The organism is Scytonema sp. HK-05 (genome assembly GCF_963872035.1).
Lineage (GTDB): Bacteria > Cyanobacteriota > Cyanobacteriia > Cyanobacteriales > Nostocaceae > Kalymmatonema.
In genome coordinates, this window is record NZ_CAWMYC010000159.1 from 1 (window position 1) to 41,596 (window position 41,596).

Annotated in this window: 20 protein-coding genes and 3 pseudogenes; 10 read left to right on the forward strand and 13 right to left on the reverse strand. The window is 45.1% G+C overall.

The window, feature by feature from the left end:
- The first annotated feature begins 634 nt into the window (after positions 1–634).
- The 5 genes from AACT52_RS37255 (at position 635) to AACT52_RS37275 (ending at position 5,934) form a co-directional block, all read left to right on the forward strand.
- On the forward strand, positions 635–907 hold the full coding sequence (locus AACT52_RS37255; RefSeq protein ID WP_143172962.1) for a hypothetical protein: 273 nt from the start codon (positions 635–637) through the stop codon (positions 905–907).
- Between the two features lie 192 nt (positions 908–1,099).
- Positions 1,100–1,735, forward strand: coding sequence for a hypothetical protein (locus AACT52_RS37260; protein ID WP_073635289.1), 636 nt, complete (start codon positions 1,100–1,102; stop codon positions 1,733–1,735).
- A gap of 34 nt (positions 1,736–1,769) precedes the next feature.
- Positions 1,770–2,732 carry a DUF1822 family protein gene (locus tag AACT52_RS37265; protein ID WP_073635290.1) on the forward strand — a complete coding sequence of 321 codons (963 nt, stop codon included), beginning with the start codon at positions 1,770–1,772 and terminating at the stop codon, positions 2,730–2,732.
- A 22-nt stretch (positions 2,733–2,754) separates the two neighbouring features.
- Complete coding sequence (locus tag AACT52_RS37270; protein ID WP_073635291.1) at positions 2,755–5,121, forward strand: CHASE2 domain-containing protein; 2,367 nt, start codon at positions 2,755–2,757, stop codon at positions 5,119–5,121.
- Positions 5,122–5,136: 15 nt separating this feature from the next.
- Positions 5,137–5,934 carry a DUF928 domain-containing protein gene (locus AACT52_RS37275; RefSeq protein ID WP_073635292.1) on the forward strand — a complete coding sequence of 266 codons (798 nt, stop codon included), beginning with the start codon at positions 5,137–5,139 and terminating at the stop codon, positions 5,932–5,934.
- A 9-nt stretch (positions 5,935–5,943) separates the two neighbouring features.
- Here AACT52_RS37275 and AACT52_RS37280 read toward each other — a convergent pair whose 3' ends face one another.
- The 3 genes from AACT52_RS37280 to AACT52_RS37290 form a co-directional block, all read right to left on the reverse strand.
- A complete protein-coding gene (locus tag AACT52_RS37280) occupies positions 5,944–9,033 on the reverse strand; it encodes a two-partner secretion domain-containing protein (protein ID WP_158054934.1) in 3,090 nt (1,029 codons plus the stop codon).
- Between the two features lie 245 nt (positions 9,034–9,278).
- Entirely contained in the window at positions 9,279–11,870 is a 2,592-nt protein-coding gene (locus tag AACT52_RS37285) for a CHAT domain-containing protein (RefSeq protein ID WP_073635294.1), read from the reverse strand.
- Positions 11,871–11,930: 60 nt separating this feature from the next.
- The gene (locus tag AACT52_RS37290; RefSeq protein ID WP_083630745.1) at positions 11,931–14,783 is read right to left on the reverse strand and encodes a two-partner secretion domain-containing protein; all 2,853 of its coding nucleotides are present in this window, start codon (positions 14,781–14,783) and stop codon (positions 11,931–11,933) included.
- Between the two features lie 447 nt (positions 14,784–15,230).
- Here AACT52_RS37290 and AACT52_RS37295 point away from each other — a divergent pair, with 447 nt between their 5' ends.
- Together AACT52_RS37295 and AACT52_RS37300 are read left to right on the forward strand one after the other, a co-directional pair.
- Complete coding sequence (locus tag AACT52_RS37295) at positions 15,231–15,377, forward strand: hypothetical protein (RefSeq protein ID WP_445263942.1); 147 nt, start codon at positions 15,231–15,233, stop codon at positions 15,375–15,377.
- 100 nt (positions 15,378–15,477) lie between these two features.
- Positions 15,478–16,101 (forward strand): annotated as a pseudogene (locus AACT52_RS37300) (hypothetical protein); the annotation flags it as partial.
- Positions 16,102–16,208: 107 nt separating this feature from the next.
- On the opposite strand, the gene AACT52_RS37305 reads toward AACT52_RS37300, so the two are convergent.
- The gene (locus tag AACT52_RS37305; protein ID WP_198941065.1) at positions 16,209–16,349 is read right to left on the reverse strand and encodes a hypothetical protein; all 141 of its coding nucleotides are present in this window, start codon (positions 16,347–16,349) and stop codon (positions 16,209–16,211) included.
- 93 nt (positions 16,350–16,442) lie between these two features.
- Between AACT52_RS37305 and AACT52_RS37310 the strand changes: the two genes are divergently transcribed.
- Positions 16,443–17,615, forward strand: coding sequence for an RNA-guided endonuclease InsQ/TnpB family protein (locus AACT52_RS37310; protein WP_073635296.1), 1,173 nt, complete (start codon positions 16,443–16,445; stop codon positions 17,613–17,615).
- A 564-nt stretch (positions 17,616–18,179) separates the two neighbouring features.
- On the opposite strand, the gene AACT52_RS37315 is transcribed toward AACT52_RS37310, so the two are convergent.
- From AACT52_RS37315 to AACT52_RS37340, 6 genes are all read right to left on the reverse strand, one after another.
- Entirely contained in the window at positions 18,180–21,539 is a 3,360-nt protein-coding gene (locus AACT52_RS37315) for a two-partner secretion domain-containing protein (RefSeq protein WP_083630746.1), read from the reverse strand.
- Between the two features lie 110 nt (positions 21,540–21,649).
- Positions 21,650–23,164 carry an HlyD family efflux transporter periplasmic adaptor subunit gene (locus AACT52_RS37320; protein ID WP_073635306.1) on the reverse strand — a complete coding sequence of 505 codons (1,515 nt, stop codon included), beginning with the start codon at positions 23,162–23,164 and terminating at the stop codon, positions 21,650–21,652.
- Between the two features lie 106 nt (positions 23,165–23,270).
- The gene (locus AACT52_RS37325) at positions 23,271–25,496 is read right to left on the reverse strand and encodes a peptidase domain-containing ABC transporter (RefSeq protein WP_073635298.1); all 2,226 of its coding nucleotides are present in this window, start codon (positions 25,494–25,496) and stop codon (positions 23,271–23,273) included.
- A 282-nt stretch (positions 25,497–25,778) separates the two neighbouring features.
- Complete coding sequence (locus tag AACT52_RS37330) at positions 25,779–26,078, reverse strand: SH3 domain-containing protein (RefSeq protein WP_073635299.1); 300 nt, start codon at positions 26,076–26,078, stop codon at positions 25,779–25,781.
- Between the two features lie 739 nt (positions 26,079–26,817).
- Positions 26,818–27,213, reverse strand: a complete 396-nt coding sequence (locus AACT52_RS37335; RefSeq protein ID WP_073635300.1) for a beta/gamma crystallin-related protein — start codon at positions 27,211–27,213, stop codon at positions 26,818–26,820.
- Between the two features lie 261 nt (positions 27,214–27,474).
- Positions 27,475–27,843 carry a beta/gamma crystallin-related protein gene (locus tag AACT52_RS37340; RefSeq protein WP_073635301.1) on the reverse strand — a complete coding sequence of 123 codons (369 nt, stop codon included), beginning with the start codon at positions 27,841–27,843 and terminating at the stop codon, positions 27,475–27,477.
- A gap of 529 nt (positions 27,844–28,372) precedes the next feature.
- Between AACT52_RS37340 and AACT52_RS37345 the strand changes: the two genes are divergently transcribed.
- Complete coding sequence (locus AACT52_RS37345) at positions 28,373–28,897, forward strand: helix-turn-helix domain-containing protein (RefSeq protein ID WP_073635303.1); 525 nt, start codon at positions 28,373–28,375, stop codon at positions 28,895–28,897.
- 1,404 nt (positions 28,898–30,301) lie between these two features.
- Positions 30,302–36,010 carry a translocation/assembly module TamB domain-containing protein gene (locus tag AACT52_RS37350; RefSeq protein ID WP_073635304.1) on the forward strand — a complete coding sequence of 1,903 codons (5,709 nt, stop codon included), beginning with the start codon at positions 30,302–30,304 and terminating at the stop codon, positions 36,008–36,010.
- A gap of 179 nt (positions 36,011–36,189) precedes the next feature.
- On the opposite strand, the gene AACT52_RS37355 is transcribed toward AACT52_RS37350, so the two are convergent.
- The 3 genes and pseudogenes from AACT52_RS37355 to AACT52_RS37365 all read right to left on the reverse strand — a co-directional run.
- Positions 36,190–38,958, reverse strand: coding sequence for a hybrid sensor histidine kinase/response regulator (locus tag AACT52_RS37355; protein ID WP_096549433.1), 2,769 nt, complete (start codon positions 38,956–38,958; stop codon positions 36,190–36,192).
- Between the two features lie 34 nt (positions 38,959–38,992).
- Positions 38,993–40,402: pseudogene (locus tag AACT52_RS37360) on the reverse strand (ATP-binding protein); the annotation flags it as partial.
- Positions 40,403–40,438: 36 nt separating this feature from the next.
- A pseudogene (locus AACT52_RS37365) lies at positions 40,439–41,359 on the reverse strand (GAF domain-containing protein); the annotation flags it as partial.
- Positions 41,360–41,596 lie beyond the last annotated feature (237 nt).

Below are 41,596 nucleotides of genomic sequence, written 5' to 3' on the forward strand. Positions count from 1 at the left end.
CAACTCAATTGAATGAAGTAATTATTTATCTGTGTCCATCTGTGTCCATCTGTGGTTCATTATTTCTTTGGTGTACCTTACTCCGGGTTCTTACCGAAAAATGGGGTTTAAAGCCCCGTCCTTCTAGGACGGCTTTAGTCAAAACGTGTTAAAATTGACAAGCCGAGGTGAAACTCCTTTGCCATCGTGAAACAGAGAACCTTGAGCTTGCTCGGTTAGACACACTTTTAGGCATGAATTGTAGGGGCGACGAGCAGCGAAAACTCGATAAACAGCTAAGGTTTCTAACGAAATCAACCAGAAAAAGAAACTAATTAAAAATGAAGATACCGTGGGGCACACGGAAGTCAAGAGGCGACTCTTAAAGCTTGTGGAGATGAAGCCCTCTGGGACTATTTAAGTTAGGCTCAAAGCTTGGTTCTATTGAACGGGTTTTTGGTTTAAGGATTGCTCGCAAGAGATAAGTAGTTTTAAGGCACGTCTGTGAACCAAGAATCCCTGTACCTTTAGGTCAGGGAGATGTCAACGCCCTAATCATAAGTCTTTAACCGGACACGATATGAGTTACTCCCGAACCGCCAGAAGAATACCTATTTTTTAACCGCAGAGCCGCAGAGGAGGACACTTCCGTGCGGTGAGACCAGTGCTGCAGGAGGGTTTCCCTCCGCAGGCAACTGGCGTTCGCCGTCAGGCGTGCCGTAGGCATACCCGAAGGGGGGTTCCCGTTAGCGGAGCGGAACGAAGTTCGGCAGTGCGTTGCGGAGCCAGTACTGAAGGAGGGTTTCCCTCCGCAGGTAACTGGCGTTGGGGTTCCCCCCGTTGTTCGCGCAGCGTCTCCGTTCGCGCAGCGTGCCCGAAGGGCTTAGGAGATAGCAACTGCCGTCCCGTTGAGGAAAGTGTCGGTTGACACAGAGAGAGGAGTAAATCACTATAGGTAATCTTAGACCACCGAAGGGAGTAGCTGCGCCTACAGATAGACGCCTCAGATCGGGACTAAATGAAAAGTTTTGTAACAATCAACAATAGTTTGTGTAAAAGTCGGGCTTTCTAGCTGAGAAATATAGAGCGCAACTCGGTGCAATGACATTCGAGGTCTTTTATGACAAACGACTCGTTGAGAAAACAGCTAGATGTACAACTTAAAGAATTAGCGCTCCTTGCCCAACGACACCCACAAGCAACCAAGGAGCGACGGATGGCTTTAACACAGCTGGTTGATGCCATTTGGCTGTCAGGTAAACTTATTCGTCCCTATAGCGGTCAATTTCAACGACTTTATCAAGATATTTATGAAGAAGCGGTACAAAGTCTATTCTTTTATATTTGTCGAGATGACAATATTAGCAAATATGACTCAGAACGGGGCGAAGTCATGACTTGGGTGAATATGCTACTCACTAAACGCTTTTTTCCAGAGGCTATACCCGTAATTGTAGGACAAGAAAATGAAATAAGTTTAGACAAGTCTCACATAGAAAATATTTCCGACTCTGAATCTACGTCTTTGTATGAACAAATCATTCAATGTATAGAATCTGACCCAGAAGGAATTTTTATCAAAGAGCATATAAAAGGTCATCCGGAAGCAAATTTTCAAGAAATAGCTAGACGAAGGTATTCGGGAATTTCCTGGAAAGACATCTCAGCCGAATGGCGAATTGGAATCTCATCATTACATAATTTTTATCAAAGATGCGTGAAAAAATTTGCTCCTATATTAAGACAATATTTGTAGATTTCATATGATTTAACCGGGTGGTCAAAAAATTATGAGCAACAAAACAGGTTTTTTAACGTTTGCAGGACCTATATCACCGGATGCAAGGCGGCGAGCAGAACAGTTATGTAGACAACAAGCCACGCCTGAGAAAGGCGAACAAGTCCGTCTCAATACTTTATCTGTATCTTTTGTGAATTCATATCTACAATGCATGGGGTTCGAGACAGACTTGGAAGCGAGTGACAGTTGGAACGCAGTGCAGCATTTACTTATGGACGTAGCTGATTTGTCGCTAAAAAATTTAGGCTCCTTAGAATGTCGTCCGGTATTGGAAGGGGAACAGTTTGTCTATGTACCACCCGAAGCACAGTCAAACCGAATCGGCTATGTGGCTGTGCAAATTAGTAAATCATTTCGAGAGGCAAAGTTGCTAGGATTTGTCAAGGAAGTATCAAATGATGTATTATCAATCAGTCAACTGCATTCTTTGGAAGATTTACTGGATTATTTAGAATACCTCACTCAATTAAATACAGCCAAATTAGCTGATGATTCGCTCAAAGTAAATAATAATTTGGTCAACTTGAAGCAATGGTTTGAGAATATTTTTGATGCTGGGTGGCAAGAAATTGAATCTCTCTTACGCACTCAACCAGCCTATGTAGCTAGTAGCGTTAGAAGTACTAAGGGCGATTTGGTTAGCAGGGGCAAGTTGATTGATTTGGGAAAACTTTTGACCCAGCAAGCCGTCGTTCTAGTCGTTACTCTCACTCCAGACAATGAGCAGGAAATGGACGTTATCGTGGAAGTACATCCCACAAGCAAAGAAAATTATTTGCCACCAAATCTCCATTTGACATTGTTGGATTGTGATGGAGCATCTGTCATGGAAGCCCAAACTAGAAGCAGCAATAAGAATATTCAATTGGAGTTTAGTTGCGAGATAGGAGAACGTTTCAGTGTTAAACTCGCTCTGGGAGATGTCAGCACTATAGAAGATTTTGTCATCTGAAGCGAATATAGAGGTGCTGCCAATGAGAAAGTTAGTTGTTCTAAAGTTAGATGGCGATTTAGAGGTGGGAGTGCGGGTGACGCTGGAGATTGGGGAAGAAGGCTTTCGCCCCAGTACAGAAATCTCCGGACAGCTGCCTCCAAATCCAGATATGGCAACTTCCCTTGATCAGTGGCAGTCAACCTATGGTAGTCTGTGGAAATTTACCCGCATCAAAGCCAAAAAAATTGTTTACGATGGTTCCATCTCCCAGCGACGCGAGGAGTGCGACAACTTAACTAATGAGTTGCGTAAGCACCTGAATAACTGGTTGCTGTCAGAGTCTTTTCGTCCTGTGCGGGAAAAATGGCTCAAACACTTAATGCCAGAGGACGAAGTAAGGGTATTGATTCGCACTCCTTGTTTGCAGCTCAAGAAACTTCCCTGGCATTTATGGGATTTGGTGGATCAGGATTACCCAAAAGCTGAAGTCGCCTTGAGCGTTCCACAATCAGAACAAGTGGCAGCAACTGCATTGCAGACATCCGCACATAGAAATAAAATCAGAATTTTGGCGATTTTGGGCGATAGTGACGGTATTGATGTGAAGCAAGACCGCCAGTTACTAGAAAAATTACCAGGAGCTGCTACGACTTTTTTAGTAAAGCCTCAACGTCAAGACATCAACGATGAGTTGTGGAAACAACCCTGGAACATCTTATTCTTCGCTGGTCATAGCAAGAGTGAGGGTGACACTGGTTGCATCTATATTAATGAGACAGATAAATTAACAATTGATGAACTCAGATATGCCCTGAGAAATGCTGTTGCTAAGGGGTTGCAATTAGCGATTTTCAACTCCTGTGATGGGTTGGGATTAGCAAAAGAACTACAAGATTTGCAGATTCCGCAAATTATTGTCATGCGGGAGCCAGTGCCAGACAAGGTGGCTCAAAAATTTTTAAAGTATTTTCTGGAGGTTTTTTCATCAGGACAGTCTATATATGCTGCAGTTCGCATTGCCAGAGAAAGGCTCAAAGGAATAGAAAAGGAATATCCAGGTGCTACTTGGTTGCCAGTCATTTGCGAACATCCTGCCGTAGTACCAATGACTTGGTCAAAGTCCCGATGGTTTTTCAATACTCGTCACCTCGGAACCTTGCTACTTTTGAGCCTGCTGGTAACTGCTGGCGTACTAGGGATAAGACACCAAGGAGGATTGCAAACATGGGAGTTGCAGGCTTATGACAGACTTATGCGATCGCCGTCTCGCCCTTTACTCGCTTGGCGATCGCGTCCACAGGAAAAGCAAGATTCGCGCCTGCTGATAGTCACTGTCACCGAAGATGATTTGAAACTAAAAGAACAGCAACAAGGAAAAGGGTCGCTCTCAGATACAGCACTGGCGCGGCTGTTGGAAAAACTCGCACAGTTCCAACCGCGAACCATTGGCTTGGATATTTATCGTCCTTGGACAGTAAATCCCAACCAGGCTGCTTTAGTCACTCGTCTGCAAACTGCTGATAACTTCTTTGCGATTTGTAAAGTGAGCGATCGCACACAAAACCATCAGGGAACTTCACCTCCAAAGGAAATTCCAAAAGAACGCCAAGGATTTAGTGATATTGTCCCAGATCCAGACGGTGTTGTGCGTCGTCATTTATTGGCAATGCAACCAGCAGACCCAACATCCCCGTGTACTGCACGCTACGCCCTTAACGCCCAACTGGCATTCCACTACCTAGAGAAGGAGGGGATTTCTGCCAAATACACTCCCCAAGGGGATTTGCAGCTAGGCAACGTCGTATTTAAGCGGTTGCGGTCTCACATGAGTGGATATCAACAATTAGATACAGAGGGCTATCAAATATTGCTCAATTACCGCTCTTACCAAGATTCTCCTTTAGAAATTGCCCCCACAGTCACGCTTACAGATGTTCTTAGGGGTAAGGTCAACCCGGAACAAGTCAAAGACCGAATTGTCCTCATTGGTACCACTGCCCCAAGCTTCCGTGATTATAGTCCTACCCCTTACATGACTGGGCAGGGTTTTTCCCTGGAAATACCAGGGGTCATTCTGCAAGCACAGATGGTGAGTCAGCTTGTGAGTGCGGTGAAAGATGGGCGACCTTTGATATCAGTATTGCCTGTTTGGGGTGAAGTGTTGTGGGTTTGGGGTTGGTCGGTCGTTGGAGGAGCAATTGCTTGGCGCTATGGGTCAGGACGACATCTCATACTAGCAGGTGGAGGTGCAATAGGCGTTTTATACGTTCTTTGCTTTATTCTCTTTTGCCAAGGTATTTGGGTTCCCCTCGTTCCGTCAGCCTTAGTTTTAGTAGTGACTGGCGGCGCTGTAGTGATTTACCTCACTTCACCCCAAAGTCAGCGACAATTGATTTTTACAACTTGAGGCATCATAAAAAAGATGAAATTGTCTGTGCAAAAGATTCAACTTTCCCTCGCCATTAGTTTTTTAACACTTATCAATTTAACACTCGTTAGCTATACACAAGTGCAGGCACAGCCTGGAAACTCCAAGGGACAATTCAACCAATCATTGATTTTTGCTGCGCCGCCCCCACCACCGGACATCGGGGAACCAGGTAAGCGAGCAGAAGCAGGTAGCCGTGGCTGTGGAGGAGACGTGAATAAGCCCGTGACTTCTGTTGCTCAAAAGCGGTTCACAGCCTTAGTACCTGTTTATTCAAAGTCAGAATTGGTGTTTGCAGCAACAATTGCCGAGCATCCTAGTTTCTCGTTCTATGTTCCTTATTCGTCGTCCTTTGCTTATGGAGAGTTTGTGCTAGAAGATGAAGCACAAAATCAGACTATTTACAAAACTTCTTTGACAGGGACACCAGGAGTAGTGAACCTGAGTTTGCCATCAAAAGCAGCACCTTTGGAGATTGGTAAGAGGTATCGTTGGTATTTTAACATCTACTGTAAGAAGGATAATCAAATTATTGCTGATGTTGAAGGGTATGTAAGACGGGAGCAATTGAACTCTGCGTTGAAAACTCAATTGGAAAAAGCGACACCAAGCCAGCGCGTAACCCTTTATGCTGCGTCGGGTATTTGGTATGAAGCACTGAGCGCTGCTGCCCAATTGCGTCGCACCCAACCGCAAGAGACTTCTTGGGCTGCGCTGTTGCAATCTGTTGGTTTGAATGATTTTGCAACTGAACCAAAAGTGGAGTGCTGCAACCTAGAGAGCCAGCAGTGAAGTCCAATGTTAACTTGCTCTGCAAGATGCAGGGTTAAACCAAGGACTATGGGGTGTGGTGGTGGGAGAATTTGCTATGAGGACGACTTCCCCTTTTTCGTTGATTATCCAACCAGTCGCTTCTACAATGCGTTCTGGTACGGCGGTAGTTGTTTTGCTGGTAACAGATGGACTATTGGGGCGATCGCTGCTTGGATTGAGAGTAATCAAATCTACTTGAACGGCATCAGTGCTGAGGGCTTCACCTGGGTTAGGGGGTAAGCCGCCGCGTCCAGTGATGATAAAACTGCTTTTAGCGATAGAGCTACCCGCAGTACAGCTTTGTGCTACTTCAGTATCAACTGGTACTGATGGCAAGTTCACTAAGCCACTGTTCGGGTCAATGTCGGGTGTAATGATTTCTACATTGCCATTGAACTCAGGACTTGAGCCAGTAGCGGTGATGTCACTCAAGGGAGTGGGAGCATCCCGAAATTGTGTCCCAAAAATACCTTGAGCGGTAATTCGCACATTTCCACCACGGAAGTTAGCAGAATTGGCGCTAATGTCACTGTTTTCCACGGCGACGAGGAAATCAGTGTCAATATTGATGTTACCGCCGATGACGTTTTCCCCTGTGGCGTCAGTTCTGATGTTACTGCCACGACGCATAATCAAATCTCGTGAGTTAATGTTAATTGTCGCCTGTTCCCGATGGGGGTCAATTTTAGTACTTTGTGTATTAGCGGTAAGCAAGGCGTCATTGTCTAAACGGATAGAGCGAGCATTTAATGTCATGTTGCCTGCGGTTCCTGTTCCCAAACTATTCACGGTTACTACTGCCCCATCTTGAACAAGCAAGGTATTAGTTTTAATCGTCAAAGAATCCGCATTCCCTGTTGAGTTTCGCTGTGCGGAAGCATACAAACCACTTCTAGTCTGACCATCGGCACTTCTACCAATCAGTTGCACGTTTTGGGCATCAATGGTCAAATTTCCCCCCTTGCCTGAACCAAAGGTAGGAACACCCACCTGTGCCCCATCTTTGACTTGCAAGATGTTAGTTTTAATCGTTAAATCTCCCGCATCACCTGTTGAGTTTGCGGAAGCACTTAATTTAGTGGCAATCTGACCATCAGATGACTTACCAATTAGTTGTATATCTTGGGCATCAACCGTCAAATTTCCCCCCTTGCCCCTACCAAATGTATCAGTACCTACCTGTGCCCCATCTCTCACTAGCAAGGTATTAGTTTTAATCGTTAAATCTCCCGCATCCCCTGTTGAGTTTGGCTGTGTAGAAGCGAATAAACCACTCCTAGCTTGACTATTGGCGCTTGGACCAATCAGTTGCACATCTTGGGCATTCACCGTCAAATTCCCGCCCTTACCCTTAGCAAATGTAGCAACACTCACCTGTGCCCCATCTCGCACTAACAGGGTATTAGTTTTAATCGTCAAATTACCTGCATCCCCTGTTGAGTTTGCTGTGGAAGCAAACAAGCCACTGTCTATTTGCACGTCTTGGGCATTAACGGTCAAATTTCCCCCCTTGCCCGAACCCAATGTGGAAGTACCCAAGATACTTTCGCTACCAATCAGTTGCACGTTTTGGGCATCAACGCTCAAAGAACCCCCCTTACCCGAACCCAATGTAGCAGTAAGTACCTGTGCCCCATCTCGGGCGAGCAAGGTATTAGTTTTAACAGTCAAATCACCCGCATCCCCTGTTGAGTTTGGCTCTGCGGAAGCAAACAAGCCACTCCTACCCTGACCATCAGCGCTTGTACCAATCAGTTGCACGTCTTGAGCATCAACGCTCAAAGAACCCCCCTTGCCCGCACCAAATGTACCAGTACCTACCTGTGCCCCATCTCCCACTACCAAGGTATTAGTTTTAATTGTTAAATCTCCTGCATCTCCTGTTGAGTTTGGCTCTGCGGAAGCAAACAAGCCGCTACCCCGACCATCGGCTGATTCACCAACCAGTTGCACATCTTGGGCATCAACTCTCAAATTTCCCCCCTTGCCCACACCAAACGTGGCAGCACCAACCTGTGCCCCACCCTCAACTCGCAACGTGCTAGCACTGATATTGACATCGCCTCCCTGTCCGCTTGCTTCTTCTAGCACCTGATTAGCAATGGAACTCTTATTGTTAAGGTTTATTGCTCCTGTTGCATTAACCTCAATATTTCCCGCTTTACTCTTATCAGAACCCAGCCCACTCTCTATGCCTGCAAACAGTTCACTCTCTTCTGTTATCTCTAAATTCCGGGCATTAACCGCGATACTTCCACCATCGCTAGCAGTCACATCTACTTGAGCGTGATTGCTAAGGGAAACATCACTTCTTTCTACACTATTGGGAAAACTCAAACTCAAGTTATTACCATTCTCATTCAATCCAACTGTTCCCGCGCCTGCTAACCCACCTAACTCAACTCGCCCACCAAAGGCATACAAACCTCCACCATTCATACTGATATCACCGCCTACCAATAGCAAACTCTTACCATCTGGTACGCGTAAGCCCGTTGCTGTAAACGCAGAAGATGGATTTAAACCGGAATCTGCAACTGAGTTATTTTCGATGGATGCGGCACGAATTTGGTTAAATAGTAAAGCGGAAGGATTGACCGTCAGCAGGGATGAAGAACTTTCTGGATTTGACGCACTGAAAAAACCTTGATTGCCAAATTGAATCGCATTAGCTGTACTCGCTACAAAAGAACCACCAATATTCAGTGAAGCATTACGCCCAAAAATAATCCCATTTGGATTTATCAAAAATAGGTTAGCTGTGCCATTAGCGCGAATTAACCCATCAATATTAGAAACTGACCCACCCGTTACCCGGCTAATAATGTTCTGAATATCCACAGCATTATTAAAGAAAGCGGTGCCGCCAGTAGGAACAGAAAACTCCCCAAAGCTGTGGAACAAGTTGCCACCTGCTTGGGTTCCTTCAGTGATATTGAAGGTATTACCCTCCCTTGTAACGCTGGAATTATTAGGTAGAGTGCTATCGGGCGTAATTTGAGCAAGAGCACAATTTGCAGAGAAAATGCTTGCACCACCTATCACAATCCTTAAGAACCAGCCCCAACGAGTACTCATCTTGGACATAGCATCCCCCTCTAGGAAACAACAGTTGCTCAACCCGTGTTTATGTCACACCACTAATATGGGTTTACTGATGGTCGAAGTAACCTCTGCCCAATTCTCAGTTTCAGGCACGGGAATTTTACACAAAAGCCACCATTTTTTTACAAAACTTCATCAATGTATTACCAGGTAGATGCGCTTTTTAGCACTGGTGCTTCACGCCGCTGCAATCCACGGGTATTCAACCAGATATAACATCAGAGCCAATTCCCTAGCAAAACGTAGGGTGCCCAAAACCTAGGACGTTTATATTTAGGATTCTGTAAAAGAGCCAACTGGGCGCGACGGAGTACTTCAGCTTTAGTCAGCTTTTTGTTGGCTAACTCTTGGTAAAATTGACTCATCAACACGGCGGTGGACTCATCATCCAAGTTCCACAGAGAAGCGATGGTACTGCGTGCTCCCGCCTGAAAAGCGACACCAGCAATTCCCAGTGCAGCCTGCTCGTCCCCAGCAGCTGTTTGACAGGCACTTAGGATAAGCAATTCAATCGCTTCGGGTCTGTTTTGTTCTAGAGTTCGCACTAACTCATTGAACTTCTTGACATAAATGCGCTCATCATCCCAAGCGACAATAAATGTCTCCTCAGCTTTGGAGCTAAACTGACCATGAGTTGCAAGATGAACGACTGGAAAAGGTAGAGAATTAATCCGGTTTTGCAGAGCTTTGCTGGTAAATTCTTGATTCAGAAGTATGCTGCTGGGAACCTGAGAGCGGATTTGCTCTAATTCACGCTTCACGTTGGGTAGTGCAGAAAATCCGGAACTTGGTTCAGTTAATCCTGCGGCTATTGCCTTTAATTCTTTCTGCAATGGTTTGGGTTCAATCAGTTGCAGACCGGGCGTGAGTGCAATGCTATACTTCTCAATCAAATACTCTTTGCCGTCGTAAAGAGCCGCCATCGGGACATTCCGCAAGAAACCATCCAGCACAAACACCAAAGTCGGGATCTTACTTTCAGCCAAGGCTGCTTCCGCAGGTTTAATCAACCAGTTATACACCTTTTGAGACAAAGACTGAACCTGTCGCAGCGTGTGGGGCTTTGTTATATTTTCTTGTAGTTGTTTTAAAGTCGTTTCCACTTCCTCTTTACCTACAGCGGTAGTGTAGTGCAACCAACGCTGTTGCGGCAACTGGAGGATGACCTCTAGTCGGTCTGGTAAAATAAATGGATAAATAACTGCTACTGTTGGGTCTTCTTTGAAATTACGGATTTGAGCATTCAAACAGGTGTTCCGAAAAAAGTTGTCTAGTTCTGCTACTTGCAGCAATTCTATTGTCTTGCTGGCTTTTTCGATATTTTCTGATTTAAGTTGGGAGTTGCCCTGAGATTGCAAAAGTAAATCAACTAACTGTCGATAAACTGGTTCAACTTCCTCTCGAAAGGAAAATTTAACCGCAGGATTGACAGCAACTAAATCGCTGCGGAGGGCTTGGAGGTTACTAACTGCTTCTGTGTAAGCTGCGGTAGCTCCTTCTATATCTCCCTTCGCTTTCAGCAAACGTCCCAGTTGCCATAGCCATCGATAAGCAATGTCCTTAGCATCAATATTTTCAGCCATCACTAAGGCTTGCTGGGTAAGGTTTTGTGCATCAGATTTCTGCTGGGTATGTTCATACACCCCACCCAGGACACCAAGAGCATAGGATTCTGTGCGTTTATCTTGCAGGCTTCTGGCTTGCTCAATAGCAGTTGACAGTAGTTGGGCAATATCCAACCATGAGGAACTATCTGCAGTGGTATTTTTTCTGAATTGCGTTAGACTTTGGGCAAAGTTGATGCGCGCAGAGATTGCCGTGCGACTAACGGGTAAGTTGGGAAGCTGAGTTTGGATTTGGGACGATAACGCTTGGAAAGCTGGTAATTTCTCAGTTTCCAGCAGTAGTCTTAGTTGATTGACTTGAGCTTGAATGCGGGTGGTCGGTGAGGTGGTAGCGTTGGCAGCTTGTTGGTAGAATTCTATAGCTGCTGGGACATCTTGTTGGGCGCGGGCTGTATTGCCTAAACTGAGTAAAATATCACCTATTGCTTGCTTATCTGGCAATGATGAAGCTATTGCCAAACTTTGCTGCAATATCTGCCGAGATGTTTCTAAATCACCCGTGACTTGCACGACGTTGCCGAGACTACGCAGTCCTGTGACTTTAAGAGGGGAGTTGGGTTGTTTTTCAAGGAGCTTGGTACTTTCGTCTAACGTTTTCTCTGCTTGACGATAAAATCCCAAGGCTTGCAAAGCTTGCGCTTGGTTTATGCGGTTACGAATTGCTGCGTTATTATCTCCTATTTTTTCGTAAATGTCAAGTGACAGTCGCCAAGTATTTAAGGCATCTTCAGCTTTGCTTTGAGCCAACTGTAGGCGACCTTTGATATCTAAGGCTTGGGCGAGGATTTGTGAGCGGTCTTTAGTATCTATATTTTGTGCGGTTTGTAATATGTTGAGGCTTTGGGCGATCGCACTTTCAGCTTGAGTCCACTGTCCTAGTTGCTGATAAGCTAATGATAGATTGCCCAGTGTCATGGCAAGTCTTCGTACATCCCCATTAGCTTTGAACGCAGAGATAGCCTGTTGCCATGCCGCAACGGCTTCAGTGAACCGTTCGGCTTCATAAAGTTTTCTCCCTTGTTCCACCAAGTTTTGGGCATCGGGTAAGCTTTGAACAATGGAGTTTTCCGCAGTCATTTGGGCGAAGGTGGGCGGCAATAACCCCGCGCCCAAGAACATAGCCAGAAATAGCAGTACGCTTAAAAGGCGTTTGATTCTGCGGAATCTAAATTTTTTTCTTGCCATGTTGTTGCCCTCACTCGTGCTGCGTCTTTCCTTTAAAATGAACAGTGCAATTTGCGCTCATCAACCTCCTGGCTGCTGATTGAACGCACGGCAATCCGCTGTTTTCTGCCAGGAATTATGGGGCGTGACAGTGGATGCATTTGCTGTAAGTACCACGTTGCCATCAGCATCAATCACCCAACCAGTAGCTTCTACTATACGAGCTGATGTTGGGCTAGTGGAATTTGTAGAAACTGCTGGAGTGGAGCGTTGAGCCACTTCAGAGTTGAGAGTTATCAAATCTACCTGTACTGCATCAGTGTTGAGGGCTTCGCCAGGATTAGGAGGCAAGCCACCGCGTCCGGTGATTGTAAATTGGCTTTTAGCTATAGAGCTACCCGCAGTACAGCCCTGTGCTACTTGGGTATCAACTGGTACGGCTGGCAGGTTGACTAATCCACTGTTGGGGTCAACATTTGGGGTGTTGACAGTTACAGTACCGCTTAAAGTAGGACTTGTCTGGGAAATTGCTGTGATGTCATTCGTTGGTAGCCGTTGAGGATCTAAGTTAGTTCCTAGCAGCTTCACTAAGTCTTCTCGAGTACGCACTGTCATACCATAAATGCCAGTAGCGTTAATTGTGACTCTCCCTCCACTGCCACTATACGCATTAGCGGTGATGTCGTTATTTTCCCTTGCTCCGGCAACGATGAAGCCCGACCGGGCATTGATGGTGATATTGCCACCATTACCACCAGCTTGTGCCCTGCCTGCGGTGGTAGAGATTTGAGCGCCATGACGCAGAAGGAGTAAATCAGTTTGTAAGTTGATGTTGCCACCGTTACCCGATGCAGATTGGGCGTCGAGTGTGCCACTGTTATCTAGGGTAACTCTAGGTGAGGTGACGATAATATCTCCAGTAGTACCCGTCGTACTTTGGGAGAAAACGAACAAGCCACTGTTATAGTTAGAACTTTTGCCAGAAATGGTGACTTTAGCAGCAGCATTAACTTTAATTGCGCCTGCATTCCCTTGTCCACGGGTTGAGGCAGTAAGTAGAGCGCCATCTCGTAATGAGAATGAACCAGAATCGATAGTAATGTTACCTCCATTGCCAACTGTCCCCGTTTCCACCCGACTGCTAATCCCACTGGGAAAACGGTTTTTCTCCCCAGCAATATTAACAGCGCCAGTCACTTTCACATTGACATTCCCCGCATCCCCCCGTCCTGCTGGCTGGGTATTAGATGCACCACCACGAGTAAGAGTTTGCAGTTGAGCGCCATCAATTAGTGATAGTGTTGCCGCATTGATGTCGATATTGCCACCTTTACCTACACCTCCTGCTTCCACCGTGCTGAGGATCAAAGCATTACCAGCAAGGGAAATAGCATCTTTTGCACTCACTGTCACATTCCCTGCATTCCCTTGTCCAAATGTTGAGGCAGAAAGTACAGTGTCATCTCGTAATGAGAATGAACCAGAATCGATAGTAATATTACCCACATTGCCAACTGTCCCCGTTTCCACTCGGCTGCGAATCAAACTGACGAAACCGTTTTTCTCCCCAGCAATATTAACAGCGCCAGTCACTTTCACATTGACATTCCCCGCATCCCCCCGTCCTGCTGGCTGGGTAGCAGATGCCCTACGAGTAATGGTTAGCAGTTGAGCGCCATCAATTAGTGATAGTGTTGCCGCATTGATGTCGATATTGCCACCTTTACCTACACCCCCTGCTTCCACCGTGCTGAGGATGGAAACATCTGCAAGGGAAACAGAATCTTTTGCACGCACTGTCACATTCCCCGCATTCCCTTGTCCCAATGTTGAGGCAGAAAGTTGAGCGCGATCTTGTAATGAGAAAGAACCAGAATTGATAGTAACATTACCCCCATTGCCTTGTGACCCCAAGCGCACAAGATTGCGAACTATGCTCCTACCAGCACCAGCAACTTTGATTTCCCCGGTAGCATTAAGCGTAATATCTCCCGCAACAGTTTCAGGTGTCCCCAAACCTTCCCCAATACCAGCACTTAGGACACTTCCTCCTAAAATCTCTAGATTCCTGGCATTGACTGCAATATCACCGCCACCAGCCCCAGTTACATATATACCTGCTTGATTGGTGAGGGATACCTCTGCTCGCGCAACATTCTCAGGAAATCTCAAGCTGAGATTATCGCCATTTACATCCAGCGCTACACTACCAGGTTCGCCCAATCCTCCTAACTCAACTCGTCCACCATAAGCATTTAATTGTCCCCCATCCATGCTGACGTTACCACCCACCAGCAGTAAACTTTTACCATCTGGTACTCGTAAACCAAACACGTCAAAGCCTACTGGATCTGTTGCGGTGGGTGCTACTGAGTTATTTTGAATCGCTGCGTTTTGATTAATCTGATTAAACAGCAATGCTGAAGGATTAATAGTTAACAACGGTGAAGGGATATTTTTATCAGTAGCGCTAAAAAATCCGAGATTTCCAAATTGCAGTGCATTCGCTGTACTCGCCACAAACGAAGCACCAACATTTAAGCTGGCATTTGCACCAAATACAATTCCATTCGGATTAATTAGAAATAGGTTGGCATTGCCATTAGCACGAATCAAACCATCAATCTTGGAAACTGACCCACCCGTTACCCGGCTAATAATGTTCTGAATATCCGCAGCATTATTGAAGAAAGCAGTGCCACCAGTGAGGACAGAAAACTCCTGAAAACTGTGAAACAAGTTGCTTCCAGCTTGCGTTCCACCCTCAATGATTCTGATGTTATCCTGTGTTCTGACACTGGAATTATTGGGTAGAGTGCCATCGGGGGTAATTTGGGCAACAGCGCAATCTCCAAAGGAGGCGATCGCTCCTCCAACGATTACGCAACTCGCCAGCGCCAATTGACTGCCCCAATTCTTCCAGCTAGTAATCATCTGGTAAACTTGCCTTGATAAAGAAACAGTTGTTAAACGGACTACACTTTACTCTGGATACAGAATAAATAGGGAGAAAATCGTAGGATTGCCAGAGATAGTTACAAATGGTTACAATACGGCTTGTTCGGCTCACCTCAACGCCGCTCTTTTCCAAAAGTTTCCAAAAAATAAACCCAAGATTTCTCTTGGGTTGAAATATAAATAGTTATTAATTTTTCAAATACTCAAGCAGTTTTCACAACGCCACTAAGTCTGCTTTAACGCTAACCACTGCTTGCGATCTGACTTTTCACGGTAAATCCTTAACCAAGGAAATTACGTTACTTTTTCCACAGGCTTATTATCAATAACTTTAAGCTATTGATAATAGCCAACGAAAAAACAAGGGCTGGAGAAAACGTCAAAATGACCTTTTCCACATAACGTGAAAAGTCAGGCTTGCGATTGCTTCAACGTAAAGACAGTCGCGCCCGATATACCCATTTGTTGCTCACCCGCCTATCACGTACTGGGCAGTGGGGAGTGGGGGTGCGATCGCCTCCGGCACTGGGCTTTGCCCAATCGCACTCCAAAATTTACGCAGGAAGGTGAAGCTTTGTGAAGAAATGGCGAGTCTTGTGTAAAACCTGTATTGCTGAAGCCGAAAGAATGTAGCTAATTGAAAGCAGTTAATTAAAAACTTTGATACTAAGTGGAGATTGTTATGCCAACTTTAAAATATACTTTTGAGGAGTACAATTTCACTACAGCAACGGTTGCAGAAAAACTCGCACAATATTGGCGTAAGCGACTGGATGCGGAGTGTCCACAACAAAGTGTGGCTTCTAAGGAAAGTATTATTCGCTGGCTTTTGGGAAGCTACCTAGAGCGGTTTGATCTGCTTGACTCTAAGGATCTGGATATCGCTGTTCAAGTGATGGAATATCGCTATCGTATTTTACATCAACGCTACTTAGGGAAGGAGCGAGAAGATGCTTATCGTAACCTGATCATTCGCTTAGGGAGTGCAGTGACACATCGAAATAAAATTCAGACTTGGGTAGCCATGAGTCGCGAGCACCAGCGTACAATGCTGGATGTATTGCAAGAAGTACTCCAAGAAATATTGCAAAGTGATAACTATATACAACAACAAATAACTTGTATCTCTAAATTGACAACAGATACACAACTACGGAATGTCCTACTATTTGCCAGTTTAGAAGAGCATTGCTTGAGACCAACACGCAATCTACCTCTACTGGTTTATCACTTTGTTAAGTACTTGTATTACACTCAACACAACAGCTTAACCCAAGTGTCCAGAAATAACTTAAGTTAGCTGGCTCCGACAGAAGCCCCGCGCTATAACGTACTCCGTTTAGCGACGGCATGAATGGCGGGGCAATGACGAATTGACCGACGAGTAAACTTGAGCAACGCTCAAGGAGCAATGTTGGTCGGTGAGGAATTGCCACTCTCTGTCTGGGGTAACGAGTCGATCAACTCGTCTACAACTTGAGTCATTGTCTTATCTTTTTCTTGAGCATATAACTTTAACTTATTGTATCGGCGTTCACTCATTCTCAACCTTAATTGCTTATCCTTCATGATGGTTACACAATGGATACATTTTGATGTTATCATAACGATAGGTCGAAACGCTCGTAAAAGCAAATGAGAACTTCATATCAGTACAAATTGAAGCCGAACAAAGAACAAAGAGAAAAAATTGATAAGACTCTTGAGATGTTGCGATATCAATATAATTATTTGTTGGCTCAAAGATTTGACTGGTACGAACAAAATCGTTGCTCAATTGATAGATGTCCTTTGATATGCCATCTTCCAGACTTAAAGGAAAATCCCAATTATTCTACTCAAAAAGCGTCTTTGGTTCAACTTAAAAAAGATCGTCCTTGGTACAAAGAAATTCACTCTCAAGTCCTCCAAGAAGTTCCTAAAAAAGTTGAAATAACTTTTGATAGGTGGCTGAAGGGTGATTGTAATGGGAAAAAATCAGGTCGTCCACGGTTTAAAGGACAGGGTCAATATAAAACGTTTACCTATCCAAGTTTTAAACGCCATCACCTTACTAACAATAAAATTACACTGTCCAAAATTGGTGACATAAAAGTCACTGTTCATCGTCCGATACCAGACGGATTCGATATTAAGACCGCGTCAATCACGAAAAAAGCAGATGGTTACTATGTGACTTTGAGTTTGGATGACAAGACAGTTCCTACAATTAAACCCGATTTTGACAGTGATAATATTGTAGGCATTGATGTAGGATTAATTGATTTTCTTGTTACTTCGGACAACGAAAGGATTATAGCGCCTAAGTTTTTACGTTCATCTGAGCGTAAATTAAAATCAGCACAACGTAGAGTTTCTAGAAGAAAAAAAGGCTCTATCCGTCGTAAGAAAGCAATAAAAAAACTAGGTAGTCAACACAAAAAGGTTGCTGACACTCGGAAAGACTTTCACTTTAAAACAGCAAAAACACTACTCAATAGATATGATGTTGTAGCTGTTGAAAAGTTGAATATCAAAGGGCTTACCAAGACACGACTAGGTAAAAGCGTCAATGACGCTGGATGGGGGCAGTTTATAAATATTCTTTCAAACAAAGCCGAGAATGCTGGTCTGAAAGTTATAGCTGTAAACCCAAATGGAACAAGTCAAGAATGCTCTAGTTGTGGGCATAAAGTAAAAAAACCGCTATCTCAGAGGATGCATAACTGTCCCCTTTGTCATGCCAGTTTATGCAGAGATCTAAACGCGGCAATAAATATAAAGAACCGAGGGGCATCCGGTCTTAAAGCTCAGTCAATGTCCTCATAGAGGAGTCGCTCTTGAGCCCACACTGTAACGGTACTCCGTGAGCGTGTTGGGAGTATGTCACGCTAGTTTCAGAGTTATACAAGCAAAGCTTCTTATGACCAAAAGAATGGGATACAAGCCCCGTCCTTCGTTTGACGGCTTTTTCCACAATCTTGGATATAATAGGAATGTAGCTCAGCACGGGCAGGATTCGTGGGTACTGCCATAAACCCAACCACGTAAAGCGATGCTGATACATGAGGAGCGAACAACCTCTTTAAAAACGCATGGACTTCTTCCGAGTACCGATACCAGAAAAATTAAAAAATAGGCACAAGCCAAAACAACGTACCGTAGGGCATACGGGAACGTAGGGAAAAGGGAGGAACACGCTTAATCAGGCACTCTCGGTAAGTACCTTAACGCTTGGGGAGACAAGCCCTCTGGGGTTATCTAAATTAGGCTCGATACTTGGTATTGCTATACGGGTATTTGGTTTAAGTATTGCCAGCGGCTAGATAATTTTAAGGTGTGTCGAAGAACCAAGAATCTCCGCACTTATAGGGCGGAGAGTGTCAAATATTCTTAAGAAGGTTTGGGCGCACTGCACTTAGTTGGAGTTTGCCAGGAATTATGGGGCGTGACGGTGGGCGCATTCGCTGTGAGAATTATATCGCCGTTGGCATCAACCACCCAACCAGTAGCTTCTACGATAGGAGGTGGTGTGGGGCTAGTGGGAGTTGTGGAAACTGCGGTCGTAGAGGGTTGAGCCACTTCAGAATTGAGAGTTATCAAATCTACTTGAACTGCATCAGTGCTAAGGGCTTCGCCGGGATTAGGAGGCAAGCCGCCGCGTCCAGTGATGATAAAACTGCTTTTAGCCTCGTTGCCACCTGCAGTACAGCCCTGTGCCACCCTGGTATCAACTGGTACGGCTGGCAAGTTGACTAAGCCAGTATTAGGGTCAATATCGGGGGTGTTGATTTCTACTGTGCCACTTAACTCTGGGCTTGCCCCTGTGGCGGTGATGTCACTTGTTTGAGAAGAAGGCTCTTTCCGGGACTGGATGCCAAAGATGCCTTGGGTCTTGATTCTAACCTGACCTCCACGAAAGTTAGCAGAATTGGCGCTGATATCGCTATTTTCAAATGCCGCTAACACGTCTGTATCAATGTTGATGTTGCCACCGATGACATTTTCTCCTGTTGCGTTGGTTCTGATGTTGCTATTGCGACGCATTATTAAATCTTGTGAGTTGATGTTAATTGTCGCCTGTTCCGTATTCGGGTCAACTTTAGCGCTTTGTGTGTTGGCGGTGAGTAAAACATCGTTGTCTAAACGGATGGAGCGAGCATTTACTGTCATGTTGCCTGCGGTTCCTGTTCCGGAACTCTGTACGGCTACTCTTGCCCCATCTTGAACGAGTAAGGTATTAGTTTTGATCGTCAAATTTCCCGCATCCCCTGTTGAGTTTGGCTGTGCGGAAGCAAACAAGCCAGTGACACGCTGATTATCAGCACTTCTACCAATCAGTTGCACATCTTTAGCATCAACACTCAAAGAACCCCCCTTGCCCGAACCAAATGTACCAGTACCCACTTGTGCCCCATCTCGCGCTAGCAAGGTATTAGTTTTGATCGTCAAATTTCCCGCATCCCCTGTTGAGTTTCGATTTGCAGAAGTAAACAAACCACTGGCAACCCGATTATCAGCGCTTGTACCAATCACTTGCACGTCTTGGGCATCAACGCTCAAATTTCCCCCCTTGCCCGCACCAAATGTACCAGTAACTATCTGTGCCCCATCTCGCACTAGCAAAGTATTAGTTCTGACCGTAAGATCTCCCGCACTCCCTGTTGAGTTTCGCTGTGCAGAAGTAGACAAATCACTGGCAAATTGATCATCGGCGCTTCTACCAATCAGTTGCACATCTTGGGCATCAACGGTCAAATTTCCCCCTTTGCCTTTACCAAATGTACCAGCACTTACCTGTGCCCCATTTTGCACTAGCAAGGTATTAGTTTTGATCGTCAAATTTCCTCCCTTGCCCGCACCGAGAGTGCTAGCATTCACCTGTGCCCCATTTTGCACGAGCAAGGTATTAGTTTTGACCGTAAGATCTCCCGCATTCCCTGTTGAGTTTTGCGCTGCGGAAACAAACAAGCCACTGCCAAGCCGATTATCAGCGCTTTCACCAATTACTTGCACATCTTGGGCATCAACGCTCAAATTTCCCCCCTTGCCCTTACCAAATGTACCAGTTCCCACTTGTGCTCCATCTCGCACTAGCAAGGTATTAGTTTTGACCGTAAGATTTCCCGCATCCCCTGTTGAGTTTCGATTTGCAGAAGCACTCAAGGTACTGGCAACCCGATTATCAGCGCTTGTACCAATCACTTGCACGTCTTGGGCATCAACGCTCAAATTTCCCCCATTGCCCTTACCAAATGTACCAGTTCCCACTTGTGCTCCATCTCGCACTAGCAAAGTATTAGTTTTAATCGTCAAAGAACGCCCATCCCCTGTTGAGTTTGGCTGTGCATCAGCACCCAAGCGACTGGGAAATTGACTATCAGCGTTTGTACCAATCAGTTGCACATCTTGGGCATCAACCCTCAAAGAACCTCCCTTGCCCGCACCAAATGTGCTAGCAGCCACCTGTGCCCCATCTCGCACTAGCAAGGTATTAGTTTTAATTGTCAAGTCTCCCGCATCCCCTGTTGAGTTTCGCTCTGCAGAAGTGAACAAACCACTGGCTACCCGATTATCAACGCTTCTACTAATCGTTTGTACATCTTGGGCATTAACCGTTAAATTTCCCCCCTTCCCCTCACCAAATGTAACAGCACCTACCTGTGCCCCACCCGAAACTTGTAACGTGCTAGCACTGATATTGACATCGCCTCCCTGTCCATTTCCTTCTGGTCGCACATCATTAGCAATGCGACTCCCGTTGTTAAGATTAATTACTCCAGTTGCATTAACCTCAATATTTCCCGCCTTAGTATTACTAGAACCCAGTCTACTCTCTATGCCTGCAGACAGGGAACTCTCTGCCGTCATCTCTAAATTCCGGGCATTAACCGCGATACTACCACCATTGCCAGCACGAACATTTACAACTGCGCTATTGCTAAGGAAAACATCGCTTCTTTCTACATTATCGGGAAAACTCAAGCTCAGATTATTACCATCCCCATTCAACCCAACTCTTCCCGCACCAGCTAACCCACCTAACTCGACTCGCCCACCAAAAGCATACAAACCTCCACCATCTATATTGATATCACCGCCTACCAACAGCAAACTCTTGCCATCTGGTACGCGTAAACCCGTTGCTGTAAACTCAGAAGATGGATTTAAACCAGAGTCCGCTATTGAGTTATTTTGGATAGATGCGGCACGAATTTGGTTAAATAGTAAAGCGGAAGGATTGACCGTCAGCAGTGGTGGAGTATTCGGATTGTCAGCACTGAAAAAACCTTGATTGCCAAATTGAATCGCCGACGCTGTAGTGGCTACAAACGAACCACCAATGTTCAACCGCGCATTTTGTCCAAAAACAATCCCATTGGGATTAATCAGAAACAGATTAGCTGTCCCATTAGCACGAATTAACCCATCAATATTAGAAATAGACTTACCCGTTACCCGGCTGATGATGTTCTCAATATCAAGAGCATTATTAAAGAAAGCTGTGCCGCCATTCGGAACAGAAAACTCGCTAAAGCTGTGGAACAAGTTGCTTCCTGCTTTGGTTCCACCTGAAATAATTCTGATGTTGTCCTGCGTTCTGACACTGGAATTATTGGGTAGAGTGCTATCGGGCGTAATTTGGGCAACAGCGCAATCTCCAAAGGAGGCGTATGCACCACCAATTGCCAACCAACTCGCTAGCGCCAATTTCCAATGCCAACGCCACCAGCATACAGTCATTCCAGACATTGCACCCCCATTAGAAGCACTTGTTTACTTCTTAACCAGCTATCGCATTGACCCTACCAAACATTACAACTAATCGCTGCAGTTTCCAAGAGCCTAATTCATCAACAACCCTACAAGTCTGCGATTAGCCTTGCTTTCCTGAGAAAGAATTGCAGTACAGTCTCTTCTTTGGAAATAATATCAGCTGTGCCCTCCATCCCCAATTGGACAGAACACTGTTTTTTGCCTTGATGTAAAGATAGGCTTTCTGGCTCAATTGTGACCTCATAGAAAGCACCGACACCAACTGCCTTTTGACTTGTACCTGTTGTCGGGGCAGCTGCAGTCGCACCATTGGCTTGAGGGACGAAAGCATCTGGGGAAATCGTTTTGACCTGACCTTTAAGAGTGCCGTAATCTGGATAGGGACAGGAAGAAACCCGCAGAAGTACTTTTTGACCTTCTTTCAACTTGCTTTTTTCCTCAGATGCCACCGCTGCCTTGACGACCAAGGGAGCATCACTAGGGACTATCTGTGCTATTTCCTCTCCTGGGCGCACAGTTTGACCAGGATTTCGCAGGTTGAGCTTAGAGATTATACCATCAGCTGTAGCAGTAATGACGGTTTGGCTAAGGTCAATTTTCACTTGTTGGAGTTCACGGATGTCGCGCTCAATTGTTTGCTGAATTTCAATTTGTTGCTGGATGAGAGCCTTGCGTTGTTTGTCTAAAGAAGCTTCGTTGGCTTTAAGGCTGGCTTTTTCTTGGGCAATGCGTGATTCGGCGATCGCAACTTCTGCGTTACTAGGATTAAGGGCAGAAGAAGCGCGTTGCCTTCTAGCAATGGCTGCCGAGATTGCTTGTTGTAGCCGCGAAATTGTTTGTTTTTGCGCCTCAATTGCTGCTTTTTGCCCTTCTACCGCTTGTTCTTGCTGGTCAACAGCCAGTTGTGCTTCCTCAAATTGGTCTTGAGAAAGCGCTCCTTGTTTGGCTACTTTTTGATATCGGTTTCGCTTTGACTCGGCTGCTGCTAAGGTGGCAACTGTTGCCCCTAAGTTCGCTTGAGTTGATTTTAACTCTGCAAAAGCTTTTTGCAATTCCTTCTGGGCTATTCTGACGTTTGCCTCCGCTTCTTCGACATCAGCAGTGGTGGTAATTTTTTTATCTTGATATTCGCGAGTGCGACCACTCAATTCAGCTTCAGCGGCAGCGACAAGGCGGTTGAAGCGGTCAGTTTCGGCTGTTATTTGGCTATTCGTGGCACTAATTTGGGCGTTGAGTTGAACCAGTTGTAACCGAGACTGCTGGATGTTGCTTTGCAGTTGGCTCTTTTTGGTTTGAAGGCGACTGCCGTCGATAGTGGCAATAATATCTCCTTTTTTGACAACTTGATTCTCTTTCACCGAGACGCGCATCACTGGACCTTCTGTGGCAGCTTGAACAATCCGCAATTCACCAGCAGGACGGATGTTCGCTTGTGCTTTAACGGTGACTTTATATTTAGTTACAGAAGCAACAGCAAGAGCAAGAGCCACAGCAGTTAGCATAACCAGTCCACCAAAAGTAGTCCAACGACTAATTGGTGGTAGAAATTCGTTTTCTTCAATAATTGGAAGAGAGTCTGGTGAGTTGAAGTGACTAAGCATATTAAAACAGTGAACAGTGAACAGTGACCAGTGAACAGTACCAGCCGCAGTGACCAAAAAACTGATAATTGATAATCCGGGTACATGCTCACTGCAAAAGATAATTTTATTTTCTGATTGCAGGAGATTTGCCGTTAGATTCAGATTTGGGGGAGGATTTCACCAGCAAACCATTCGTTGATAAGGCAAAGTCGTCTAAAAAGTCTAAGTGGTCACCAGGAACAAGCCGTAGCTCCTGTGGAGTGCCAGAGATTTTCAAACGCCCTTCCTCAAGCAGTACAATCCAATCGGCTCGACCGATCACTTTTGGGCGGTGGCTAATCATAATTGTGGTTTTACCCTGTCGATAATACAGCAATTTATCTAGCACTTGCGCTTCACTCACCGGGTCGAGAGCGCCAGTGGATTCATCTAAAATAAGTATCGGCGGTTCAGTCACTATGGCTCTTGCTATGGCTAATCTTTGCTTTTGACCTCCAGAGAGATTTGCGCCAAATTCTCCTAAAACGGTTTGATACTTGTCGGGCAGTTTACTGATAAACTCATCCGCACCAGCAATCTGGCAAGCCCTGACAATTTGCTCAAAAGATATGTGGGGATAGCTGAAGCGGAAGTTGTCAATAATTGAGCGACTCCAGAAATGAGGTTCTTGAGGTACTAGAACCACCTGCTGTCGCAGACATTCCAAAGAGAGGTCTTGCTGGTTATAGATGCCATAGCGGATATTACCAGACTGCGGAGAATATAAACCAGCAATCATTTTGGCGAGGGTACTTTTGCCACAGCCAGATTTCCCAATCAGGGCAATCACTTGACCGCCAGTCATAGTTAGGGAAAAATCAGAAAGCAGGTCAACTCTACCAGCATGGTGAAAGTTGAGGTTGGTGCAGGTAATATCTGCATTACCGGGAATTTCTGCCTCTGGCTTCTTGAAGTCGTTTTCGTCTTCCGGGGTAGCATCGATGACTTCTGTCAGGCGTTGGATGACAATCTGGGCAGTGATAAACTCATCAACTAACCCAATAGCTGAACCCAGGAAGCCAAGAAAGTTGCCACTCATACCGTTAAAAGCTAGCAGCTGACCAATGCTTAAGGTACGATTAATCACTAAATAGCTGCCTAACCACAGCAATGCAATACTAGTCAAACTGGAAAGAATACCAGTGATTGTGCTGCTGTAAAGCCCCAACTTCATCGTAGTCCAGCCCAAGTTAGCAAGACGACCAAAATTGCTCTGATACTCTTGCCATGCTTGGGGAGTCGCTTGGGTAGTTTTAAGAACTTGGACACCGCGAAAAGTTTCAACGAGAAAGCCTTGGTTTTCTGTGCTTAAGACAATTTGGCTGCGGGTTTTCTGGCGCAAGGCGGGGAGAAAAAGCAGGTTAACTGCCGTAACAATCACAAAGGCGGCAAAGGAAGCCAGAGTGAGTCCCCAACTGTAGAACAGCATAAAGCCCAAGGAAACCAAGGCGATAAAAAATTGGCTGGGTAAACCGAGGACAATTTGAGAAACTAGGGCATTGATGGCATGAACATCGGCAATGCGGCTAACGACTTCCCCACTGCGCCGTCCTTCAAAATATGAGAGGGGCAAGTGCAGGAGTTTTCGCCCGTATTCCAGGATGAGTCCTAATTGCAGCCGCTGACCAAAGTGACCAATCAGGTGAGATTGTACCAAACCTATGGCACTTCTAAATAAGTTCATGGCAATGACCCCAATTGCCACTGTCGTTAGCAGTTGGGTATCTCCCCGCACGAGCACGTCATCGGTGAGCAGTTGCATCATCAAGGGGGTGGCGAGGGAGAGCAGTCCGATCGCGATGTTGATTGCAATGGCTTGGATGAGAATGGCGCGATAGGGCCAGACGCGCACCAGATAACGCCCAAAGCCGCCTATTTTATCTTCTGGTTGTTGATAAAAACGGCTGTCGTCTGCCTCTAGCAGCAGCATTACGCCATTGCCCCAACCGTTGATTAATTCCGAGCGGGTGAGGTAACGGATGCCAACGCCTGGATCGGAAATCACGTATTTTTTTCCTTTTTGCCCGTATAAAACGACCCAGTGATAGCCTTTCCAGTGAATGATGGCTGGCAGGGGGGCTTTATGTAATTGGTCAAGCAGTTGCGGAGAGGCTTTGACTTGGCGGGCATTAAATCCTAAGGCTTCTGCACCCCGTCTTAACCCCAGCAGGGAGGTTCCCCGCGACCCGGTGCCGACTGCTTCCCGAACCCTACTGATGGCAAAGGTGCGTCCGTAGTGTTTGGCAACAGTAGCAAGGCAGGCAGCACCGCAGTCTTCTTCACTGTGTTGGAGTACACTTTGATATCGCATGATATTTTACTCATTAGGAGCAACAAATCCCCCCCAACCCCCCTGCAAAGGGGGGCTAGCGTACAACAAATTGGTTGAAACTGGATGATGGAGGGGAAGAAGGGAACCGGGGCGTTTGCCCCGACTGGAGCGGGTGTTCAACTTGTCCGATAGACTGCTAAGCGTTTGGCTACTGCTGCTTTCGCTGCGATGCTCCAGCAGGGAGCCAGCAAAGCTGATCGCACGATGGACGTTATTCAGCTTGACTCGTAGCCCCGCAGTGCTTTCAGCTTGTCTTCTTTACTAGATTAGACACCGACCCTGCGCTGGCTTGATGTATTGCCTTGACACCCACTGATCCCGCGACGAATCGAACGCGCGGAACCCGTCGCTCAGGATGGCTGGTGATTGCAGGTACTTGACCTCGCCAGGATTCCAATGATCGACGACGTCGTACTGGGTGCCGGGACCAGAACGAATGTTCAACCGGCTGGTGACACCTTGGGTCGTGTACGGGCAGTAAGTCTCGACGCCTCCTTCGAGGATTGCCGCTTGTTCGGGCGTCAAGTCGGTGAACAGGGGTTCGTGTTCAATGGTGTTCATCGTTTTCTCCTTAAATTAAGTGTGAATTGTTCTGTGTCGTTCCTTCAGGAACTGTCGTTTTGGTTTGCAAGCACAAAACTTGTTGTTTTGAGTTGCTACCTATTACTCGGAGAGTTATGTCTGTGTTTTACACAAGGCATTAGTTCTTGTAACATTACTTCACGAAATTAATGGCAAAGATGCGTCCTTCGTGTTTAGCGATCGTCGCAAGGCTTGCCGCGCCACAGTCTTCTTCGCTATGGTGCAGGACACTTTGAGATTTCATCGTCAAAACTAAAACCATCTAGCTCTGTTGTTAATTTTTGGAAAGGTACGCTTCTTGCATCTTTCAAAACAATCAACAACAAATGTGTTATGTCTCGCTTTGTTGGAGATAAACCGATCAAGGGAAAGTCTTGATCGCTGTAAATGTTCTACTGATCTAATCAGTTTGTTTGAATAGTTCGCTATTCGGACAGAGTGTAAATTCTTTGATTGCAAACTCACAAAAAATAGGGGCGAGGCGTGTTTCGCCCCTACTAGCAAGAGAGCATATAACTCAGCCAAGGTTGGTGTTTAATCCAACGCTATGGGACTTAGACAAAAAACACTCATAAAAAAGCCTCAAATCTATATATAGAAAGACTTTGACATCATTCGCTTAGTTTGTTGATATATCTAGGTTTGAGCCATTTTTGAGCATTTGGTGTATTTCCCTTACCCTGTATGGTTTTGAGGCTTGTTTTTCCCTCAAAAATGTTTAAGTCCCCCTAACCCTCCTAATTGAGGATAATGAGTCGTTCGCCAAGCCAAAATCTGTGGCAGTATTGTATACCCCTGGACCTAAAGGATTCTTACGTGACCCTGTACCCTGCGAATACTCTTTATCGGAAAACAGCTCCCATTTTCCTTCACGAATGATGATAGATGAGGTTCTGTCGTTGAAGCCTTGGAAGGGACCGTTGCGAAGGTCACGATCGTTTCCGAAAATATCCTGCCTATCGCCGGATAAATATGCGTCTTCATACAAAGTAACAGGTGCAGCACCACCACTACAAGTAGCAGCAACCTCATCGTTAAGTTCCTGGAAGGCAGGAGTTGCTTCAAATTCGGCAGTTAATTCGCTGAACAGTTGTTCATGCTGATTGTCTTTCATCTTTTTTCTCCTAATTAAGTGTGAATTGTTCTGTGTTGTTCCTTGAGGAACTACAGTTTTTGTTTGCAAGCACAAAACTTGTTGTTTTGAGTTGCTACCTATTACTCGGAGAGTTATGTCTGTGTTTTACGCAAGGCATTAGTTCTTGTAATATTCCTTCACAAAACTAATAGCAAAGATGCGTCCTGAGTGTTTGGCAACAGTGGCAAGGCAGGCTGCACCACAGTTGGTCTAATCAGTTTGTTTAATCAGATGAGAGAACTAAACGAGGACCCTGGAAGCAGGAATATCGCTGCGTCTTAGAGAACTAATCGAGTCGTTTCGAATCCCTCGTTGTTGTAACTGGGATAAATTGTATTCTCCAGGTCGAAGTGTTACAGGAGCACCTTGGTTGTTTATGTCTGGATAAAACACCCATGATTTATCCCCTGTAATCTTAATAGATGAGGTTTCGTCGTTGAAATTGTAAATGCGCAGGTCGTCAGTACCTTCATAAAACGTCAGCCTTCGCCCTGAATCTCCTTGATTAAATCCATCATTCTCGTATAAATATGCAACACCTCCGCTACAGGTAGCAGCAACCTCATTGTCAAGTTCCTGAAACAGTTGTTCATTCTCAGCTTCTTTCATCTTCTTTCTCCTTGTACAGTGTAAGATTTTATGTTGTCAATTGCCAAAGGGTTTGTAATTAGTGACTAAATAGTTGTCACTTCAACAAACTATTTATTGGTGAGTTGTAATTAACTTTCTCTTCGCTAATCACACTTCTATATTCTGAAATTAAATCTAGTATGGCAAGGGTTTTAAATTTGTTATTTCTGCATAACTCAATGAGTTATGTTTTTATTTTTAAAATCTTTTCTGTTCAAAAAACAAGGTACTTTTGTCTTCCAAATTAAAGTACAGTAATGCGCTCTCACTACTCCGAATCATGCAATTTGAAACTGAGGCTATCTCCTCTGGTTGCAGATGGTGCTTGAGCGCCGGTACAGCACCAACGCCTGAAAAGCGAGACTTCTGACCGTTCACCAATTAGTGTGAAATTTTGTAACGAGTTGTGGAATTCCTGGACTTTTGATTCCGAGAAGTAGACAGAGGTTCGTTGCGAAGCATCCAGACGAACTTCCAACACCCCCAAGTTTTACAAAGAGGAATCGCTGTGGAAAATCAGAGTCTTTACCTAACACCTTTTCAGCGCAAGTTTCTGCTTAAGAGTCTAGAAACCGACTTACGCCCAGAATATCGCCGTCGCATTGAAATTATGCTGTTGGCAGATGCGGGTCAATCTCAGACTCAAATCTGTGAAGCTCTAGGATGCGCTCAAGAAACTGCACGGTATTGGATTGTCATGGCACAAACAGGTAACGCTCATAATTGGGGCGATCGCCCGATGGGACGTCCCAAGACTGTGAATGAGCAATATCTCGTTCGGTTGAAAGAACTGGTAAGCCATAGTCCGCGTGAATATGGCTATTCATTTCAACGCTGGACAGCGCAATGGTTAAGCAAGCATCTGGCGAAAGAACTGGCGATGCAGGTTAGCAGTTGCCACATCAACCGTTTGCTTAAGGAAATGGGGCTTTCCACTCGACTGAAAGACAACACAACTGAGAAACAAACTTCAAGCCAACAAAATTCCAGCATTAGAATTCAAGATTTGCCACCAAGTCATTGCTACAGCTAAGAAAATCCCCGTCACGGACTGCCGTCATCTTCTACATCGCCTGATGTCTTTTGGCAATTCAGTTTGAGAAAGACCAGTAATTAGTTCTGCTTTTTAAAGCCATGATTCAGAAGATATAATCGCTCAAAATACGTTCTTTTGAGAAAAAAAGAATTGTTCGATGCTAGACTTCTTGCAAAAGTCGAAAAAAAAGAATAATTAACCACAGATGGACAATAAATAAAAGTTTTTCCTCTGTCTTCCCCCCTCAAGAGGGGGGAATGAGGGGGGTGGACACAGATGGAATCAAACAGATGCAAGAGGTCAACTGAATTTCCGGCATTGCTGAATTTGGTAATGAATTATGGTTGTAGCACGATGTTCAATTTGCTGCAATCTCTGTAGAGACGTTGCATGCAACGTCTCTACATCAATGAGAATTTTGAAATTCATACCAAATCCTGATCTAATACCCCCTTTATAATTTAGTCCGCCTACGCGGACTTTGTTTGTGTAGCCGCGATTTCTAATCGCTTTGTTTGTGTAGCCGCGATTTCTAATCGCCTGGGCTAAAAGGTGGTTATAAAAGCGGATTTGGTATCATATCTTGATTCAGCAACGCCGAATTTCCCGTAAGCGCAAAGCGTGCCGCAGACTTATGTGCAGCATGCACTTTGCGCTCAGTTCCTTGGGCGCGGAAAACCTGCCTATGGCAGGGAATGGCACGCTACGCGAACAGGGTTTCTCTGCTTGACATACCTCCTCTTCCTAAAGGAAAGAGGATTCCTTAACGTTTCATTGGGTTGTGCTACCTAAATAGTCTTACCATCCCTCGACGTTCGTTTAAAGTCTCCCAATGCCCTATGGCGACTATTTAAATTATCCCACAATATCCGAAAAAGCCGTCCTTTGAGGACGGGGCTTGTATCCCATTATTTCCGGTCAACATCCTTTGGGGTCATTCTTCGCTGCAAAGTTCTGCATTCTGTGTTCTTCTGAGTTTTTTAAACTTTTCCGTAATCAAAATAAAATAAATTTCTTCTAACTATTCAATGCTTTTTTATACTACGTACAAAATCAAAAGAATTCTTATTTAAGTGATAACTGAACACCGTTAAATATTCCTTTTGGCAGCGTCAAAATACTTCTTAAGTCATATTTTTTCTAATAATCTGAATTTCTCCACCAGATTTACACCATTTAACCCTGTCTTCTCGCTATAGTCATTTTCAGTGTTAATGCAATTACAGTCAAGCTGTCACGTTGATCAGAACTCATGAATCTAGTTCCAACAAAGAACACTTTCCAGTAACATAGTTCTGTGTTGTTTTGGAGTCACAACTTGGAACCATAGCTTTTGACTTGCTTTTTCAAACACTCACCCGCTCATCTCACTGCTCTAAAGTACAGTACTGGTAACGACTTATGACGCGCTCTCCAAAGTCAGGAAATGAACAGGAGCCTTCTAACCGTCGTCTGTGGCTTCTCCTCTTAGGACGTACTAGTCTTGCTGTGGGAGTGATTTTGCTAGCTGGAATTGCAGGTGGTGTTTGGTGGGCTAGGAACTATGTTTATAAAGATTTAGCACCATTTGTGGAGAGCAATCTTCAGCAGTTGCTTGGAAGACCAGTAAAATTAGGGGCAGTTGAGCGATTTTCGCTTTCTAGTTTGAGATTCGGAGCGTTATCGGTACCAGCAACTCCCAATGATCCAGATAGAGTTGCAGCAAAAGCTGTGGATGTACAGTTTTCCCCTTTGCGGCTCCTTTTTAACCGGACATTGGCATTAAATGTTACTCTAGTTCAGCCTGATGTGTATCTTGAACAAGATAAACAGGGACGCTGGGTAACAACTCAACTGAAGACGGGAGAAGGAAAAGGTTTTATTCAAACTGAGCTGCAGACAATACGGCTTCAGAATGGAGATGTGGTGTTGGTGCCAAATCCGACACCAAACAAACCTAAAGGTTCAGTTGCGTTAGATCAGGTAAATGGTACAGCGCGAATTCTGTCTCAAAATCAAGGAATTAGCTATGATCTCGGTGCTCAACCAACCACGGGAGGAACAGTCAAAATAGTTGGTGAGACACAACTGAAAACACTACAAACTAACGTCAAGCTGCAAGCGCAAAATCTGGAAGCAGCCAATGTTAGTCGATTAATTGAGCTACCAATTGCTTTGCAATCAGGTCGTGTAGATGCTGACTTAGCGGTTCAATTACAGCCTGATCAGCAACAAGCCAATCAGCAGGAAATTGCGATTAATGGAACGGCGATCGCCAATAAAGTCACTGCTCAAATTCAAAACGTTCCCCAAAAGTTTATCAATTCCAATGGCAGATTAACGTTCCAAGGTCAGACAGTTGGTGTAGAAAATCTGAGTACGAACTATGGCACAGTTCCCGTTCTGGCAAATGGAGCTCTCAATCTCCAAACAGGTTACAACATTTCTGCTCAGGTAAAGGCGGTTAGTGCCAAAAATCTTCTAGACACGCTGAATGCGAAATTGCCAGTTCCGGTTGCTGGAGAAGTACAATCAAAAATTCAGTTGCAAGGACCAATTCAACAACCCATTCTCAGCGGAACCGCAAGCAACATCAAACCTGTTCAAGTTGACCGCGTTTTATTCAATGGTCTTAGCACTGGCTTTCGGTTAAGTCTATCTAAAGCCGGATCTCAAGTAGCCGTTTCTAACCTGCAATTAATCCCAGCCGCAGGTGGACAAATTACAGGGAACGGTCAAATTCAACTCGGATCTAAACCTCAACAAGGTGGAGTGAAGTTTAATCTGCAAGCTGAAGGTGTGTCAGCAGATGCACTTGCTAGTGCTTACGGCTTGACTCTCCCCACCAGTATTGGGAATGTGTCAGCCAAAGCCGAAGTTTCTGGTTCACCCGGAGGCGGCACACAGCCATTGACGCTTAACATATCTAGCGTTAAAGCGACACCGCCAGCGGGAGGAGAAATCACAGCAAACGGTCGAGTTCAACTTGTCCCCCAAGGTAACGTTGCGTTAAATGTTCAAGCTCAAGGTATACCAGCAAATGCGATCGCCCAAGGTTACGGCGTTTCAGTTCCCATCAACATTGGTGGTGTATCCGCTAACGCCACAGTGTCTGGAAGACTAGGTGCGCAACCTTTAACAGTGAATGTTGCGAGAGTTCAGGCGACTCCAGAAGTAGGAGGACAAATCACGGCAAACGGTCAAGTTCAGCTTGCACCTCGGGGTAGAGTTTCATTTAATGTGCAAGCTCAGAATTTACCCGGCGATGCTATTGCCAAAGCTTACAAGACTTCACCTCCGATTACAATTGGCAATGTATCAGCAAACGCCAGGATTTTTGGCTCACTTGGCAATTTGCAAACAGTCGCGCAGGTTTCAGCACCCACAGCCACTTATCCCACGAGTGGACAAGTTGTTGTCAATCAACAAGGTAATAGTGTTCTCTTCCGAGATGCTGTTGTCAAAGTAGCAGGTAGTACAATTAGAGGCAGGGGTCAACTTGCACAAGGTCGCTGGCAGGCTTTTGTTAATGCCCAGCAACTACAATTGAGCCGTTTTGCACAGGTACCACCCCAGCTTCAAGCGGGAGTCTTAAGCAGTCAGTTGAATTTGTCAGGAAGTACTGCATCGTTCCAACCGTCAACCATTCAAGCTTCAGGACAGGCAAGTCTGCGTAATGTGGCAGGAGGTACAGTTAACGTTAGGAATATTAGCCTTGATAATGGTCGCTGGCAAGCCCTTGCTAATGTTTCCCAAGTTCAACTCAACCGTTTTTCACAACAACTGCAAGGACGACTCAATAGCAACTTGCAGTTAGCAGGAACAACCGAATCTTTTGCGCTTTCAAATATTCGCGCCGCAGGACAAGTAGGCTTGTCACAAGGGTTATCACTGCTTGCACAACCAATCACAGCACAAGTTCAGTGGAATGGGCAACAGATTATTCTGCAAAACGCAACTTCCCCCGGGCTGAGTGCTAACGGTGTTGTTGCAGTTCAAGTCCCCGAAACTGGCACACCTCAAGTCAGTGGTTTTAATCTCAATGTGCAAGCACGCAATTATAACCTGCAAAAAGCGAGTTCCAATCTTCCTGGTAACATAGCGTTAGCGGGGCGACTTAATTTCACAGGACAACTCACAGGTACGCCAACGACTCCTAATGCTGTGGGAAACATCCGGCTAGAGAATTTGAATGTCAGTGGTTTGGCGTTTGACCCGGTATTAGCTGGGAATGTAAAATATCAGGGCGGGCAAGGTGGACAACTGCAAGTTGCCGGTAGACAAGACCAAATTGCAGTTAATATTGATGCAAACAATCGCCCAAGTTCATTTTTGTTCCGACGTGATCAAGCAGTTGCCACTGGCAGAACTGAAGGAGAAAACTTGCTTGTCAACGTGCGAGATTTTCCTGTAGCTATTCTGAGTGGGTTTGTTCCTAATAATACACTGAAACCTCTTGCAGGGCAAGCATCCGGCGATTTAGTCGTTAATCTGAATAACTATAGCGCTGCGGGAGAAGTGGCGATCGCCAAACCTCGCGTTGGTAGAGTCACAGCAGATGAATTTCGGGGTAACATCAGTTATGCCGATGGTGCTGCTAGCTTAACGAATGGTCAATTGCGGATAGCAGAAAGCAGCATCGCCCTGAGTGGAAATGTGCAAACAGGGAACAACCCGCAATTTCAATTCCAAGCTAATTTTGACCAAACCAGAATCGACAGACTTCTACAAGCATTCAATGTCTTTGATTTTGGGGATTTTGCTGGAGGGTTGCAGGGTCCGGATTTGGCAGGAGCAGAGGTACTTCAAACTCAGCCTCGGAGTTTGCCAAACGCAGATTTGTTATCACAGCTAAAGTATTTCTCACAAATTGCAACCCGAGTCGTAGAAGAACAAGCACAGCAAAAAGAACCAACGACTTTACCCACACTTGCAGAATTACAGGGTGCCTTGAGCGGAGGAATTGAAGTGGCTGGCTCATTACAGTCAGGGTTAAATGCCAGCTTTAATTTTCAGGGCAATAACTGGCAATGGGGTAAATACTCGATTAATGATGTCATAGCTAGAGGCACTTTTGCAAATGGTGTTGTGACACTGTTGCCATTGCGTGTAGATTTGAATCCAGGCTCCCTGGCATTTACAGGACAGTTAGGAACTGAACAACTGTCTGGACAGTTGCGTGTCGCAAGTTTACCTTTATCACTTCTACAGCCTTTTATAGAAAGATATCCAGTCGATGTCACAGGGAATGTGAATGCTGTCGCTACTTTAGGTGGTGATTTAAAAGACCCCAGAGCGATCGGTGAACTGACGCTGGTGGATGGTACTATCAACAAACAAGCAGTGCAGACTGGGCAAGTGAGTTTCAATTATAACAATGCTCGTCTCAATTTTGGCAGTACCGTGTTGGTGACTGGGACACAGCCAGTTCAGATTGCAGGTAGCGTACCTTTTGGGTTGCCTTTTGCTTCAGTTCAACCAGATAGCAATCAAATCAGCATCAACGCCAGAGTGCAGGATGAAGGCTTGGCGCTGTTAAACTTGTTTACCAATCAGCAAGTCACTTGGGTGAATGGTCAAGGGCAAGTGAATGTAGATGTTCAAGGGACTTTAAACCAGCCGATTATCAACGGAGTCGCCACAGTTAATAATGCAACTTTTCAGGCTCAAGCTTTACCTGACCCCTTGACAAATGTCACAGGAACACTCCAATTTAACGGCGATACGCTGACTGTTGAGAGCCTTCAAGGGCAATACAATAAGGGTGCAGTGACTGCTGCGGGAGTCCTTCCCATTTTTGCACGTCAAGCAGCACAAGCCGAAGCCGCAACAAATCCCCTCACCGTATCAGTAAACAATCTGAATTTGAATGTTCAAGGGCTGTATCAAGGAGGTGTCAGTGGTGATGTCCTCATTGGTGGAACAGCGCTATCCCCTGACATTGGCGGAACGATTCAGCTCAACAATGGTCAGGTGTTGATTGGACAATCCAATACAGCTGGTGCAAAACCATCAGGTACACAAAACGGGAACGCAACAGATAACGCAACAACTATTTTCAGGGCACAACCAACAAATACGCAAGGAACTAGCACACCGGATGGCGCAACAACGACTTTCGGCGCACAACCAACAAATACGGGAGGAACTAGCACACCTGATGGCGCAACAACGACTTTCGGCTTAGAACAACCAGGTACACAAGGAGGTAACGCAACGGCTACTGCGACTCGACCTAATTTACCTATAGAGTTTGATGGTTTAAGGCTGATTCTAGGTAACAATGTTCGTGTCTCCACTGCGCCCATACTCGGCGGCTTTGTACCAGGAGGCGAGTTGAGTCCATCTCTACTCACCTTTGACGCAAAAGGCAATTTGACTATTAATGGTACGTTAGCGAAGCCTCTGCCCCAAGGAGTCATTCGTCTTACAGGAGGACAGGTTAACTTATTTACAGCTCAGTTTACCTTAGATCGGGGCTATGAACAAACTGCGGAGTTTACTCCCAGTCGAGGACTCGACCCCGTCCTAGATGTTCGGCTTGTAGCACTTGTACCGGAGACAACGGGAGGAACAAGTGGTCGCACTTTGAGATCTCCTTTTTCTAGCGAAATCAGTGATGTTTCTGCAATTGACTTTGGGACTTTACGTACCGTTCGCGTTCAAGCCAGAGCAACAGGACCAGCGAGTCAATTATCTGATAATCTAGAATTGACCAGCCAACCCAGCCGTAGTGAAGCAGAAATTATTTCCCTGTTGGGCGGTTCTATTATTAATAGCTTGAATCAAGCAGACGCAACAGTTGGAATTGCCACCCTAGCTGGTTCTACAATATTCGGTAGTTTGCAAGGAAGCATTACTGCGCTAGGACAGGCGATTGGCTTTAGTGAGTTTCGTATCTATCCTACCTCTATCTCGAACCAAGAATCAGCTTCAGTTCTCGGCTTAGCAGCAGAAGGTGTGTTTGATATTAGTAGGAATTTATCTGTTTCTCTATCGGCAGTTTTCTTGGGTGATCAGCCTTTCAATTACAACCTCTTATATAGAGTTAATGACGATATTCTGGTGCGAGGCTCAACTAATTTAGCAGACGAAAGTCGTCTCCTATTTGAGTACGAGACACGATTTTAGCTTAGCTAGCGGTAAAATAGAAATTAAGTAGATAGGTGGAAATAAACACCAGCTAGTTAAGAAATGTAAAAACGCCACCAACCCTTACTAATGACTAATGACTAATGACTAATGACTAATGACTAATGACTGCCTTAACGAGTTAACTTTATTTGTACCGACCTACTTAAATTGGTTTTTTAGTTGCTGTTGAGAACGAACTGTAACTTTTTCAACAACTCATCTGACGTGTAGGGCTTTGATAAAAAGGTTTTGACACTATTACCAAGGAGTTGAGCCATCTTAGAGGTCACAAGTCCGCTAACAGCAATAATCTTAACCTGTGGGTTCATCGTTTTTAATACTTTGACCGTAGTTGAACCATCCATAGACGGCATCATCATATCAATTAACACAACACTAATTTTTTTCTTATGTTGCGTATACAGCGCCAGTGCCTCAATTCCATCCTTAGCAACTAAAACCTTGTAGCCATAGTTTTCCAACACTGTTTTAGTCACCTCACAAATTGAATCTTCGTCATCAACAACAAGAATCAATTCTCCAAGTCCAATCGGTAATTCATGATCAGGTGTGAGTAAACCATCTGTTTGAGTTGTCGGCGTTGCGGGTAAGTACACATGGAATTTTGTCCCCTTTCCGATTTCACTAACGACATTGACAAAACCGCCGTGGCTTTTAACAATGCCCATGACTGTTGAAAGACCAAGACCTGTACCTTTGCCCACTTCTTTTGTTGTGAAAAATGGTTCAAAAATTCGCTCAATGATTTCTCTATTAATCCCAACTCCCGTATCAGATACTGTTAGGACAACGTAGGGACCGACCTTAGCTTCAATATTCATTCGGGCATAATGACTATCAATGCAAAGATTTTTCGCAGAAATTTCCAGGAGACCGCCATTAGGCATAGCATCACGAGCATTAATGCAGAGATTCATCAGAACTTGGTGCAGTTGAGTCGTATTGCTTGTGATACTCCAAAGGTTTTGCGCTGTTCCATGGGTGCGGACTTCAATGCTTTTGGGAAATGTCTGTTGAGTAATACGCTCAATTTCTGAGATTATATGCTCTACCTGTAGGGATGTACGCTCACCCTCAACTCCGCGTGCGAATGACAGCACTTGTTTGACCAAAGTTGCTCCACGTTTTATATTTGTTGTAAGTATTGAAAGCCACTGCTGACTCTGCTCATCCAAGAGTTTTTTTTCTAAAAGTTGTACACTCAGCAGCATAGGTGTGAGCGCATTGTTGAGGTCATGAGCGATACCGCTTGCCAAGGTACCGATACTCTCTAGGCGCTGAACCCGGAGAAACTGCGCTTCGAGTTGTTTTTTCTCTGTAATGTCAGTCTTAACCGTAAGAATGGATTTGGGTTGTCCATTTTCATCGCGCACTAAAGTCCACCGGCTAGCAACGATAATTTCCTTGCCATCTTTTGTAAGTTGATGTAACTCACCTTGCCAAGAGCCACTATCCGCCAAACTTGTCTGAATGTTAGAGAGTTGAGATAAGCTTTCGTGTTGATATAAAAGCTCATTGACATTTTTGCTCAGCACTTCTTGTGCCTTCCATCCGTACAGACGTTCAGCCCCTTTGTTCCAAAATAGGATTTGGTTATCCAAGTCTCGCACAATAATTGCATCTGTCGTGATATCAAGCAGCTCGGCTTGTTCGCGGATTTTCTGTTCTGCTTGGTTGCGCTCTGTCATATCGAGAACAAAACCAACCATGCTCTTTTGCGACTCTTCTAGAAGCGCACCACCAATCACAATAGGAAGACGGCTACCATCTTTGCGAATGAATTCCTTCTCGAAAGGAGTACAAATTCCAGAACAGGCTAATTCTGCGATCGCCCTTTCATCCAAACCGCTATATTCTGCTGGAGTCATTTTATCCCAATGCAATTTTCCTTTTAGCAGTTCTTCCCGTTCATATCCCACCATCTGCAAAAAGGCATCGTTGGCTTCTGTAATTTTGCCGTTCAACTCTGTTAAAATAATCCCAATAATATTAGATTCAACCAAGCGTCTAAAGCGGGCTTCACTTTCTTGAAGCGCTTGAAAAGCTTGCTCACGCTCTTCTTCTGCTCGTTTACGCTCGGTGATATCAATAATAAAGCCAGCCATCTGAGCAATATTGCCTGCACTGTCTAAAAAGAAGTACCCTTTGTCCTCAACTGTGATGTAAGTGCCATCTTGGCGACAAACACGGTATGACAAATGAAATGGCTTTTTTGTAGATAAAACGCAGTTATTCTCTTGCTGAAAGGGGTTTCTATCTTCAGGGTGAATGAGTTCTAGCCACTGGTTTAAACCTCCTGACATCTCCTCTAGATCGTAACCTAATATCTGCTCTAAGTTGCCGCCATAGGTGACCTCATTGGTATAAGGATTCCAGTCGTAGATTATCTGACCACTTGCCTGAATGAGTGCTTCATAGCGATTTTTCCAGTTGGCTAATTCATCTTTTTGGCATTGCAGTTCTTCCTCTATTTGCTTACGCTCAGAAACTTCCACCTCCAAACGCTGATTTTGCTCTGTGAGTCTTTTCGTTAGGTTTTGCAGGCGTAGGTGGATGTTTACCCGAGCTAAAACTTCTTCATGCTCTAAGGGCTTGGTGATGTAATCCACTGCCCCAAGTTTCAATCCTTTAACTTTATCCACCTTATCGCTTAGGGCAGTCAAGAAAATGACAGGAATATCTTGAGTGATTTGATTCGTTTTCAAGCGTCGGCAAGTTTCAAAACCGTCCATTTCCGGCATGAGTACATCTAACAAAATCAAGTCGGGCGGGGCGTATTCCGCCATTTCAATCGCACTTTCCCCATCTTCAGCCACCACAACATTCAAGCCGGAATCTTCTAAAAAATCAAACAGCATTTGTAAATTGGTGGGAGTGTCATCGACGATTAAGATGACATCTTTTTCATGATTATTAAAACTCATTTAAACCTCTTAATATTTTCAAGTCTTAATATTTTTAACTCTTAATATTTTTTAAAAATTGCCGAATTTGTTTTCCTTTAAAACTTTTAGCAAGTTGACGCAGATGTGTGGCAAACGGCACCCATTGCTGATCCAACTCCTGCAATCTTGTGGTTTCCTGAATAATGCCTTTGAGGTCGCCCCTCATCGCCAAATCAAGTAAGCTAGCGACTTCCTGTGCAGGTGGAACCACAAGAGAGTCCTGAGTACTCAGTCCTGAGTTCTCACTACTAAGTTGTACCTTGCTGTCTATTTCTTCATAAACCCATTCCAACCCCAAGTGAACCCGTACTTTTTCCAAAAGGTCTGCTTCCCGGACTGGTTTGGGGAGGAAACCGTCGCAACCGACTTCCCGACTTTGTTGATGGTCGAAATCAAAAACGCTCGCCGAGATGGCAATCACCACAACCCCTTCCAACTCCGGCATCATCCTGAGGCGACGGGTCGCTTCAAAGCCGTCCATCACGGGCATCACCAAGTCCAACAAAATGATATCTGGCTGAAATTGATGAGCTTTGTTTAAACCGTCTAAACCGTCAGTTGCTTCTAAAACTTCAAACCCCAAAGGCTCTAGCATATTGACCAACACAGAACGATTTGCCCACTTGTCGTCTACTACCAAAATTTTCCGCTTCAAGCCTTTGAAACCAATGATATTGTTTTCCGAAATATCAGCAACATCAGTCCATTCAACTTCAGGTAAATCTAAGTCCAACCAGAAAACACTTCCTTTGCCTAGTGTACTTTCTACTTTCAGATCGCCGCCCATCAACTCAGCTAATTGACGGCTAATTGTCAGTCCCAATCCTGTTCCTTCAGTCTCGCGGATTTTTTCACCCACCTGTTGGAATGGTAAAAAGATTTCTTCTAATTTCTCCTTAGCAATACCAATGCCTGTATCTTCTACCTGAAAGCGGAATTTTTCTTGATGATAGCCAACTTTGAAAGTAATGTAGCCTTGTTCTGTAAACTTAACTGCATTTCCAAGTAAGTTAATTAAAACTTGTCGCAACCGCTTTTCATCTGCTCGGACGGCTTTAGGAATCGGTGTTAAAGTTTCGTAAATTAATTCTATACCTTTTTGTTCAGCACGAATGCGGCAGATTTCCGCAATTGCTTCCAGAAATTCCGGAAAATGAAAATTTTTGGGATAAAGTTCCATTTTCCGAGCCTCAATTTTTGAGATGTCTAAAACATCATTAATCAGATTGAGCAAGTGTTCACCGCATTGATGAATAATGTTCAGACCACTCTTTTGCTGGTCTGTGATAGTTTTGCCTTTTTTGAGGATTTGAGCATAACCCAAAATCCCGTTAAGGGGAGTGCGGAGTTCGTGGCTCATGTTAGCCAAAAATTGGCTTTTGGCGCGGTCGAGTTCCGCTAAGGCTTCAGCGCGTTTGCGTTCCATCTCCAAGGCGCGAGTGTTGGCAACTGCTGTTGCTATCTGCCCTGCAACCAAGCTTAAAAATCTGCGATAGGTGTCGTTAAGAGCACGTCGAGGGCTGATACCAACGACTAAAAGACCAGTAGGCAGTGTGACACCAGGTTGTGCTACTGGCAAGACAAGCGCTACACAGGGCGATTCTGGCCACGGACCACCTGGCAAAGCACCAAATTGAGCTACCAAATTGTCTACTTGTGCGGTTTGTCCGGTGCGTGCTACTCGTGCTAAAGGCCAAGAGCCAGGTTTGTCTTCGGCACTGAGATCAATAACTCGAGGGCTAGCGGGTGTATCAGGTTCCAGTCCCGCTGTTCCTGCCAAATGCGCTTGTCTCCTACTCTCATCTAACAGATAAAGTAGGGCAAAGGGAATATCAGCAGCGTTCTGGCTTAAAGTTTCAGTCGCAATTCTACAAGCTTCTTGGGTCACTTGCGCCGTAGCGGTATTGATTCCCAAATCGTGCAGCGTCCGCAGGCGTCGTTCATCCAGCACGCGTTCTGTGGTTTCAGTAACAGCCTGGAAAATGCCGACGACACGACCCGACTCGTCACGAATGGGGCTGTGGGAGAACGTGAAGTACGTCTCCTCGATATACCCGTTGCGGTTCGGGAGGATTAACTGGTTTTCATACCAAGTGCCTTCACCTGCCAAAACCCGCTCGAACATCGGAGTAAGCACGTCCCAGATTTCTGTCCACCAAGGATACGCAGGCTGTCCTAGTGCCCCAGGATGCTTGAGGTCACCGAGGATGGGACGGAAGCCGTCATTGTAGAATTGCACCAGCTCTGGTCCCCAATGAATCAGCATCGGGAAGCGCGAGGCCAAGAGGATACTCACAGCGGTACGCAAGCTTTGCGGCCAACGACTGACTGGACCCAATAGAGTGGTTGACCAATTGAGCGATCGCATCAGCGCTCCCATCTCCCCACCCCCAGCCAAACAGTCTTCGGGTTTAGCCTTCTTCACCTCATCAATCACAAGTTCTCCTCCTGTTTGACGCGTGGGAATAACATTAATTTCTTTCAAATGTATTAGCTATACACTAATAACGTAATTCAACTTAAAATTACGTAATTTTGAGTAAACTAACCTAAAGTAAATACTCACCGAAAATAAAAGGGCGGAAGCCCCTGTTTTCCAAACATGGGGAGGAAGCCC

Excerpts from the sequence above, each read along its gene's own strand:
- AACT52_RS37260 (WP_073635289.1), top strand. The coding sequence starts at position 1,100 with ATGACAAACGACTCGTTGAGAAAACAGCTAGATGTACAACTTAAAGAA.
- AACT52_RS37265 (WP_073635290.1), top strand. The coding sequence starts at position 1,770 with ATGAGCAACAAAACAGGTTTTTTAACGTTTGCAGGACCTATATCACCG.
- AACT52_RS37270 (WP_073635291.1), top strand. The coding sequence starts at position 2,755 with ATGAGAAAGTTAGTTGTTCTAAAGTTAGATGGCGATTTAGAGGTGGGA.
- AACT52_RS37275 (WP_073635292.1), top strand. The coding sequence starts at position 5,137 with ATGAAATTGTCTGTGCAAAAGATTCAACTTTCCCTCGCCATTAGTTTT.
- AACT52_RS37280 (WP_158054934.1), bottom strand. The coding sequence starts at position 9,033 with ATGAGTACTCGTTGGGGCTGGTTCTTAAGGATTGTGATAGGTGGTGCA.
- AACT52_RS37285 (WP_073635294.1), bottom strand. The coding sequence starts at position 11,870 with ATGGCAAGAAAAAAATTTAGATTCCGCAGAATCAAACGCCTTTTAAGC.
- AACT52_RS37290 (WP_083630745.1), bottom strand. The coding sequence starts at position 14,783 with ATGATTACTAGCTGGAAGAATTGGGGCAGTCAATTGGCGCTGGCGAGT.
- AACT52_RS37305 (WP_198941065.1), bottom strand. The coding sequence starts at position 16,349 with ATGAGTGAACGCCGATACAATAAGTTAAAGTTATATGCTCAAGAAAAA.
- AACT52_RS37310 (WP_073635296.1), top strand. The coding sequence starts at position 16,443 with ATGAGAACTTCATATCAGTACAAATTGAAGCCGAACAAAGAACAAAGA.
- AACT52_RS37315 (WP_083630746.1), bottom strand. The coding sequence starts at position 21,539 with ATGTCTGGAATGACTGTATGCTGGTGGCGTTGGCATTGGAAATTGGCG.
- AACT52_RS37320 (WP_073635306.1), bottom strand. The coding sequence starts at position 23,164 with ATGCTTAGTCACTTCAACTCACCAGACTCTCTTCCAATTATTGAAGAA.
- AACT52_RS37325 (WP_073635298.1), bottom strand. The coding sequence starts at position 25,496 with ATGCGATATCAAAGTGTACTCCAACACAGTGAAGAAGACTGCGGTGCT.
- AACT52_RS37330 (WP_073635299.1), bottom strand. The coding sequence starts at position 26,078 with ATGAACACCATTGAACACGAACCCCTGTTCACCGACTTGACGCCCGAA.
- AACT52_RS37335 (WP_073635300.1), bottom strand. The coding sequence starts at position 27,213 with ATGAAAGACAATCAGCATGAACAACTGTTCAGCGAATTAACTGCCGAA.
- AACT52_RS37340 (WP_073635301.1), bottom strand. The coding sequence starts at position 27,843 with ATGAAAGAAGCTGAGAATGAACAACTGTTTCAGGAACTTGACAATGAG.
- AACT52_RS37350 (WP_073635304.1), top strand. The coding sequence starts at position 30,302 with ATGACGCGCTCTCCAAAGTCAGGAAATGAACAGGAGCCTTCTAACCGT.
- AACT52_RS37355 (WP_096549433.1), bottom strand. The coding sequence starts at position 38,958 with ATGAGTTTTAATAATCATGAAAAAGATGTCATCTTAATCGTCGATGAC.